The organism is Desertimonas flava (genome assembly GCF_003426815.1).
In the GTDB taxonomy this organism is placed as follows: Bacteria; Actinomycetota; Acidimicrobiia; order Acidimicrobiales; family Ilumatobacteraceae; genus Desertimonas; species Desertimonas flava.
In genome coordinates, this window is sequence record NZ_QKYK01000018.1 from 57,267 (window position 1) to 113,578 (window position 56,312).

General features: G+C 70.7%; 47 protein-coding genes and 1 tRNA gene (1 of these 48 only partly in view). 24 read left to right on the plus strand and 24 right to left on the minus strand.

Annotation, left to right across the window (positions count from 1 at the left end; translation table 11 throughout):
• On the minus strand, window positions 1-434 hold the 5' end (the start) of the coding sequence (locus tag DN771_RS18825) for an MMPL family transporter (RefSeq protein WP_116999100.1). The gene continues 2,029 nt to the left of window position 1, outside the view; only the first 434 of its 2,463 coding nucleotides appear in the window; it begins with the start codon at window positions 432-434; its stop codon lies beyond the left edge, outside the window.
• 159 nt (window positions 435-593) lie between these two features.
• Here DN771_RS18825 and rsgA point away from each other — a divergent pair, with 159 nt between their 5' ends.
• On the plus strand, window positions 594-1,685 hold the full coding sequence (rsgA, locus tag DN771_RS18830) for a ribosome small subunit-dependent GTPase A (protein ID WP_162942127.1): 1,092 nt from the start codon (window positions 594-596) through the stop codon (window positions 1,683-1,685).
• A gap of 15 nt (window positions 1,686-1,700) precedes the next feature.
• Here rsgA and DN771_RS18835 read toward each other — a convergent pair whose 3' ends face one another.
• Window positions 1,701-2,045 carry an STAS domain-containing protein gene (locus DN771_RS18835; RefSeq protein ID WP_116999102.1) on the minus strand — a complete coding sequence of 115 codons (345 nt, stop codon included), beginning with the start codon at window positions 2,043-2,045 and terminating at the stop codon, window positions 1,701-1,703.
• A 94-nt stretch (window positions 2,046-2,139) separates the two neighbouring features.
• Here DN771_RS18835 and DN771_RS18840 point away from each other — a divergent pair, with 94 nt between their 5' ends.
• From DN771_RS18840 to DN771_RS18855, 3 genes are all read left to right on the plus strand, one after another.
• Window positions 2,140-3,630, plus strand: coding sequence for a carotenoid oxygenase family protein (locus DN771_RS18840; protein ID WP_116999103.1), 1,491 nt, complete (start codon window positions 2,140-2,142; stop codon window positions 3,628-3,630).
• A 101-nt stretch (window positions 3,631-3,731) separates the two neighbouring features.
• The gene (locus DN771_RS18845) at window positions 3,732-4,064 is read left to right on the plus strand and encodes a WhiB family transcriptional regulator (RefSeq protein ID WP_116999104.1); all 333 of its coding nucleotides are present in this window, start codon (window positions 3,732-3,734) and stop codon (window positions 4,062-4,064) included.
• A 773-nt stretch (window positions 4,065-4,837) separates the two neighbouring features.
• Complete coding sequence (locus tag DN771_RS18855) at window positions 4,838-6,019, plus strand: ATP-binding protein (RefSeq protein WP_116999106.1); 1,182 nt, start codon at window positions 4,838-4,840, stop codon at window positions 6,017-6,019.
• Between the two features lie 191 nt (window positions 6,020-6,210).
• On the opposite strand, the gene DN771_RS18860 is transcribed toward DN771_RS18855, so the two are convergent.
• From DN771_RS18860 to DN771_RS18885, 7 genes are all read right to left on the minus strand, one after another.
• Complete coding sequence (locus tag DN771_RS18860) at window positions 6,211-6,624, minus strand: TadE/TadG family type IV pilus assembly protein (RefSeq protein WP_116999107.1); 414 nt, start codon at window positions 6,622-6,624, stop codon at window positions 6,211-6,213.
• Window positions 6,625-6,770: 146 nt separating this feature from the next.
• Window positions 6,771-7,013 (minus strand): DUF4244 domain-containing protein, encoded by a 243-nt coding sequence (locus DN771_RS18865; protein ID WP_116999108.1) that lies wholly within the window; start codon window positions 7,011-7,013, stop codon window positions 6,771-6,773.
• A 42-nt stretch (window positions 7,014-7,055) separates the two neighbouring features.
• Window positions 7,056-7,832, minus strand: a complete 777-nt coding sequence (locus DN771_RS18870; protein ID WP_116999109.1) for a type II secretion system F family protein — start codon at window positions 7,830-7,832, stop codon at window positions 7,056-7,058.
• Window positions 7,829-8,518, minus strand: a complete 690-nt coding sequence (locus tag DN771_RS18875) for a type II secretion system F family protein (protein WP_162942128.1) — start codon at window positions 8,516-8,518, stop codon at window positions 7,829-7,831. The genes DN771_RS18870 and DN771_RS18875 overlap by 4 nt, the downstream gene beginning before the upstream one ends.
• The gene (locus tag DN771_RS18880) at window positions 8,515-9,651 is read right to left on the minus strand and encodes a TadA family conjugal transfer-associated ATPase (protein ID WP_162942129.1); all 1,137 of its coding nucleotides are present in this window, start codon (window positions 9,649-9,651) and stop codon (window positions 8,515-8,517) included. Before DN771_RS18880 ends, DN771_RS18875 begins: the two co-directional genes overlap by 4 nt.
• A complete protein-coding gene (locus DN771_RS29635) occupies window positions 9,648-10,373 on the minus strand; it encodes a ParA family protein (protein ID WP_162942130.1) in 726 nt (241 codons plus the stop codon). Before DN771_RS29635 ends, DN771_RS18880 begins: the two co-directional genes overlap by 4 nt.
• Before the next feature lie 159 nt (window positions 10,374-10,532).
• A complete protein-coding gene (locus tag DN771_RS18885; RefSeq protein ID WP_116999112.1) occupies window positions 10,533-12,842 on the minus strand; it encodes a glycoside hydrolase family 3 N-terminal domain-containing protein in 2,310 nt (769 codons plus the stop codon).
• 188 nt (window positions 12,843-13,030) lie between these two features.
• Between DN771_RS18885 and DN771_RS18890 the strand changes: the two genes are divergently transcribed.
• Entirely contained in the window at window positions 13,031-13,735 is a 705-nt protein-coding gene (locus tag DN771_RS18890; protein WP_116999113.1) for a transglutaminase-like domain-containing protein, read from the plus strand.
• 88 nt (window positions 13,736-13,823) lie between these two features.
• Here DN771_RS18890 and DN771_RS18895 read toward each other — a convergent pair whose 3' ends face one another.
• Complete coding sequence (locus DN771_RS18895; RefSeq protein ID WP_116999114.1) at window positions 13,824-15,521, minus strand: DHA2 family efflux MFS transporter permease subunit; 1,698 nt, start codon at window positions 15,519-15,521, stop codon at window positions 13,824-13,826.
• A gap of 135 nt (window positions 15,522-15,656) precedes the next feature.
• Between DN771_RS18895 and DN771_RS18900 the strand changes: the two genes are divergently transcribed.
• Window positions 15,657-16,280: a TetR family transcriptional regulator gene (locus DN771_RS18900; RefSeq protein WP_162942131.1), complete on the plus strand. Its 624-nt coding sequence runs from the start codon at window positions 15,657-15,659 to the stop codon at window positions 16,278-16,280.
• Window positions 16,281-16,374: 94 nt separating this feature from the next.
• Window positions 16,375-16,902: a GNAT family N-acetyltransferase gene (locus DN771_RS18905; RefSeq protein WP_116999116.1), complete on the plus strand. Its 528-nt coding sequence runs from the start codon at window positions 16,375-16,377 to the stop codon at window positions 16,900-16,902.
• 49 nt (window positions 16,903-16,951) lie between these two features.
• On the opposite strand, the gene DN771_RS18910 is transcribed toward DN771_RS18905, so the two are convergent.
• Both DN771_RS18910 and DN771_RS18915 read right to left on the minus strand, forming a co-directional pair.
• Window positions 16,952-17,740 carry an IclR family transcriptional regulator gene (locus tag DN771_RS18910; RefSeq protein WP_116999117.1) on the minus strand — a complete coding sequence of 263 codons (789 nt, stop codon included), beginning with the start codon at window positions 17,738-17,740 and terminating at the stop codon, window positions 16,952-16,954.
• Window positions 17,741-17,784: 44 nt separating this feature from the next.
• Window positions 17,785-19,029: a GNAT family N-acetyltransferase gene (locus DN771_RS18915; protein ID WP_162942132.1), complete on the minus strand. Its 1,245-nt coding sequence runs from the start codon at window positions 19,027-19,029 to the stop codon at window positions 17,785-17,787.
• 172 nt (window positions 19,030-19,201) lie between these two features.
• Here DN771_RS18915 and DN771_RS30110 point away from each other — a divergent pair, with 172 nt between their 5' ends.
• Complete coding sequence (locus DN771_RS30110; protein ID WP_193615387.1) at window positions 19,202-20,356, plus strand: hypothetical protein; 1,155 nt, start codon at window positions 19,202-19,204, stop codon at window positions 20,354-20,356.
• A gap of 17 nt (window positions 20,357-20,373) precedes the next feature.
• On the opposite strand, the gene trhA is transcribed toward DN771_RS30110, so the two are convergent.
• Window positions 20,374-21,093, minus strand: coding sequence for a PAQR family membrane homeostasis protein TrhA (gene trhA, locus DN771_RS18920; RefSeq protein ID WP_116999119.1), 720 nt, complete (start codon window positions 21,091-21,093; stop codon window positions 20,374-20,376).
• A gap of 38 nt (window positions 21,094-21,131) precedes the next feature.
• Entirely contained in the window at window positions 21,132-22,070 is a 939-nt protein-coding gene (locus tag DN771_RS18925; protein WP_116999145.1) for a sigma-70 family RNA polymerase sigma factor, read from the minus strand.
• Window positions 22,071-22,486: 416 nt separating this feature from the next.
• On the opposite strand from DN771_RS18925, the gene DN771_RS18930 reads away from it, so the two are divergent.
• Both DN771_RS18930 and DN771_RS18935 read left to right on the plus strand, forming a co-directional pair.
• Window positions 22,487-23,350: a Bax inhibitor-1/YccA family protein gene (locus DN771_RS18930; RefSeq protein WP_116999120.1), complete on the plus strand. Its 864-nt coding sequence runs from the start codon at window positions 22,487-22,489 to the stop codon at window positions 23,348-23,350.
• Between the two features lie 306 nt (window positions 23,351-23,656).
• Window positions 23,657-24,349, plus strand: coding sequence for a hypothetical protein (locus tag DN771_RS18935; protein ID WP_162942133.1), 693 nt, complete (start codon window positions 23,657-23,659; stop codon window positions 24,347-24,349).
• A gap of 44 nt (window positions 24,350-24,393) precedes the next feature.
• Here DN771_RS18935 and DN771_RS18940 read toward each other — a convergent pair whose 3' ends face one another.
• The 3 genes from DN771_RS18940 to DN771_RS29645 are packed head-to-tail and all read right to left on the minus strand — an operon-like array spanning window position 24,394 to window position 26,653.
• Window positions 24,394-24,831 (minus strand): hypothetical protein, encoded by a 438-nt coding sequence (locus DN771_RS18940; RefSeq protein WP_162942134.1) that lies wholly within the window; start codon window positions 24,829-24,831, stop codon window positions 24,394-24,396.
• A 29-nt stretch (window positions 24,832-24,860) separates the two neighbouring features.
• Window positions 24,861-26,285, minus strand: a complete 1,425-nt coding sequence (locus DN771_RS18945; protein WP_116999123.1) for an ABC1 kinase family protein — start codon at window positions 26,283-26,285, stop codon at window positions 24,861-24,863.
• Window positions 26,282-26,653, minus strand: a complete 372-nt coding sequence (locus tag DN771_RS29645; protein ID WP_162942135.1) for a hypothetical protein — start codon at window positions 26,651-26,653, stop codon at window positions 26,282-26,284. The genes DN771_RS18945 and DN771_RS29645 overlap by 4 nt, the downstream gene beginning before the upstream one ends.
• Before the next feature lie 175 nt (window positions 26,654-26,828).
• Between DN771_RS29645 and DN771_RS29650 the strand changes: the two genes are divergently transcribed.
• The 10 genes from DN771_RS29650 to DN771_RS18995 all read left to right on the plus strand — a co-directional run bounded on the left by DN771_RS29650 (window position 26,829) and on the right by DN771_RS18995 (window position 39,268).
• Window positions 26,829-27,803 (plus strand): carbohydrate ABC transporter permease, encoded by a 975-nt coding sequence (locus DN771_RS29650; RefSeq protein WP_162942136.1) that lies wholly within the window; start codon window positions 26,829-26,831, stop codon window positions 27,801-27,803.
• Window positions 27,796-28,695 carry a carbohydrate ABC transporter permease gene (locus tag DN771_RS18955; RefSeq protein ID WP_116999124.1) on the plus strand — a complete coding sequence of 300 codons (900 nt, stop codon included), beginning with the start codon at window positions 27,796-27,798 and terminating at the stop codon, window positions 28,693-28,695. The genes DN771_RS29650 and DN771_RS18955 overlap by 8 nt, the downstream gene beginning before the upstream one ends.
• Window positions 28,692-30,335 carry an ABC transporter substrate-binding protein gene (locus DN771_RS18960; RefSeq protein ID WP_116999125.1) on the plus strand — a complete coding sequence of 548 codons (1,644 nt, stop codon included), beginning with the start codon at window positions 28,692-28,694 and terminating at the stop codon, window positions 30,333-30,335. The genes DN771_RS18955 and DN771_RS18960 overlap by 4 nt, the downstream gene beginning before the upstream one ends.
• Window positions 30,336-30,519: 184 nt before the next feature.
• On the plus strand, window positions 30,520-32,913 hold the full coding sequence (locus tag DN771_RS18965) for a CocE/NonD family hydrolase (protein ID WP_162942137.1): 2,394 nt from the start codon (window positions 30,520-30,522) through the stop codon (window positions 32,911-32,913).
• A 50-nt stretch (window positions 32,914-32,963) separates the two neighbouring features.
• Window positions 32,964-33,521, plus strand: coding sequence for a peptidylprolyl isomerase (locus tag DN771_RS18970; RefSeq protein ID WP_116999127.1), 558 nt, complete (start codon window positions 32,964-32,966; stop codon window positions 33,519-33,521).
• A gap of 28 nt (window positions 33,522-33,549) precedes the next feature.
• Complete coding sequence (locus DN771_RS18975) at window positions 33,550-34,359, plus strand: SDR family NAD(P)-dependent oxidoreductase (protein WP_116999128.1); 810 nt, start codon at window positions 33,550-33,552, stop codon at window positions 34,357-34,359.
• Window positions 34,360-34,906: 547 nt separating this feature from the next.
• Complete coding sequence (locus DN771_RS18980) at window positions 34,907-36,118, plus strand: winged helix-turn-helix domain-containing protein (protein ID WP_116999129.1); 1,212 nt, start codon at window positions 34,907-34,909, stop codon at window positions 36,116-36,118.
• Window positions 36,119-36,141: 23 nt separating this feature from the next.
• Complete coding sequence (locus tag DN771_RS18985) at window positions 36,142-37,350, plus strand: AI-2E family transporter (protein ID WP_116999130.1); 1,209 nt, start codon at window positions 36,142-36,144, stop codon at window positions 37,348-37,350.
• Complete coding sequence (locus tag DN771_RS18990) at window positions 37,347-38,288, plus strand: asparaginase (protein WP_205528662.1); 942 nt, start codon at window positions 37,347-37,349, stop codon at window positions 38,286-38,288. The genes DN771_RS18985 and DN771_RS18990 overlap by 4 nt, the downstream gene beginning before the upstream one ends.
• Window positions 38,289-38,317: 29 nt before the next feature.
• Complete coding sequence (locus DN771_RS18995; RefSeq protein ID WP_116999131.1) at window positions 38,318-39,268, plus strand: MBL fold metallo-hydrolase; 951 nt, start codon at window positions 38,318-38,320, stop codon at window positions 39,266-39,268.
• A 182-nt stretch (window positions 39,269-39,450) separates the two neighbouring features.
• Here DN771_RS18995 and DN771_RS19000 read toward each other — a convergent pair whose 3' ends face one another.
• Window positions 39,451-40,308, minus strand: coding sequence for an enoyl-CoA hydratase-related protein (locus DN771_RS19000; protein WP_116999132.1), 858 nt, complete (start codon window positions 40,306-40,308; stop codon window positions 39,451-39,453).
• 47 nt (window positions 40,309-40,355) lie between these two features.
• On the opposite strand from DN771_RS19000, the gene DN771_RS19005 reads away from it, so the two are divergent.
• Entirely contained in the window at window positions 40,356-41,000 is a 645-nt protein-coding gene (locus DN771_RS19005; protein WP_116999133.1) for a TIGR03085 family metal-binding protein, read from the plus strand.
• Between the two features lie 76 nt (window positions 41,001-41,076).
• On the opposite strand, the gene DN771_RS19010 is transcribed toward DN771_RS19005, so the two are convergent.
• Window positions 41,077-42,678, minus strand: a complete 1,602-nt coding sequence (locus DN771_RS19010; protein WP_227462410.1) for an MFS transporter — start codon at window positions 42,676-42,678, stop codon at window positions 41,077-41,079.
• Window positions 42,679-42,757: 79 nt separating this feature from the next.
• Here DN771_RS19010 and DN771_RS29655 point away from each other — a divergent pair, with 79 nt between their 5' ends.
• Together DN771_RS29655 and DN771_RS19025 are read left to right on the plus strand one after the other, a co-directional pair.
• Window positions 42,758-43,369: a TetR/AcrR family transcriptional regulator gene (locus DN771_RS29655; protein ID WP_162942138.1), complete on the plus strand. Its 612-nt coding sequence runs from the start codon at window positions 42,758-42,760 to the stop codon at window positions 43,367-43,369.
• Between the two features lie 166 nt (window positions 43,370-43,535).
• Window positions 43,536-46,559, plus strand: a complete 3,024-nt coding sequence (locus DN771_RS19025) for a VWD domain-containing protein (protein WP_116999134.1) — start codon at window positions 43,536-43,538, stop codon at window positions 46,557-46,559.
• A gap of 27 nt (window positions 46,560-46,586) precedes the next feature.
• On the opposite strand, the gene DN771_RS19030 is transcribed toward DN771_RS19025, so the two are convergent.
• From DN771_RS19030 to DN771_RS29660, 4 genes are all read right to left on the minus strand, one after another.
• A tRNA-Lys gene (locus DN771_RS19030) sits at window positions 46,587-46,661 on the minus strand.
• Window positions 46,662-46,803: 142 nt separating this feature from the next.
• Window positions 46,804-47,739 (minus strand): NAD-dependent epimerase/dehydratase family protein, encoded by a 936-nt coding sequence (locus DN771_RS19035; RefSeq protein WP_116999149.1) that lies wholly within the window; start codon window positions 47,737-47,739, stop codon window positions 46,804-46,806.
• 81 nt (window positions 47,740-47,820) lie between these two features.
• Window positions 47,821-48,762 carry an RNA polymerase sigma factor SigJ gene (gene sigJ / locus DN771_RS19040; protein WP_116999135.1) on the minus strand — a complete coding sequence of 314 codons (942 nt, stop codon included), beginning with the start codon at window positions 48,760-48,762 and terminating at the stop codon, window positions 47,821-47,823.
• 114 nt (window positions 48,763-48,876) lie between these two features.
• Window positions 48,877-52,251 carry a hypothetical protein gene (locus DN771_RS29660; protein ID WP_162942139.1) on the minus strand — a complete coding sequence of 1,125 codons (3,375 nt, stop codon included), beginning with the start codon at window positions 52,249-52,251 and terminating at the stop codon, window positions 48,877-48,879.
• Between the two features lie 127 nt (window positions 52,252-52,378).
• On the opposite strand from DN771_RS29660, the gene DN771_RS19050 reads away from it, so the two are divergent.
• On the plus strand, window positions 52,379-55,942 hold the full coding sequence (locus DN771_RS19050; RefSeq protein ID WP_162942140.1) for an ATP-binding protein: 3,564 nt from the start codon (window positions 52,379-52,381) through the stop codon (window positions 55,940-55,942).
• Between the two features lie 72 nt (window positions 55,943-56,014).
• Here DN771_RS19050 and DN771_RS19055 read toward each other — a convergent pair.
• On the minus strand, window positions 56,015-56,312 hold a 298-nt coding region (locus tag DN771_RS19055; protein ID WP_116999137.1), incomplete at its 5' end, for a LysM peptidoglycan-binding domain-containing protein.

Below are 56,312 nucleotides of genomic sequence, written 5' to 3' on the forward strand. Positions count from 1 at the left end.
CCCTCGCGCTGGGAGATCTGATCGGGCGCGTCGTAGGGGCTGGTGACCTCGATCGTCTCGTCGTCGTTGAGCGCTGCCTCGCGCTCGGCCTCGCAGTCCTCGAGGTCGCCCGGGTCGTCGATGCCAGAACAATCGGGGGCGTCGGCCTCGGGCACGAACGCCATGAGGTCCTCGAGACGCTGCCTCACCGCGGGATCGTCGACGCCTTGTTCCGCCTGGATGACGATCGACGCCGAGAATCCGGCCCGTTCGGGGTTGTTCTCCTCGAGCAGGTCCTGCACGTCGCGGGCTTCGCCGCTGGGCAGGACGAAGTCGGTGCGCCAATCGGGCCCGACGGAGCTGGCGATGCCGTTGATCACCACGATGATGGCGACCCAGACACCGATCACGATCCAGCGGTGGCGCACGCAGTTGCGGGCGAGACGTTGCAGCATGGTTTCCGACCTTACGACGATGGTGAGCGGCACATCGACGGGTTTCGAGACCAGAACTCATCGGTGGATTCGAGAATTTCTCCGGCGGTGATGCGCCGTGGCAAGCGGGACGTCGGGCGGTCACGCTCGGTCGCGTCGCTCGCTACCGTTGGCCGCCGGATGATGGCAAGGGAGATCGCCGAGGCGCTGGGGTGGGGAGAGGACTTCGCCGACGTCTGGGCCGCTCTCGGCTGTCCCGGCGAGCCTGGTCGCGTCAGCCGGTTGGATCGCGGATGGAGCACGACGCTCGTGCCCGACGCCTCGGTCGTCGCCGCCGACGATCGTCGACGGGTCCGCACCGTGCGCGTCCGCAACCTCGGGCTCGACGTGGCCGTCGGCGACTGGGTGGTGGCATCGGCCGACGACGAGCGCGTCGAGCACGTGCTGGAACGGCGGTCGGCGTTCGTCCGGCGGGCGTCGTTCGAGGGAGCGCGGGCGGTGTCTCACACCATCGCGGCGAACATCGACACCGTCTTCCTCTGTCACTCGTTCGGCACGCCGCCCAACCAGCGCCGGCTGGAGCGTGAACTCGTGTTGGCGTTCGACAGCGGGGCCGATCCGGTCGTCGTGTTGACGAAGGCCGATCTCGTCGACGATCCCGAACCGGGCCGCCGGGAGCTCCAAGAGGTCGCCCTCGGCGTGCCGGTCATCGTCACCAGCGGCCGGGGCGCCGTCGGCATCGATCAACTCGCGGCGCTGGCCGGCCCAGGGCGCACGGTGGCCTTCCTCGGGGCCAGCGGCGTGGGCAAGTCCACGCTGGTCAACGCCATGGTCGGCGCCGACGTGCAGGCGACCACCGAGGTCCGCGGCGGCGACCACCGCGGCCGTCACACCACCGTGGCGTCGCAGCTGCTCGCCGTCCCCGCCGGAGGCTGGCTGATCGACACTCCTGGTGTGCGCGCGCTGTCGCTGTGGCTGTCGGGTCAGGGCATCGAGCGGGCGTTCGAGGACGTGTTCGATCTGATGGACCAGTGCCGGTTCCGTGACTGCAAGCACGATCAGGAGCCCGGCTGCGCGGTCCAGGAGGCGATCGCCGACGGACGTCTCGATCCCGATCGCTTCCGCAGCCTCGAGCGGCTCGTGGCCGAGGAGGCGGCGCTGGAGGACGAGCAGGCGGCGCGGGAGAAGGCGGCCGATCGCCGGCACCGACCCCGCCCGACGCGGAACCTCCAACCCGGCACCCGCCGCGCCCCCGACGACGACCCCGACTGATCGGCCTCCCCTGAATCAGGTTTCGGGCGTGTCGACGAGGGAGGCGAGGTTGGGGAGGATGGTGATCGCTCGGTCGAGGCGGGTGATCGAGAAACGGCGCAGCAGGGCGTCGCGGGTGCAGATCACGACGATGTCGCCGCCGCTGCCCCGGGCACGGCCGGCGGCCCCGACCAGCACGCCGAGACCGACGTCGTCGAGGCCCTCGAGCCCATCCAGGTCGACGGCGACGGTGGCGCCGATGTTCGAGCCGATGGCCCGCACCAGCGCGTTCTGCAGCGTCGGCAGCGTGGACAGGTCGAGCCGGCCCGCCAACTCCACCACCGCCGTCCCGGCCACCTCGCGCACGTCCGCCCGCAACATCGCCGCTCACCCTACGGGGCTAGCGCGCGTCGGCCATCGGAACGCGGCGGCTCCGTGAACGATCGGCGCCGCTCGAGCAGCCACACTGGCACGAATGGGGATTCCTGAGGGCCGGTTCAGCCGGCGCGATCTCGCCCGGTGGAGCCTCTTCGGTGGGGTCTCGATCGGCGCGGTCCCGGCCTGCGGTCGCGGGGGATCGGTCGCCGCGGCCGGACGGTGGGCGGGCCTCCCGTCCACCACTCCCGCCGCCCCGTCGGGAGTTCCTTGGTGGCTCCGGGACAACTTCGCCCCGGTGTCCGACGAGGTCGACGCCGTCGACCTCGAGGTGCAGGGGGCGATCCCGCCGTCGCTGAGCGGCCACTACGTGCGTAACGGGTCAAATCCGGCGGCCGGCGACTCGCCGCACTGGTTCTTCGGCGACGGCATGGTGCACGGCTTGCGCCTCGAGGGCGGGCGGGCCACGGCGTACCGCAACCGCTACGTCCGCACCGTCATGTACGAAGCGGCTGCCGGCTTCGGGGAGGGGCCGCCCGGCGGTGCGTCCAACCAGTCGAACGTGTCGAGCATCTGGCACGGCGGTCGGCTCCTGACGAGCGGCGAGGTCGGTCTCCCGTACGTGCTGAGGCCCGACGATCTCAGCACGGTCGGCGCCCACGACTTCGCCGGGCTGCTCACCTCGTCGTTCACCGCCCACCCCAAGATCGACCCGGGGACCGGTCGCATGCACTCGTTCGGCTATGGCTTCCTGCCGCCGTACCTCACCTACCACGTGATTGAGCCCGACGGCACGATGTCGCACACGTCCACCGTCGACATCCCGCTCAGCACGATGATGCACGACTTCGCCATCACCGAGACCGACGCCGTCTTCTGGGACCTCCCCGTGGTCTTCGACCTCGAGGCCGCCGTGCGCTTCATCGAGGACGCCGCCGACCCGGCCAACTTCCCGTATCGCTGGCAACCAGACGCCGGCGCCCGGGTCGGGGTGATGCCGCTGGCGGGAGGCCCCGTCCAGTGGTTCGACATCGACCCGTGCTACGTCTTCCACGGTGTCAACGCCGCCCGGCACGGCACCGATGTCGTGCTCGAGGTGTGCGCGCTGTCGTCGATGTTCGAGGAGGGCCAGGTGCTCGGCGGGGTGCCGACGCTTCGTCGCTGGACCTTGGACACGAACACCGGGCGAGCGACCGAGGACGTCCTCGAAGCGGAGCGCGCCATCGACCTGCCGACGCGCGATCCCCGGCTGGTCGGGCGCCCCTACCGGTACGGCTACCTGGTGGAGAGTCGCCCGGCCAGCGACACGCTCGACCTCGGCGGCGTGGTCAAGTTCGACGTGACCACGGGCGCCAGCGACGTGTGGGATCCGGGTCCGACCGCCCACGGCGGCGAGTGGTTGTTCGTACCCGCCGATGACGACACGGCCGAGGATGCCGGCCACCTGCTCGGGTTCCTCCACGACGACGCCACGGGCGTCACCGACTTCGTGATCATCGACGCCACCGACGTGACCGCCGGCCCGATCGCCCGCATCGCCCTGCCCCAGCGTGTGCCGTACGGGTTCCACGCCGCCTGGATCCCCGACTGACCCGGTTCCGGGCTCGCCGGCGCGGGTCGCGAGGCGAGAAACTTCTGCTGATTTCTCGTCGAAAAGGGCAAGCACGGGCGTGGCGCCGACTCTGGACGGGCATGAGCAACACCGCCACCACGGCCGGGTCCGTCGCCGGCGTCCGATCGATCGCCCGCTGTTCCGACGGCGAGGGCACGTTCGCCCCATTGTTCTTCTCGGAGGACGACTTCGACCTCGCCCGGGCCAAGGCGATCTGCAGGAAGTGCAGCCTGCGGCACTCCTGCCTCGAAGGCGCCCTCGAACGTGGCGAGGCGTACGGCGTCTGGGGAGGTGAACTGTTGACCGACGGCGTCATCGTCGAGACCGTTCGCCGGCGCGGCCGCCCGCCGAAGATCGGCCTACGCGACCTCGTGGTGGACGAGGTGCCGGCGCCACCCCACCGCGTGGCCTGATCGGCACGCCAGTGCTGCGCAGGCGGTCACGGCGCCGCGTCACGTCCGCGTCCGCGTGTGCCGGTCGCGCCCACGACGGCGCGACAACCGGCGGTGAGCACGACGAAGACGACTGCTGAGAATGCCAGCGCGACGACGAGTCTGAGGGCGGGCGGGCCCGGATCCAGGCCGACCGCCCGGCGCAGATGGTTGGCACCGACGATGAACAGGAGTGTCAGCCACCCCGGAGCCCACGCGATCCGCGCTGCAGGCCGCCCCGCGCCGGTCGGGTCGCGACCGCGGCCGTCAGACGGGGCGGATCGACGGGTGCGGTCGTCGGATCGGTCGAGCCGGGTGGTGCCGGGTGCTGGCACCGGAGCGATCGGTTCGCCGCCTGCCCTCACCGTAGCGACGGCGGAGCGGCCAGACCGGGTCGAGGCTCTTCGTCGGACCCGGTGGGGCACCCCGTCGCTGCTGAATCGCGGCAACAGCGTTGACGACGGCGATCACGATGAAGGCGTTGGCTAGCCAACAGGTGAACCCGATCCCTGCGGGATGTCCGCTGACGTAGCGATCAGCCGAACCGCCTCGATCCCGAGCTGGCGCGATCGATCGTCCTCGCCCACTTCGGTGAACTCTCCTCGGCGGCGTGTGGCACAGCCTCTTGCCGGGGTTGGCGTCGTGAGTGTTGGCAGGAACCGCAATCACGCTGCGGCCGAATGCTATCTCTAGGGTTTTCTAAGTCTTTATAGCGGTTTCTCCTATAAAGAGCTAGAAGCTGCTAGAATCCTGCCGTGGACCCGCGTCGAAACCCGTACAGCCCTGGGGCCGGACTACCGCCGGCGGTGCTGTCGGGTCGCGATCGGGATCTCGCGCAGTTCGAGATTCTGGTCGACAGGGCGCAGCGCGGTCTCACATCGAGGAGCATCGTCTTCACCGGTCTACGGGGGGTCGGCAAGACTGTCCTCCTCAACGAGCTTGCCGCGACTGCGAGAGCTCGCGGTTGGATCGTCGCACAGGTTGAGGTCGAGCACACGAGCGTCGATGAGTTCGCGCGAAGCATCTCCCGTCAGTTCACGCAGGCGGCGCGCCGTCGACGGGGTTGGCTCGACAAGACCAAGTCGCACGCAATCGATGCGCTCCGGACGCTCGCCGCCTTCAACGTCACGGTGCAACCTGACGGAGCGTTCACATTCGGCTTGAACGTGGAGCCTGGCAGGGCCGACTCTGGTGCACTTCAAGGCGATCTGCCCGACCTCGCCGAGGCGCTGGCCGAGGCGGCCAACGAAGATGGGGTGGGCGTCGTGCTGTTCATCGATGAGATGCAGGAGCTCGACGAAATCCAAATGTCGGCCGTGTGCCGCGCTTGCCACCGGGCCGGCCAGCAGCAGCTGCCGTTCTACGTCGTGGGCGCCGGACTACCGAACCTCGCCGCCGCGTTGGCCGACGCTGAGTCCTACGCCGAGCGGCTCTTCGAGTACAGAGAGATCGACCGGCTCTCCGACCCCGCGGCCAGGGAAGCGCTCGTCACGCCAGCTGCTCAAGCTGGTGCGACGATCGACGGCGATGCCGCCACATTCATTCTCGACGAGTCGCGGGGCTATCCGTACTTCATCCAGCAGTTCGGCAAGTCGACGTGGGATGCCGCGGTCAATGACGACACGATCACCTTCGATGACGCCGTGCTAGGTGTCGCCGAAGGCCAAGCGCTCCTCGACGTCGGCCTCTACCGCTCTCGCTGGGAGCGTGCGACTCCGACTGAGCGAGCGATGCTCGGAGCGATCGCCGTCGACGGTGAAGGCCCCGCCGCTATCGGTGAAGTCGCCAGCCGCCTCGGAAAATCGACGACCGCAATCTCACCCGCCCGCGCTCAGCTGATCTCGAAGGGCATCATCTATGCGCCGGAGCGAGGCCAGATCGCATTCACTGTGCCAGGGATGGCCGACTACGTGCGTCGCCTCGACAACGACGCTTGATGGGCCGCTTCGAACCCTCCGACTCAACACGTGCGCTTCGTGCATCGGCCAGCTGCGGACCGTTCTGGCTCTGATCGCGACGCTGAGCGCGGCGGCATGAGCGGTGACGGCGCGCCGGGTGGTCGTGCGAGGACTACGAATGACATCACCCAGCACAGCTGATCAACGGCAGTAGCGCTGCGCGGAGGCGTTCACGGCGAGGGCGGATCGAACGCCATGGTCGCCGTGGCGTCCAGCGTGACGTCGCCGATCGCCGCGCCGACGATGGCGACATCGGTGGGGTTGGTGTAGCTCACGCGCACCCGCACGACGTCGCCGGCGACCGACACGGAGACGTCGAGCGGCCCGAGCTCGGTGACGCGGCTCGCCGCTGCGGTCGCTGCGCCGGCGGGATCGGCCGACACGCTCGCCGCCCGCGCCGCCTCCCGAGCGGCGAGCTCGACGGCCAGTTGGTCGCGGGCGACGAGGGCCACCTGGAGCACCCCGAGCACGAAGACCACGACGAGCGGCATCGCCATGGCCAGCTCGACCGCCGCCTGGCCGCGATCGTCGCGGACCGACCTCGCCTCGCTCGTACCGTGTTGATGGGTGTTCGCTGCGCTCACACCGTGTCGAGCGGTGCTCGCTGCGCTCACACCGGTTCGATGCGTGTTCGCTGCGCTCACACCGTATTGATGGGTGCTCGCTGCGCTCACACCGTATTGATGGGTGCTCGCTGCGCTCACACCGTGTCGAGCGGTGCTCGCTGCGCTCACACCTTGTCGATGACGGAGTCGATGACCCTGTCGAACAGGCGGCCGACCTTGGCCGCCCCGCCGCCGGCCGTCGCCCAGGTGATCACGAGCACGGCCACGAGCGCGGCGGCGAGGAGCACGAGCGCGTATTCGGTGGTCGCCTGACCACGATCGTCGCGGAGGCGGTGCCGGGCCCGCTCGAGGCGCTCGCTGGCGACGGCGAGGACGGTCAGGTGGGCGCGAAGGATGAGCTCGTACATCTGGACTCCTGGAGGTGGTGGGCAGGCGATGGTGGCGGTCGATCAGAGCGGGGAGTCCCGCAGCGACGAGAGGGCGCCGAGGATCGCCGGCGCGACGGAGAGGAGCACGAACGAGGGCAGGGTGCACGCGACCAGGGGGAACGACAGGCGGACCGGCAGGCGCCGAGCGGCCGCCTCGCCCTGGCGGCGGCGTCCGGCGCTGGCCTCGTCGGTGAGGCGGTCGAGCACGGGTGCCAGTGGGAGGCCGTCGCGCAGCGCCGCGGACATGGCGTTGACGAGCGCCAGGGCGCTGGAACCACACCGGGTGATGAGCTCGCCGAGGGCCTCGCCGGTGCCGTGGCCGCGGTGCAGTCGTTGCTCGACGGCCGCGAAGGCTGGACGCACCGGGCGAGGAGCGAGGCGGGCCAGATCGGAGAGCGCCTGCGTGGGCGATCGGCCCGACTGGAGACAGGCGACGAGCAGCTCGATGGCATCGGGCATCGATGCCTCGACGGCGGCGCGGTCGGCCGCCGCGGCGCGCCGTCGACGGAGCGAGCGGAACACAATGGCCACGACGGCGCCGACGACGACGAGCACCGGCCCGGCGGCGATCGCGACGACCCCAGCCGTTGCGAAGGAGGCGACCGCGACCACGCGATGCCGGCGTCGATCGGCGGCGGCATCAGGTGGCGGGGCGGCCACCTCGGCGGCTGCGTCGCCGCTGGCCGTGTCGAGCCGCCCGGGGACCGGGCGCGATCGGCCCGGTGGCCGTTGCAGTGCCGTGCCCGCGGTGACCACCGCGGCCACGGTGGCGATCGTCGCCCATGCCGACGGGGTCATCGTGGCCTGCCGATGATTCGCTGCATCCACCACCAGCCGACGAGGTTGAGGATGGCGCCGAGGATGACGGCCAGGTAGCCGGGCGGGGTGGCGAGCGCGCCGCGGACGTTGGGCTCGGTGAGGACCAGCAGCGCGAGCAGGGCGATGGGGACGAGGGTGAGCACGCGCGCCGACAGCTGCGCCTGAGCGCTGTGGGCGACCTGCTCGTCGGCGATCGCCGCACGCGTGCGCAGCGTCGCGGCGACCCGCTCGAGCGGAACGGCCGCCGGCCCGCCGAGGTCGGCGCAGGACCGGACCACGGTGAGTGCCAGCCCCGTGGCCGAGGCTGGATCGACGACACGCGCGTCGGCGGTGGCGAGGGCCTCGACCAACGACCGGCCGCGCCTGACGGCGGCGAGGATCGGATCGATCGACGGCGCCATCGCCTCCCGCCGCCCGGTGGCGTCCTCGAGCGCGGCGGCCAGGGTGGCCCCGGCCCGTAGCGACCGGGCGGCGTCCTCGCACCACTGCGCCACCATGAGGTCGCCGGGTGAAGCGGACCGGCGACGCGGTCGCGGCAGGACCGGGCGCCGGAGCCGGCGCTGCTGCGAGCTTCGCGGCCGCTGCACCGCGCCGGCCCCACGCACGCCGGTGAGTCCGACCGCCGTGACGGCGACGGCGATGAGCACCATCGATGCGGTGGTCACGCCGGCCGCTCCCACCGTCTCGTGCGCGCGGGCCCGGTGATCACCTCGTCGTCCCGGACGAGTAGCCGGACGGTCGGCTCGCCGTCGCCGGCGCCCACGATCTCGCCCACTTCCGCCACGCGCCGGCGTCCACCGGCCGCTCGTTGGACGTGCACGACGACGTCGAGGCAACGGACCAGATGGGCCCGGATGGCGGCGAGTGGCCACGTCGGGGCCGACTGCATCACCAGGGTCTCCAGCCGGCGGAGCGCGTCGGTGGCGCTGTTGGCGTGCACGGTGGACAGCGAGCCGTCGTGGCCCGTGTTGAGCGATTGGATGAGGCTGAGGATCTCCCCACCGCGCACCTCACCGACCACGAGGCGATCCGGGCGGAGCCGCAGTGCCGTGCGAAGCAGGTGGTCGAGTGTGATCTCGGCGACGCCGTCGGCGGTGGCGGGACGAGCCTCGAGGCGGACATGGTGGGCGATCCGTGGCGCCAGCTCGGCGGTGTCCTCGAGCGAGACGACGCGTTCGCCGGGTGCGACGAGTCCGAGGAGCGCCGACAGCAGTGACGTCTTCCCCGACGACGTGGCGCCGGAGACGACGACGTTGCACCGGCGGTGGATGACGTCGGTGAGCAGATCGACGACGGTCGGCGGGGCGAAGGCCGAGAGTGGGAGCGGTTCGCTGCGGAAGCGGCGCAGCGACAGCGAGGTGCCCCCGAGCGACACCGGTGGAACGACGGCGCACACCCGGGTGCCGTCAGCGAGCCGTGCGTCGACGACGGGTGTGGTGCGGTCGAGGCGACGGCCGAGCGGGGCGAGGATGCGCTCGATGACGACGGCGAGCTCGTGTTCGCCGATGTGTCCGTGAGGGTGGACGTCGCCACCCCGGTCGACCCAGACCTGCCCACCGGCGTTGACGAGCACCTCGTCGACGCGTTCGTCGTGCAGGACGGCGTCGAGCGTTCCGAGTCCGTCGAGGCGAGCCACCGCCGCCCGGACGAGGCGTTCCGACTCGTCCGGGCCGGCGAGGGGCGCGAGGCGCTTGAGGTGCACCCGGACGGCAGTCTCGGCCCGGCCGGGTTCGGATTCGGCGGCCGCGCACAGCGCGCGGACGAGCCGGTCGTCGGGAGTGTGGTCGGTGGCGTTCATGCGCTCAGCCGGGGTCGGCTCGCCGGCCGTTCGATGCCGACGTGTTCGAGCACGACGCGCCGCAGCGGTTTGAGGAAGCCGCCGGGGAGGTTGAACACCAGGAGTCCGGCGTCGACCGCTCGGGACACCGCCGGATCGAACCGCACTTCGGCGAGCACCGGCGCGCCGACCGACCGGGCGACGTCGCTGCGCCCGAGGGCGTGGCCGCCGTCGTTGACGACGATCACTCCCGACGGGCGGATCCGGGCCGCGCTCGCTCGCCGCAGTGACAGGTAGCACGGTCGGGTGACGAGGATGCCGATGGTCGTGTCGCCGCCGTCGCTGGAGCCGTCGCGGTGGTCGACGCCGTCGCGCACGAGCGCCGGTGGTGGGCTCGGCGTGGTGCCGGCGTCGACGACGAACAGTCGGTGGTCGGCCGCCATCCACGCCGCGAGGTCGCCCCACCGGTCGGCGTCGGGGCGGATGGGGCTGGCACCCCGGTGCACCGACGCGGTGGAGCTGTCGACGTCGACGGCGAGGTCGACGATCGACGAGGGGTCGGCGTCCGACGCGAACCATTCCGACAGGCCCTGACCGAGCGGTTCGGGCAGTCCGAGCGCGGCCGCCTGGTCGCCGGCCAGGTCGACGATGACCGACGGATGCTCCGTGGCGAGGGCGAGACCGGCCGCCACGACCGTGGTGCCGCTGCCGCCCTTGGCTGCCCAGCACGTGATGATGGCCACGTCGGCCTCCCCGAGATCGAAGCCCGCCGCCGGCGGGCACGAGGTCCTGGGGTGATGTCGGTAGGGGCAACGTAGGAGGTCGCGCCGGCCTCTGCAACACGTCAGCGCAAACCTTGCCGATCGGCCCGCTCGGCGCGGACAATCGCAGCCGGTCGGACGTCAGTCCTGGACCGTGAACCGGGCCCGCAGTTGCCGCTCGAGCCGCGACGACGGTCCGACGCGGAGCTCGAACTCGCCCGGTTCGACGACTCGGCGCCCGGCGTCGTCGACGATCGAGCAGTCGGCGACGGCCACGTCGATCGCCACCGTGATCTGCTGCCCGGGTGCCACCTCGACCTGGCGGTACGCCTTGAGCTCCTGGTCGGCCCACGTCACCGACGTCACCAGGTCGCTGACGTACGCCTGCACCGTGTCGAGTGCCGGGCGGCGGCCGGCGTTGCGCAGCACGACCTCGGCGCGCACGACGCCGTCGCGGCCGACGACGTCGTCGCGCAGGCTCAACTCGCGGTACTCGACCGTGCTGTAGGACAGCCCTTCGCCGAAGGCGAACGCCGGGTCCTGCGTGAGATCGGCGTAGCGGTGCCCGTGCTGACCCCGGATCTGGTTGTAGAACACCGGGAGCTGCCCGGCATGGCGGGGGAACGACACCGGTAGCCGTCCCGACGGTTCGATGGCCCCGAACAAGAGCTCGGCGATGGCCGTGCCACCCAGCATCCCCGGGCTCGCCGCCCACACGATCGCCTCGGCCGTCAGGGCGATCGGAGGCAGGACCTGTGGCTTGGACGCCATGACGACGACGATCATCGGCGTGCCAGCTGCGGCGACGGCATCGAGCAGCGCCACCTGGTCGCCCACCAGCTCGAGCGTCGCCGTCGACCGCCCCTCGCCGACGAGCTCGATGCGGTCACCGACCACGGCGACCACGTAGTCGGCCCGCCGGGCGGCCTCGACGGCCGCGGCGATCAACGTGGGGTCGGGCGCGCACGGCGCCGCCACGGGTGGGCGCGGTTGACCGTCGGGGAACACCGGGCCCTCCGGGTCGGGGGAGACGGTGAGGATGCGGCATCCGGGGGCGTACACGACGTCCCAGCCGTCGGGCGCCTCCGTGCGCAGCCCGTCGACCACGGTGACGATGCGGTCTCGGGGCTGACCGTCCGGCAGCCAGTCGGTCTGTCCCGACGAGCCGGCCCAGTCGCCGAGCTGGGTCTGGGCGTCGTCGGCGAGCGCGCCGACGGCGGCGACGGTGCGCGGGCCGGTGGTCGCGTCGAGTGGCAACGTGCCGTCGTTGCGCAGCAGGACGAGCGACCGTCGGGTCACCTCGAGGTTCAGGTCGCGGTGCGGAGGGCACCCGACGACGGCCCGCTCGCGTTCGGGGTCGCCGAGGCGGGGATCCTCGAACAGACCGAGGTCGAACTTCAGCGTGAGGATGTGGGCGACGGCCTCGTCGAGATCACCCTCGTCGAGCAGGCCACGGGCGATCGCCTCCAGCGCGCCGTCGAGGAAGCCGGGGGTCGTCATGATCATGTCGTTGCCGGCACGGACCGCCGCCGCCGACGCCGACGCATAGTCCGGCTGGATGTGCTGCTCCCACACCATCCGCCCGACGTTGTCCCAATCGGTGACGAGGACGCCGCCGTAGTCCCACTCCCCTCGTAGCACGTCGGTGAGCAACCACTGGTTGAGCGTGATCGGCACCCCGTCGATCGCCTGGTAGCCGAGCATGAACGTGGCGCAGCCGGCGCGCGCCGTCCGCTCGAACGGGGGCAGGAACCACGAACGGAGCTTGCGGGGCGTGAGGTCGGCCTCGGTGGCGTCGCGCCCGCCCTGCGTCTCGGAATAGCCGGCGAAGTGCTTGGCGGTGGCGAGGATGGCCGACCGATCGTCGAGCCCGTCGCCCTGGTAGCCCCGGACCATCGCCGAGGCGAACTCGCCGATCAGGAAGGGGTCCTCGCCGAACGTCTCGCCGACGCGGCCCCACCGCAGGTCTCGGGCGATGCACAGCACGGGCGAGAACGTCCAGTGCACGCCTGTCGCCGCCGCTTCGATCGCCGTGACGCGCGCCGCCTGTTCGACGAGCGCCGGATTCCAGGTAGCCGCCATGCCGAGCTGGATCGGGAACACGGTCGCGCCGAGCTGGAAGCCGTGGCCGTGGATGCAGTCCTCGGCGATCAGCAGCGGGATCCGCAAACGCGTGGTCGACACCAGCTCGTGGGCGCGGGCGATCGCCGCGGGCGACGCGTGGACCAGGGAGCCGGCGTGACGGTCGAGCACGTGGCCGTCGACGCCGTCGCGCGCGTCGAGCTGCAGCATCTGGCCGGCCTTCTCGGCCGCCGTCATGCGAGACAACAGGTCGGCGACGCGCGCGGCCGTGGACCGCGAGGGGTCGCGGTACGGGGCGTCGACGAGTTCGGCGGGCACGGCCGTCGCGGACGAGGCCGGCACGGGTGATGCGGGAGCAGCGTGGTTCATGACACGTTTCCGTCTCGGCCGCGGGGACCGCGGGCTGGCGGCGCCGAGGGGTTCAGCGTGTTGCCGGAGGCACCCCACGCCGAGCCGGTGATCGCCGGCATGGGGGCGATCAGCGCCATGCTCGGATGATGGTAGTGGCTCCGCAGCTCGGTTTCGGTGGCGTCCGGCAAGGGTGAGAGGGTGGGGGGATGACGCCGACAACCGAACGCAGATCCGGCGCCACGCCAGGTAGCCCGCTCGCGCCGGAGGCCTGTCTCGGCAGCACGTGGTTCATCGACAGCGACGATCCCGGGGTGCGCGAGTTCGCCCGCCGGGTGATCGACGAGGCCGGCGCCACGAGCGACCGCGAGCGAGCGGTGGCTCTGTTCCTCGCCGTGCGTGACGGCTGGCGCTACGACCCGTACAACACCTCGATGGATCCCGGCGCGTTCCGTGCCTCGAGCGTGCTGGCGAGCGAGCGCAACTGGTGCGTGCCCAAGTCGGTGCTCCTGGCGGCGGCCTGCCGGGCGGTGGGGATCCCCGCGCGACTGGGCTTCGCCGACGTTCGCAATCATCTCCAGAGCGAGAAGCTCCGCGAGTCGATGGGGACCGACCTGTTCGTGTTCCACGGCTACGCCGAGATGTGGATCGACGGTGCCTGGCGCAAGGCGTCGTCGGCCTTCAACAAGGAGCTGTGCGAGCGCTTCGGCACCAAGGTGCTCGAGTTCGACGGCGTGAACGACGCCTTGATGCACCCGTTCGACGAGTCGGGCAATCGCCACATGGAGTACGTCAACCAGCGCGGGTCGTTCGCCGATCTTCCGCTCGACGAGATGCTCGCCGCCTTCGCCGAGGTGTACGGCGCCGACTGGGGAACGAGCGACGAGGCCGTCGTCGACGACGCCTTCCGCTGAACGCGACGGAGCGCCCGATCCCGTTCCGCCTCGGGATCGAGCGCTCTGACGGCGTGTACCGGGCACACCCCGTCACCGCCGGGTCGGCTCAGTCGACGGCCACCGCCGCCGGCTCCAACGCCTCGAGCTCGGCGTCGATGTCGACATCGGAGATGTCGTCGATGCCATCGCCGTCGACGTCGGTCGCCGTGACCTTGCCGACGTTCGGCAGCAGGAAGTAGGTGAGCAGGGCGGCGCCGAGGATGATGCCGGCGCCGACCAGCATCGCCATCTCGAGGCCGTTGACCCAGGCGTCCTTGGCGGCGTCGAAGATGGCCGTGCCCTGCTCGCCGCCGATCTGCTCGCTGACGACCCTGGCCCCGGCAAGCGACGACTCGGCCAGGTGGCGGGTGTCATCGGGCAGCGTCGCCGCGGTGTCACGGAACTGGCTGGCGAAGCCGGACGACAAGATGCTGCCGAGCACGGCGACCCCGAGCGTGGTGCCGAGCTCGCGGGTGGTGTCGTTCATCGCCGAGCCCATGCCGGCGTGCTCGGGTGGCACCGAGGACATGATCAGCGTGGTCATCGGCGTCATGGTGAACGCCATGCCGAGCGCCATCACGGCCATACCGACGAGCACGTGGAGGTAGCCCGACTCGGCGTGGAGCTGGCTGAGGATGGTGATGCCGCCGGCGGTGACGACCATGCCGGGCAGCACAACCCTGCGCACCCCGAGGCGAGCGACGGCGACGGCGGAGATCGGCGTGAAGATCATCAGGAAGGGCATGATCGGCAACATCCGCAGGCCGGACTCGAACGGTCCGTAGCCGAGGACCAGCTGGAACAGCTGGCTCACGACGAAGAAGAAGCCGAACATGGTGAGGAACACGAGGGTGATGCCGATCGAGCTCACGCTGAACGTGGCGTTCTTGAAGAGTCGCACCTCGAGCATCGGTGAGGCCGTGCGCAGCTCCCACAGGGCGAAGAGGGCGAGCGCCACGATGCCACCGGCGATGACGGCGAGCGTCTGCGGGTCGGTCCAGCCCCAGTGCGGGCCCTCGATCAGGCCGTAGACGAGCAGCACGAGTCCGGCGATCGACAGGGCGGCGCCGACGAAGTCGATGCGTCCGTGCGACGACTCACGGCTCTCGGGGAGCAGGATGAAGCACAGGACGAGGGCGATGGCGGCGACCGGGATGTTGATGGCGAACGTCGACCCCCACCAGAAGTGCTCGACCAGCCAGCCGCCGAGGACGATGCCGAGGGCGCCGCCACCCCCGGCGATGCCCGACCAGATGGCGATCGCCTTGGCCCGCTCACCCGCGGGGAACGTGTTGACGAGGATGGACAGCGTGGCCGGCATCACGAGGGCGCCGCCGACGCCCATCGCGGCCCGGGCGAAGATCAGCTCGCCGCCCGTGCTCACGAAGAACGTGGCGTAGGCGCTGGCGACGCCGAAGACGGCGATCCCGGCGAGCAGGAACCGCTTGCGGCCCCACCGGTCGCCGAGCGAGCCGGCGGTGAAGAGGAGGCCGGCGAAGACGAGCGAGTAGGCGTCGATGACCCACTGCTGGGCCGAGTTGGACAGCCCGAGGCTCTCGGACATCTTCGGCAGCGCCACGTTCAGCGACGTGTTGGCGATGACGACGATCATCAGGCTGAGGCACAGGGCGCCGAGGATCACCCAACGCCGCCGATAGATGTGCTCGGGAATCCCGTGGGACTCCATGCCGGCATGGCCGGACGAGTCGTGCGACCCGGAGGCCGGCACGGCGCTCGCGTCGAGCGCGGGGGTTGCGGAAGTCATGGAATGTCCTGTTCTCGTGAAGCGGCGTCTGTCATTAAACTGTCAGTACTGCCAGATGGCAAGAGTGACATATGGCATGGCTGCCGGATGTCACCAGTGACAGGACTCATTCACGAGCGCGCTAGCGTTGCTGTTGTGGCAACGGCCAACGTCGAGTCCGAGTCCCTCCGCGAGCGCAAGAAGCAGGCGACCCGCAAGGCGATCGAAGACGCGGCCTGGGAACTGTTCGTCGAGCGGGGCTACGCGGCGACGTCGATCGATGACATCGCGGCCCGCGCCGACATCGCGCCGCGGACCTTCTTCCGCTACTTCCGCACCAAGGACGACGTCCTCTACGGCGAGTTCGACGACGCCATGGCTCGCTTCGCCGAGGAGTTCCGCTCGCGTCCCGCCGACGAGCCGGTGTTCGCCAGCCTCGTCGAGGCCCTCGACGTGGTGAGCCGCGAGATGGTGAAGGACAAGGAGAAGATGATGCAGCGCCACGCGCTGCAGGAGAGCGCCGGCATCGAGCTGGGCGACTCGATCCGCCAGCGCTTCGGCGCGGCGATCGCCGATCTCGTCCGGGAGCGGGTCGGCGGCGAGCCCGACGGCGAGCTGCTCGCCCGCCTGCTTGCCAGCACCGTCGTGTCGTGCCAGACGATCGCCAGCGAGTACTGGCTCGAACAGGGCGCCTGCTCGAGCCTGCACGACGTCGGCAACCACTGCCTGCACCTGCTGATCGACGCCCTCGGCGACGTCAAGGACCGCATCGCCTCCTGACCCGAGATAGTGCCTGGCACTATCTCGTGACCCGAGATAGTGCCTGGCACTATCTCGGGACGGCGCTGACGGGCCGGCGTCGTACGGTGCGGTGATGGACGTCGTGCTGCGCCCGCCGACCCTTGCCGATGCCGCCGCTCTCGCCGAGACCCATGTCCGCGCGTGGCAGGTCGGCTACCGCGGCGTGCTGCCCGACGATTTCCTCGCCGCGCTGAGCGTCGAGAACCGCTACCGGCAGTGGCGTGGATGGCTCGACGACGCGACGGCCGACCACGGAGGCGCGATCGTCGCCGACGTCGACGGCGTCGTGCGCGGCTTCGTCCTGTTCGGCACCTGGCGGGACGAGGATGCCGACCCGGCGGTGGGCGAGCTGCAGGCGCTCAATGTTCACCCCGACGCCTGGGGCACCGGGGCCGGTCGGGCGTTGCTCCAAGCGGCCGACCACGGGCTCGCCGCGCTCGGCTACGGCGAGGCGGTGCTGTGGGTCGTCACCGGCAACGCCCGGGCCCGGCGGTTCTACGAGATCGACGGGTGGGTGCCCGACGGCGCGAGCAAGGTCGACGATCGCGACGCCGTGCCGATTCCCGAGGTGCGCTACCGCAAGCGGTTCGTGGCCGCCTGACGGTGGGGCCCCGTCGCCCAGGGAGTCACAAGCGGGGAACCGAACCGGCTCAGCGGCCGAGCAGTTCGGCGAGCTCCGCGGCTCGTGCGTTCAACAGGGCGGCCATCTCGGCGACCCGCTTCGCCGGGAGGCGCCCGGACGGACCGGCGGCGCTGATCGCCGCGAAGGCCGTCCCGTGCTGGTCGCGGACGGCCACCGCCACCGACGTCATGCCGTCTTCGCTCTCGCCGGTGTTCACGGCGTAGCCGCGCTCGCGTGCCTTGGCCAGGTCGCGAACGAGCTCGCGGAACGACGTGATCGAGCGCTGCGTCGCCGCAGGGAGCACGTCGGAGGGGTAGAGCCGGCGGAGCTCGTCGGCGTCGAGGTCGGCGAGCAGGACCTTGCCGATCGACGTGCAGTGCGCCGGCAGCATCACGCCCGTGCGTCCCGTCACCCGCAGGGCCTTGGGGCTCTCGACGGCGTCGAGGTAGCGCACCATGTCGTGCTCGAGCACGGCGAGATGGGACGTCTCGCCCGTCGCCTCGGTCAGCGCCTCGAGGACGGGGCGGGCGATCTCGCGGATGTCCATGTTGCGCACCACGGCGAGACCCACCTCGAGCAGTGCCGTGCCGGCGATGTAGGCCCGCGTCCGCGCGTCCTGGCGGACGAAGCCGTGGTGCTGCAGCATCGCCAGCAGCCGATGGGCCGTCGAGTTGGCCACGCCGAGGTGCGTCGCGGCGTCGGACAGACGCAGCTCACGGTGGTCGCGGAACAGCAGCAACAGCCGCAGCGCGTTGTCGACCGACGCGATGGGATAGAGGGGCGTCGTGTCGGTTCGGGCGGCGGTGTCCTTGGGCATTCCCCCTGAGTGTGCCTCAGCGGAGCAGGCTCGCGGCGCGCCGGTCAGAACCCGCTGCAGCAGTACGGGGCCTCGGGGGTGAGGAACAGCGCGTCTCCGACGGCCACGGCGTCGGGCCGGCGCACGTCGACACGCCCGGCCGACGCCAGCGCCGAGAACCGGAAACCACCGAGGTAGACGACGGCGAGCTCGCGGACGTCGAGGGCGAGGTCGGCCGTGCTCGCCTCGGTGTCGACGCGCTTGGCGCCGTGGTCGCCGATCTCCCAGACCCCCGTGTTGTGGGGGAGCAGTTCGTCGGTCACGGCGATGGTGACGGTGCCCGATGAACCCGCGCCGTTGCCGTAGGCGCGGGCGCCGAGCGCCGTCTCCACGTCGAGGAGGCGCAGCCACTGCTCGTCCCAGCGGAAGCGCGCCTGGTAGGCGCGCACGTCGGCGGCGGCCAGCGACGCGATGTCGTCGACCGGGCGTTCCTCGCCGAACCACTCCTGCACGAGGTCGATGTGGCAGAGGTACTGCCACAACGCCAGCTCGACCGATCCATCGGCTCCCCACAGGTCGTAGACCTCGCCCTGCCCGAGCGGCGGTGTGAAATTGGCCGTCTGCCACTTGACGCCGTAATGAACGAAGCCGTCGTCCACGGGTGTGCCATCGGGTCCGGGGGAGGAATGGACGACCACGAACTCGCCGTCGCCGCTCGGCGTGATGGCGTTGCGCAGGTACCGCTCCCACATCCAGTCGGGGCGCACGAGCACGCCGGGGCGCCTCGCGACCCGGTCGTAGATCGGCCGGACGACGTCGAGGATCTCGTCGCCCCGCAGGATCCGCAGCGAGCCGCCCGTCGCCGCGCCGTGGAACGGGCGGGCGGTGCGGGCCACGACGTTCACCTCGTTCATCTGGCCGGCGAGACCGAAGCCGTAGCGCTGGTAGATCCGCGTCTCGCTCGCTCGCAGCGAGGCCAGGATCTGTCCGCGCTCGTAGGCGTCGGTCAGCAGGCGCGTCATCATCTGCCGGGCGAGGCCCTGACGCCGATGCGTCGCCAGCACGCCGACGCGCGTGACGCCGTTCGTCGAGAGCCGGGCGCCGCCGGGCACGATCGTGTCGAGGCGGTAGCCGGCCATGTGGGCGACGCAGCGGTCGCCGTCCCACGCGCTGATGGAGTCGGACGCCTCCCAGGACGGCAGGCTCTTGGGCCAGTCGTCGTCGCTGATGGGAGCGTGCAGCAGGGCCGTGCTCACGACGTCGGATGCGGCGCGGTACTCATCGGGCGTCGTTGCCCTGATCTCGATCATGCGCCCCATCGTTCCATGCCCTTGTGGCGCTCCCGCATCGGGTTTCCGCGCACAGTATGGACGGTGGGGACGGTAGGGACAGCCGGACGACACCGGTGGGGCTGTCCGGGTTCCGTCGGGTCCGACCACTTGCGACGATCGCGAGATGTCGTCTGCACCGAGGTCCGCGTCCGTGTCCGTCGTGGCCGTCGCCCTCGCCGCTGCCATGGTCGCGGCGGGCGGGTCGGCACTTGGGTTCACGACGCCGACGACGACCACGACGACCGTCCCGCTCGGCCTGGTGGCCGAGACCGCCACCACGACGACGACCACGACGACCACCACCATCGCTCCACCGTCCACGACGACCACCACCCAGCCGTCGTTCGCCGCGGTGACCGCGCCGGTGGCGACCGTGACGACTGCGCTGCCGCTGGCCGCGGCGACGACCACGACCGAACCGGCCTCTGACGACGTTCCCATCGGCCAGATCGACACGAGCGGTGCGGTGCCACCCGGCCTCGATCTCGCCGCACTGCCCGGCGCTCCCGCAGCGCCGCCCGTCGCCGGCGACGTCGACTTCTCGGCGGGCCCGGGTTGCGCGTACCAGTGCATCTCGTCCGGTGTGGCGTACCCGCGCGGCTTCGGGGTGGAACTGGTGGTGGAGACCCGTGTGCCGGCCGACCTGGTGCTGATCGTCGCCCGTGACGGCGACGGTGACGGCAGCTACGAGTTCACCGAGCACCTCGACAGCTCCGGGCGCGTGACCCGGTTCAGCGCCGCCCTCGATCACCTGGCCCGCGGCGCGACCTACTACGTCACGGTGGCGGCGACCGACGAGCTCGGCGACATCTCCTACGCCTTCGGGCAGTTCACCACGCTGTCGGAACGCACCGTGAACCTCGTCGTCGGCGACGTCGACATCATCGGCGGACCGACCAACATCGTGCACACCGACACCGTGTTCATCATCGACGGCGACTACTGGGACATCGACGGCGCCGGCTGGGAGCTCGTCCACGTCGGGCTCGACCGTCGCGTCGATCTGGCGCTGCGGGTCTACCGGGAGTGGCAGGTCGCCGGATCGACGCTCTGCGAGGGGTCGTATCCCGAGACCGACCCACCGACGGGTAACAGCGACGACCGGTGCGAGACCTGGAACACGGCGTCGCTGAACGACCTCGACGTCGATGTGATCCCGCCGAACAGGGCGCACTGGACGTCGGTCGGCTTCGAGCGGACGTTGGTGACCCCGTCCGGGGCCGGCGGGCAGCTCCCACCCGGCTACGGCGAACCCCGGTACTTCGACATCAGCGCGTCCATCTCGTTCGTGGTCACGTACAGCTGACGCGCCGGCCCCGGTCGTCAGCGGGTGACCAGGAGGAAGAGGCCGCCCCAGTGGCAGAGGGCGGCGAGCACCACGAACGTGTGGAAGACCTCGTGATAGCCGAATGTCCGCGGCCAGGGATCGGGCCAGCGCAGGCCCAGCGTGAGCGCCCCGATGAGGTAGAGCATCCCGCCCGAGACGAGCATGGCGATCTCGGCGCCGTCCAACGCCCGGAGGTAGGCGCCAGGGTTGAGCAACACCGACCAGCCGGCGCCGACGTACACGAGGCCCAGGACGTACGCCGGGCAGTCGAACCAGAACAGCCGCAAGCCGATGCATACAGCGGCGACCGCCCAGGTCCCGACGAGTAGCACGAGCCGGGTCGTGCCCGACATCCCGGCGACGATGACACCCGTGTAGGAGCCGGCGATCGCCAGCAGGATCGTCGAGTGATCGGCCCGCCGCAGCGCGGTGCGCAGCGCGCTCGACAGCCGCGGCAGATGGTAGACGCCGCTGACAGTGAGCATCGTGACGATGCAGATGCCGTACACGGCCATTCCCGCCTTGACGTCGGCGCCACGGGCGCGGGCGACGAGCCAGACCGACATGGCCACGGCGAACGGCACCGACCAGCGGTGCACCGTGCCGCGGAACTGGGGACACTCATCGGTGCCCGACAGCACGGCTGCCGGTTGGGCCCGCACGCGGGTACCGACGCGGTCGCCGAACGGGACCGCGGCGCGCCGGGCTCGGGGCACGACGTCTCCGTGGCCGGGAGGTTGGTGGGAGGCCGGACTCAGACGGCGAGCAGGTCGCGGGCGCCGGTGTCGCTCGACGGGTGGCGCAGCTTGCTCATCGCCCTCGCCTCGATCTGGCGGATGCGCTCCCGGGTGAGGTTGAAGTGTTCGCCAACCTCCTCCAGCGTGCGCGGTTCGCCGCGATCGAGCCCGAAGCGGAGCTTGAGGATCTCCCGCTCGCGGTCGTCGAGCGGCGCAAGCAGGCGGGCGATCTCCTCGGGCAGCAACGCCGTGGCGGCGACCTCGAACGGCGACTCGGCCGAGCGGTCCTCGACGACGTCGCCGAGCTCGGCGTCGCCGTCCTCACGAAGCGGCTCCGACAGCGAGAGCGGCTCGGCGGCGAAGCGCAGGGCCTCGGTCACCTTGTCCTCGGGCATCTCGACCTCGCGGGCCAGCTCGGCGAGCGTGGCCGGGCGGCCGTACTTCAGCTCGAGGCGCGAGCGCGCCTTCTGCAGGCGGGCGAGCGTGTCGCCGGCGTGGACCGGCAGGCGGATCGTGCGACCCGTGTTGGCGATGCCTCGGGTGATGGCCTGGCGGATCCACCACGTGGCGTAGGTGGAGAACTTGAAGCCCTTCCGCCAGTCGAACTTCTCGACGGCGTGCATCAGGCCGAGGTTGCCCTCCTGGATGAGGTCGAGCAACGGCAGGCCGGACGCCTGGTACTTCTTGGCGATCGAGACCACGAGTCGCAGGTTGGACTGCACGAATTGACGCTCGGCGTCCTCACCTTGACGGGCCGTCCGGCGCAACTCGCGCCGACGCGGGGCCGCCAGGTCCTTGCCCGCGGAGTCGAGCTCTTCGAGCGCTTCCTTGCCGGCTTCGATCGCCTTGGCGAGGCGGACCTCGTCGTCCTTCGTCAACAGCGTGTACTGACCGATGTCGGTGAGGTACAACCGGACGAGGTCCTCGTCATCGCGGTCAACGCGATCTTTCGCCACCATGGCTCCTTGTCGTACCACCCCCGCCGGGGAATGGTGTCGTCGTCGGGTTGTCCTGTGTCGAGGTAGCGAACACAACGCTGTGGCGCTTCCCGATTGCCGCAATCCAAGCAGACCTTGCGCAGCGTGCCTACCGGATATAGGCAATGCCGTGCGCGGAGTGAATGCACTGGGCACGGGTCACGATACCGACCCGCCCGATGCCACCAACCCGTTGGCGAGCGATGTTCGAATTCACCAGCATTCGCTTTCCAGCAAATCGCCACGAGAGATAGCGCGGCCGATGGCATCCGTCGACGTGATGGATATGCCCCACTCCCTCCCGGGGCCGGCCGTCACCGCGCCGCTACACTGCCCCGAAGCGATTGATCCCGGTCCTCGGGCCGGCGCTCGACCGAACCAGCAGGGAGTTTGCGATGGCAAATCCGATCCTCAACGACAAGATGCTCGAATCATCACGAGCCGGGTGGGCGGCCCCCACGCCGCCGAGCCCGGGTGGGCAGACGTGGGCTCCGCCCCAGCCGGGCACGCAGGCCGTCGACGACGGACCGGTGTCGCCGTGGCAGGGGGCGATGACGGTCAACGGCACCATCAGCAAGACGGCGTTCCTGTTCGTCCTGCTCCTGGCGTCGGGCACGGCCGGCTGGCTGGCCACCGACGAGCAGGTCGGCCTCGTGCGGGGATCCGACGGCGTGGTCCGCGAGCAGGTGGTCGCCTCGTTCCCCGGCATCGCCATGCTCGGCATCATCATCGGTATCGCCTGCAGCTTCGGCGTCTACTTCAAGCCGCAACTGGCCAAGTTCCTCGGCCCGGCCTACGCCCTCGGGTTCGGCTTCGCCGTCGGCGCCGTCTCCAAGGGCTACGAGACGTTCCAGAGCGGCATCGTGCTGCAGGCCGCCGGGGCCACGGCGGCTGTCTTCGGCGTGATGCTCGTGCTCTACCGCACCCGCGTCATCAAGGTCACCGACCGCTTCCGGCGGGTCGTCGTGATGGCCACGCTCGGCATCATGGTGTTCTACGGCGTCTCGCTGATCATGCGCCTGTTCGGCGCCGAGGTGCCGTTCCTCAACGATGCGTCGGCCCTCGGCATCGGCCTCAGCGTGTTCATCTGCGTGATCGCTGCGATGAACCTCGCCCTCGACTTCGACTTCATCGAGAAGGGCACCCGTTCGGGCCTGGCCAAGGACTTCGAGTGGTTCGCCGCCTTCGGCCTGCTCGTCACCATCGTCTGGCTCTACCTCGAACTCCTCCGCCTGCTTTCCAAGCTCCAACAACGCTGACGGTTTCGTCCTCGCTCCGCATCGGTCGCTTCGCTCCCTCGCTCCGCTGCGGCGAGTTGGTTTGCGGCCCCCGGCGCCCGGCAAAGCCAGGGCGCCGGGGGCGCCGAAGAGTTGCTGTGGCGTCATCTCCACCCTCGGCTCTCTCGGGGTCTTCCATCCCCACTGCCCGCCTCGCCCGCGCGTTGGTCGCTCCCCTACGGGTCCACCACCGGCGCGTTGGTCGCCTCGACCCATGCGAGTGTTGAAGGGCGCCGGAGTGTGGGATGGCCCGACGGGGGGCGCCCAACACTCGGGTGGGTGTCGGCCATGAGTCGGGCGGGGCGTGTGGTCGAGGCGGTGGTGGTGGGACTCGTCGGGATGACGCTCGGCGGCCTCGTCGGGTCGACACTGGGCCTCACCGTGCCGGCGGCGATCGTCGGCGGGCTCAACGGGGCGATCGGCGGTGCTCGCCGGATATATCGGTGGCGATCACCGTCGGGTGTGGTCGCGTTCGTCCTCGACTCGACGTGGGCGCTCGTCACGTCGATGTCCGCCCTCGTGGCCCACCTCGTGGCCGCCGTACAGCGCGACAGCACCAACTATCGGACCGCGCTCAGTGAGCGGGCCAACCGCCACGTCTACGCCCGGGGCTTCCGCATGCGCCGCGGGTTCCTGCTCACCGTCGGCAACGTCGTCAACGGGGCGGGTGCCGGACCCCGCATCGCGCGCATCGTCGCCGACCACGAGCACGTCCACGTGTGGCAGGCCCGCGCCTTCGGCCCGTTCTTCCCGCTGCTCTACGGCGGATGGATGGTGGCCGGCGCGGTGATCGGCGCCGTCGGCTGGCTCGTGCGCCCGAAGCGGCAGCCGTTCGCTGCTGCGGTCGACGCCTGGGCCTACTACCGCAACCCGTTCGAATGGTGGGCCTACAGCCGCGAAGGTCGCTGGCCGCCGCCGCGGGTCGACGCGTCGACCGTCTGGTCGAAGCCGATGACCGCCGCCCGACCGTCGACGCGCTGAGCAGCGCGTGACCTCACGGTTGGAGCCTTGCACCAACCGTGAGGTCAGGCGAGGAGCGGCGACAGTTCGTCCAGCTCGGCGGCGTAGTCGGCGGCGACGAGATCGAGGATCCGGGCCGTCGGGCCGTCGACGCGGCGGTCGATGCGCTGGCGGTGCGCCGCCACGTGGTCGGCGACGAGCGACGGCAGCACCATGGTCACCAGCACCGACGGGTCGTCGACGATCAGCGTTCGGGTCTCCTCGACGAACCCGAGGCCGTCGTCGGTGGCGAACTCGTGGTGCGGGACGACGGGCACCCGGGTGGCCCAGAGCTCGGCGTGCCACGCGTGACGATGGCACCACGTGGCCAGCGGCGTTCGCGCCGCGACCGGTGTGTCGGACGAGCGGGCGAGGCGGCCCAACTCCTCGAACAACATCGTCTCGACGGCGATCCAGCGCCGCGCATCCCGCTCGAGATCATCGATGGTCGCGCTCGTACTCACGCTCACGCTCGCTGTGCGGCTTTGCTCGCTCACGCTCGCCAGGCCACCTCGGCGGCGCCGAGCTCGGTGGCCGGCTCGGCACCGGTGCGGTACTCCAGCAGCATGTGCCGCCACGGGCCCGACGCCTCGAGCTTGCCGAGGATCGCGCTCACGCCCCACACCACGCGATCCAAGATGACGTAGCTCACCGGCATGTTGAGCTTGGCGATCACATCGCGGTGCGGCCCGGCGAGATCCATGATCCGCGCCAGCGTGTCGCGCATCCACTCGCGGGTGAACGTGAACTCGTCGACCAGGTACGGCACGTACGGCGCCGACACGTAATCGAACACCCGCTGCGGGTCGAGGCCGTGGTCGGGGACGAGGAAACCGACCTCCTCCATCGCGTTGACCAGCTTCACCGGGTCGCGGTCGACGACGATCGCATCGAGCGTCGGCTCGAGGCGCTGCCATTCGCCGGGATCCCACCGCTTCACCAGACCGAAGTCGAGGAACGTCACGCTGCCGTCGTGATGGAAGCGGTAGTTGCCGGGGTGCGGGTCGCCGTTGAACATGCCGAGCCTCTGCACGGAGTACTGGGCGAACCGCCAGATCACCTCGGCGACGCGCTGCTTGGTCGCCGGCGCTGCGGTGGCGACGAACTGATCCCATGACAGGCCCTCGACCCACTCGGTGGTGAGCACCCGATGCGACGAGAACTCGGGCGCCAGCGTGGGGATCCGCACCCACGGGTGGCCGGCGAAGCGGCTGGCGAACTCGGTGATGTTGCGGGCCTCGCGGCGATAGTCGAGCTCCTCGGTCATGCGTGCCCGCAACTCGTCGACCAGCGCGCGCGCATCGAGACCGTTGAGCGCCAACGCCGAGAACATGGAGTACATCACCTCGGCGGCGTCCAGGTCCTCCTGGATGGCTTCGCCGACACCGGGGAACTGCACCTTGACGGCGAGCTGCCGGCCGTCGGCATCGGTCGCGCGATGCACCTGGCCGATGCTGGCAGCGGCGATGGGCAGGTCCTCCCACGTCGCGAACACCTGCTCGGGTTCGGCGCCCAACTCGTCGCGGACCACTCCTGCGGCGAGCGTCGGAGCCATCGGCGCGGCGTCGGACTGTAGGGCCGCCAAGGCTTGCTGGGCCTCCTCGGGAAGGCCTTCGCCGATGAAGCTGAGCATCTGCCCCGCCTTCATCAGCACGCCCTTCATCTCACCGAGCTCCTGGGCCACGTCCTCGGCCGTGCGGATGGCGAACTGCTCGTCGAGCTCGGCTCGGCGCTCGGCCGGGGTGACGATCCTGCGGGCTCGCATCCCGGCGTACCGCCCGGCGTTGCGGGCGGTCAGCTTCCACATGCGGCGCGAGCGCCACGACGTCAGTTGGCCGAGCTTGCGGCGGGCCGCGGCGGCGAGGGCGCCCGCGCCGAGGCCGCCGGCCGCCAGGGCAGCGAGCCGCGATCGCCTCATGGCGCCGGGGGAGGAGCGGCCGGTCCGGATCGGCGGGCCGTGGGATGTTCCGCCAGGTAGGCGTCGTCGAGCGGGGCGCCGGTGACCTCGTCGGTCCAGTAGGTGGCCGCTTCGAGTCGTTCCATGGCGCGCTCGACGTCGGCCAGGTCGGCGGCGATGGCGTCGAGATCGACGGTGTCGGCCGGGTCGTCGACGGGGGCGGCGTCGACGGTGCCGGGGCCCGCGGCCTCGACCGACCCGGCGACCTCGCCGATCTCGGCGTCGGGCGCTGGTGTCGGCTCGGTGACGGGGGAGTGCTCGTCCGGTGCCCCGGTGAACGATCCCACCGGCCCGGACTCACCGGTCGGCTGCGACGGCGACGGGTCCATGCCCCGGCAATCTACTGGCCGGGATCGTCACCCGCCCGCCGCCTTCCGGCACCACGACTCGTTACTGTGCTGGCGTGAGCGAAGCGAGCGCGTGCCGTCCGAGCGAGCGCCAGCGAGCCGGAGCGGCGATGGGGCGCGAGCGCAGCGAGCGGGGGCGCAGCCCCCGGGAGATGACGTGAGCGATGCGGTGGCACCGGCCCGATCGGTGCGGTCACGGCTCCTGCCGTCGCGGTCGCAGCCCAAGCGGTCGCTCCGCGCCCGGATGCGTGACGCTCCCGCGGCCTTCCTCCTGCTCGCCCCGTCGTTCACGATCCTCGGACTGTTCGTCGTCTATCCGCTGATCCGCACGATCATCCTCGGCCAGCAGCGTTGCGACTCGCAGGGCGACAACTGCCGGTCCAACGGCTGGGACCAGTACGTCGACGTCGCCCGCAGCAACGAGTTCCGCGACGCCCTGTTCGTCACGTTCAAGTTCGCCCTCATCACCGTGCCGTCCGGGCTCATCCTCGGAGTGGCCCTGGCGGCGCTGGCCGACAAGTACGTCCGTGGCATCGGCATCTTCCGAGCGATCTTCTCGTCGACGGTCGCCACCTCGGTCGCCGTCGCCAGTCTCATGTGGTTCTTCCTGCTCGAGCCGAGCGTGGGCGTGCTCTCCAATCTCGGGTTCATGCAGGACCTGTTCCCCGTCATCAAGTCCCCGGGGTTGCTCAGGGACTCGGGCACTGCACTCGGGGCCGTCGCCGCGTCGAGCATCTGGGCCGGGCTCGGGTTCACGTTCATCCTCGTCACCGCCGGGTTGCAGGGCATCCCCCGGGAGTTGCACGAGGCGGCCGTCGTCGACGGCGCCGGCGGCACGCGGCGCTTCTTCAGCATCACGATCCCGATGCTCGGCCCGACGCTGATCTTCGTCGTGATCGTGCTGACCACGCGGGCGTTCCAGGCCTACGGCGAGATCGACCTGCTCACGCAGGGCGGACCCCGGCCGTACCAGTCGACCACGACGCTGACGTACCTCACCTACGGCTCGAGCTCGCTCATCGGCACGAACGACGGGCTCAAGGCCGCAGTGGCCGTGCTGCTGTTCCTGCTCCTGCTGGTCCTGTCTGCGCTGCAACTCGGCGGCCTCGGCAAGCGGGTGCACTATGGCTGAGACGCTCGCCGCCGATCCGGCCGGCAAACGTCGTGAGCGCCGACCCACTCCCGCGGCGTCGGTCACCCTCTACGACCGCACGTCGGGCCTCGGCAAGGTGGGGCGCTACGCCCTGCTCGCCGTCATCTCGTTCGTCGTGCTGTTCCCCGTGTACACCACGGTGGTCGGGGCGTTCAAGCCTCGCCACAAGGTGCTCGTCGACCGCCTCGTGCCGACGTCGGTGACGTTCCAGACGTTCATCGACGCGTGGAACGAGGGGCGCCTCGGCCGCTATCTCCTCACGTCGGGCATCGTCGCCGTGGTCGTCACGCTGGCCCAGGTCGTCACCTCGTTGATGTCGGCCTACGCCTTCGCCATGCTCGACTTCCCGTTCCGCCGCACGCTGTTCGTCGTGATGCTCGCCACGCTGCTCGTGCCGATGGAGGCGACGCTGGTGGTCAACCGCCGCACGATCGACTCGCTCGGCTGGATCAACTCCTTCCAGGCGCTGATCATCCCGTTCACGGCCACGGCGTTCGGCACGTTCCTCGTCCGCCAGGCCCTGCTCGCCCTGCCCACCGATCTGCGCGACGCGGCCCGCATCGACGGCGTCGGGCACCTCGGGTTCATCCGCCACGTGGCCGTCCCGCTTGTGCGGCCGACGCTCGGGGCCCTCGCGTTGTTCTCGTTCCTCGGCACGTGGAACTCGTACCTCTGGCCCACGCTGGTGACGACGGACGCCGACATGAACACGGTGCAGGCCGGCCTGCGGACACTGAAGCTGCAGGGTCTCGATGCGCCTAACGTCGTCATGGCCGGCACGGTGATCGCCGCGATCCCCATTGTCATCGTCCTCATGGTCTTCCAGCGTCAACTCATTCGCGGTCTCACAGCAGGAGCAGTCAAAGGATGAACTCTCGAATCTCGACGGCACGGCGTCTCGCCCTCGCCGCGGTCACGTTCGCCGTCGCCACCGGGTGTGCCTCGGGTGAGTCGATCATCAACGCCGGCAACGACGGCACCCGCCCCACCACGACCGGTCCCGGTGCGGGTCCCGACACCACGCTCCCGATCGGAGGGACGATCCCCCTCGGCGGGACCGTGCCGCTGGTCGCCTCCACGGTCTCGCTCATGCCGACGACGATCCCGCTCGTCGGGGCGACGATCCCGCTCCCCACGGCCGGTGGGGCTCGGGGCTTCGCCGGGTCGTCCCGCGCTGCAGCGCCGCCGGACATCGCGCCGTGCCCCGTCACCGCGCTCGACGAGCTCGACCCGGCCGACGGTCCCGTCGAGATCACGTTCTGGCACGCGATGACCGCGGCGACCGAGGAGGCACTCGTCGCCCTCACCGACGAGTACAACGCCAGTCAGGATCGTGTGCACGTCACGCTCGCCAACCAGAACGGCTACAACGAGCTGACGAGCAAGTACTTCCTGTCGAGCGAGAGCGATCGGCCCGAGGTGGTGCAGATGCCGGAGTTCATGACCCAGCAGATGGCCGACGCCAACGCCGTCATCCCCGCCGGCGCCTGCATCCAGGCCGAGGGCTTCGACATCGAACCCTTCCTCGACCGGGCCCTGCTCGCCTACCAGACCGGTGGGATCCAGTGGTCGATGCCGTTCAACGCCTCGACGCCGGTGCTCTACTACAACCGGGCGATGCTCGAGGAGGCGGGACTCGATCCCGACGATCCGCCGGTGTCGCTGGAGGAGTTCCGGGCCTACGCCGACGCCATCGTCGAGTCGGGTGCCGCCCCGGTCGGCATTGCGTTCGACCACGGGGTCAACTCCGGCGGTGGCTGGTTCCTCGAGCAATGGCTGGCCCGCCTCGGCATGCCGTATGCCGACAACCAGAACGGGCGCGCCGGTCGCGCCACCCAGGTCGTGTTCAACACGCCGGAGGTCGTCGAGATGCTCGAGTTCGTCCAGGCGATGGTCGTCGACGGGGTCGCCGTCGACGTCGGCGACAACGCCGGGGCCACCGACGTGCTGTTCAAGCTGGCCGACGCCTCCGAGCCGGCGGCGATGGGCATCACCACGTCGGGCGGGCTCGGCATCGTGATCAGCGTGCTCGCCAGCGGCCAGGTCCCCCACCTGTCGGTCGACGACTTCGGGGTCGGTCCGCTGCCCGGTCCGTCCGACACGCCGGGTGCGCTCGTCGGCGGGGCGTCGTTGTACATCACCCGCGACCACGGCGATGCCGAGGCGGCGGCGTCGTGGGACTTCATCAAGTACCTGACCACGGCTGAGTCGCAGTCCACGTGGGCCGCGGCGACGGGATACGTGCCGATCCGCGAGGACGCCGCCGAGCTCGACCCGTTGGCGCAGACGTACGCCGACGATCCCCGATTCCGGGTCGCCTTCGATCAGCTGACCGCCGGCAGCGACGACTTCAGCTCGGTCGGCCCGGTGCTCGGCCCGCTGCAAGAGATCCGTGAGGTCACGGCCCGGATGATGGCGACGATCTTCGCCGGTGGCGACGTCGAAGCAGCGCTCGCCGACGCCACCGACCAGGCCAACGCCCTCATCGCCGACTACAACGCCCGGAACTGAGTCGTCTGCGCGCTTCCGTCCGCGAGAAGTGCGAGGTCACGACGCGGGTCTCCGCGTTGTGCGCTCACAGCTCGCGTTCGGCGAGAGAGGGTGACGCCAGGCATCGAGCATCTCCGCCTGGGCGGTGACCGATCTGGCGATGGGCTTCTTGACTTCAGGTGTTACCGGCCGTAGCGTTCGGCGCATGCGTGCTCGCGCCGGGGGCCGGTGTTGCCGGACGACACGGATGCTCATCGCCGCTGCCGTCGTCTCGACGACCACGGCAACCAGCACGACAGCCAGCACGACAGCCAGCACGAGTGGTGCGCTCGCCACGGCGACCGCCGCGCCACCGTCGTCACCGCCGGCATCCGCCGTGCCGGCGGTGACCGAATCGCCATCGGGAGGCGCGCTTGCCGGGTCCGGCTCGGTCGGCCAGGCCTACGCCTTGCACGCCGAACCGGCTACCGAGCTCGAGTTGGTCGACGACACCGGGGCGGTGGTCGCCACAGCCACAGCGACCGACCTCGGCAGCGTGCTCGTCCGTGATGTCGACCTGGGCAAGTACACCTTCCGCGCGCCCGACGGCGCCGAGACCGAGCCGTTCGAGGTCGTCGGTCCCGACGATCATCCCGGCGCCGCCTTCTACGCCGATCAGGAGCTCGAACCGGGACTGAACTACATCACCACCCGCGACGGCGTGCAGCTGGCGGCCACCCTCCGCCTGCCGCCCGGCACCACGCTCGACGACGGACCCTTCCCGACGGTGATCGAGTACTCCGGCTACGAGACCGCGGCACCCGGCGACCTCCTCGGTTCGTTCCTCACCCCCGACGCGATCGACCCCGACCTGCCGCTACCGGCGAGCAGCACGATCATCGGCTCGGGCATCATGCCGTTGCTCGGTTTCGCGTCCGTGAGCGTGCAGATGCGGGGCACCGGCTGCTCCGGCGGCGCCTTCGGGCTGTTCGACACGATCGCCGCCCTCGACGGTTACGACGCGATCGAGACGATCGCCGCCGAGCCGTGGGTGAAGGGCGGCCGCGTCGGCATGGTCGGCATCTCGTTCTCGGGGATCTCGCAGTTCACCGTTGCCGGGACCCGCCCGCCGAGCCTGGCGGCGATCACGCCGCTCAGTCCCACCGACGACCTCTACTCCGTCGGGTTCCCCGGGGGGATCTTCAACACCGGCTTCGCTGCCTCGTGGCTCGCCGAGCGCGTCGAGGACGCCAAGCCGGCGCACCTCGGGGGCCAGCCGTGGGCCCAGAAGATGATCGAGCTCGGCGACACGAGCTGCGCCGCCAACCAGGCGCTGCACGGCTGGGCCCAGACGATGGACGACGTCATGCAGGGTCGGACCGACCGCATCCCCGCACCGTTCGACGAGCGCTCGCCGCGAGTGGCGGCGGCCGACATCGACGTGCCGGTGTTCGTGGCCGGGGCCTTCCAGGACGAGCAGACCGGGGGGCAGTGGGTCGACCTGCTGTCGGCGCTCGAGGGCAACCCCGACGTCTGGGCCACGATCGTCAACGGAACCCACATCGACTCCCTCGGGCCGGGCGTCGCCGGCCGCTGGGTCGAGTTCCTCGACCTGTACGTCGCCGACGAACTGCCGTCGTTCAACGCCTCGGTGCTCGAGCTGGCGGGCGCCATGTATCCGCTCATCGCGGCGGCTCCCGCCGCCCCGATCGAGACCCCGCGCTTCCAGGATGCGGCGTCCACCGACGAGGCGCGCGCCGAGTTCGCCGAGGATCCTCGCGTCCGGGTGCTGTTCGACAACGGCGGCGACAACGCCGGCGATCCCGTCGGCCCAGGCGCACTCGATCCCAACTGGGAGCTCGGGTTCGACGCCTGGCCGCCGTCCAACGTCGAGGCGACCACGCTGTTCCTCGGTGACGGTGGGACGCTCGGCGCCGAGGCAGGAGCCGAGGCCGAGGCGACGTACCGCCCCGATCCTGCGGCGCGGCCGGCGACCTCGATGGACGGCGGCGGAAATCCTTGGGACGCGATCCCGCCCTACACGTGGGAACCGGTCGCCGGCGACGCCGGCATCGGCTTCGTCAGCGAACCGCTGACGGACGACCTGGTGCTGGTCGGGCCGGGCCGGGTGAACCTGTTCGTCCGGTCGACGGCGGCCGACAGCGACATCCAGGTGACCGTCTCGGAGGTGCGCGCCGACGGGCAGGAGATGCTCGTGCAGACGGGCCAGCTGCGCGCCAGCCACCGGGCCGTCGATCCGGCGCGGACGACCGAACTGTTCGTGGCTCCGACGTACGTCGCCGAGGATGCCGCCGACCTGCCCTCGGGGGAGTTCACCGAGGTGGGCGTGCCGATCAACGCGTTCGGCCACGCCTTCCGAGCCGGATCACGGATCCGCCTGACCATCACGGCTCCCGGTGGCGAGCGCCCGAGTTGGACCTACGGCACGCCCGACACGGGCGGTGAGGTGATCAACACGATCTCGCTCGGCGGCGACCGGGCATCGACGATCGTCCTGCCGGTCGTTCCCGGCGCCGCGGCGGGGGCTGCAGAGCCGACCTGCCCGTCCAACCGGGGTCAGCCCTGCCGTCCCTACGTCCCCGCCGCCAACGGTGGCTGACCCCGCCCGCGCCCGAGAATCGGGTTTTGGTGGCCGATAGGGTCGGGCGAATGGCAACGCCCTTCCCGTCGTTCGACGGCTCCGCCCCCAAGACGCAGCAGTTCAAGTCGGCCCCCGAGCTCGGCATCGATCCGGCCAAGCGGTACACGGCCACGATCTCCACGTCGCTCGGCGACATGGTCGTCGCCCTCGACGCCGCCGCCGCGCCGCAGACCGTGAACAACTTCGTGTTCCTCGCCCTCAACCACTACTACGACGGCGTGATCTTCCACCGCATCATCCGCGGCTTCATGTGTCAGGGCGGCGACCCCACGGGCACCGGCCGCGGCGGCCCCGGCTACAAGTTCGCCGACGAGCTGCCCAAGCCGGGCCGCTACGAGATCGGTTCGGTGGCCATGGCCAACGCCGGCCCGAACACCAACGGCAGCCAGTTCTTCATCGTGTCCGGCCCGAGCGGCGTCGGCCTGCCCCCGCAGTACAGCCTGTTCGGCAAGGTGGTGAAGGGCCTCGACGTCCTCGAGACGATGCAGAACGTCGCGACCAACTCGCAGGACCGCCCGCACGACGACGTCGTCATCAACTCGGTCACCGTCACCGAGTCCGACTGAGCCGAGCTGATCGGACCGGAGCCACGCGATGAGCCCCGAGGCCACAGAGCGAGCCGACGGCTCATCGCGCTCCGGTCCCCTCGCCGGCCGGACGGCGATCGTCACCGGCGCCGGACGCGGCATCGGCGCGGCGATCACCGTCAAGCTCGACGCCGACGGCGCCCGCGTCGCCCTCGTCGCCCGCACCCGTGAGCAACTCGAGGCGACGGCGTCGACCCTGCACAACGACCCGGTGGTGATCGTGGCCGACCTCGCCACCCGTGAGGGGCCACCCGCCGCGGTCGCCGAGGCAGCCGAGGCCTTCGGCGGGCGCATCGACGTGCTCGTCAACAACGCGGCCATCGGCCTGCGCAAACCGGCGCTCGACTACACCCACGACGAGATCGACCTCGTCCTCGACGCCAACGTCCGCTCGGCGCTGCTCGCCACGATGTCGACGCTCCCGTACATGGTGGATGCCCAGTCGGGCTCGATCATCTCCATCACATCGGTGAGTGGCCTGCGCGGCACGCCACGTCGCACGGTCTACGCGGCCAGCAAGGCGGCGCTCGACGGGATGACGCGGGCGCTGGCCATGGAGTACGGCCCGATCGGCATCCGCGCCAACGCCGTGGCGCCAGGCGTCGTGCACACCGAGATGTGGCGCGACTTCCTCGCCACCCCCGGCGCCACCGAGACGGTGCTCGGCGTGATCCCGACCCGCCGCCTCACCGAGCCCGACGAGATCGCCGACGTGGTCGCGTTCCTCGCCTCCGATGCCGCCCGCTCGATCACCGGCGAGACGATCGCCGCCGACGGCGGCATGCGCAGCACGCTGAACCTGTACCCAACCGTCTGATTTCGTCCTCGGCTCGCATCGCTTCGCTCGCTCGCCTGCGGCGAGTTTTTGTTTTGCAGCCCCCGGCGCCCGGCAAAGCCCGGGCGCCGGGGGCGCTGAAGAGTTGCTGTGGCGTCAGTTCGACTCTCGGCCCTCTCGGGGACCTTCATCCCCACTGCCCGCGATTTCGTCCTCGGCTCGCATCGCTTCGCTCGCTCGCCTGCGGCGAGTTTGATTGCGGCCCCCGGCGCCCGGCAAAGCCCGGGCGCCGGGGGCACCGAAGAATTTCTGTGGCGTCATCTCTACTCTCGGCCCTCTCGGGGCCTTGCATCCCCACTGCCCTGCCTCGATCGCGCGTTGATCGTCGCGCGACGGGTCTAGAGCGCTCGGGGCGCTGGCAGCTCGATCGCTGCCTTCAAGGCAAGCGGGCGGGACCCATCGAGCGGGTGAGCCCGACCGCCGTCTCGACGACCGCCGGCTTTGCATGCGAGCGGTGTCGAACGGATTCGCGGTGGGGCGAACTTGTGTACGCTTGCCTCTTGTGACGCCGACGACGCCTGTCCGCCGCATGTCCGCCGACGCCGCCCGCCGCACGGCGCTGGCGGCCCAGGGTTTCGGCCGTCCCCGGCCCAACGGTCGAGTCACCCGGCAGCACCTCCGCCGAGTGTTCGACGACGTCGGCCAGATCCAGATCGACTCGGTCAACGTGCTCGTCCGCAGCCAGGAGCTGCCGCTGTTCGCGCGGCTCGGGCCGCACCCCCGCAGCCTCATCCCCGACGCGGTCGCCGCCGGCGAGCTGTTCGAGTACTGGGCGCACGCGGCATCGCTGTTGCCCACTCGTCACTACCCCTTGTACCGCTGGCGGATGGAGCGAGCGCGCAACGGCGAGGGATGGTTCGAGAGCTTCACGGCGCGCAAGCGCCATCTGGTCGACAGCGTGCTCGAGCAGGTGCGTGAACGCGGCCCGCTGGCGGTGGGCGACCTCCACGGCCGGGTTCGCAACAAGGGCGGCACCTGGTGGGACTGGGACGACGGCAAGATCGCCCTCGAGGCATTGTTCGACGCCGGCCACGTCGGCGCGACCCGGCGTAGCAACGACTTCGCCCGGATGTACGACCTGAGCGAGCGTCTCATCCCGACCGACGTGCTTGCCGTGCCGCCGGTCGACGTGGCCCTCGCCCGCAAGGAGCTGGTCGTGCTGGCGGCCCGATCGCTGGGTGTCGCCACCGTTGCCGATCTCGCCGACTACCACTATCAACGGGTCGCCGTGGTGAAGACGATGGTCGACGAACTGGTCGCGGATGGCCGGCTCGTCCCCATCGAGGTCGACGGCTGGGCCAAGCCGGCCTTCCTTCATCCCGAGGCGCGCACTCCGAGGGCGATCACCGGCCGGGCGCTGCTGTCACCGTTCGACACGCTGGTGCGCAACCGGGACCGCACCGAGCGGATCTTCGACTTCAACTACCGAATCGAGATCTACACCCCGGCCCCCAAGCGGATCTACGGCTACTACGTGCTCCCGTTCCTGCTCGACGGACAGCTCGTCGGTCGGGTCGACCTCAAGGCCGATCGCCAGGCCGGCGTGCTGCGAGTGCAGGCGGCGCACGTGGAGCCCGACCTCGACAACACCCTCGACCGTCCGGGGATCGCCGCGGCGCTCGCCCTCGAGCTCCACGACATGGCCGGCTGGCTCGGTCTCGGCACCGTCGGGGTCACCGATCGGGGGTCGCTCGCCGCCGATCTGGCGTCGCTGGCCGGCGTCGAGCGACTGGCCTCCTGACGGCGCGGGTACTCTCGGCCCGCATGCCTGAGGACGTCCATCGACAGGGGCCGCGACTTCCCCGGTGGGTCGTTCCCGGAACGATCATCTTCTGGTCGGGATGGCTTGCCGCGATCGCCTTCCGCCATCTCTGGTCGCGGCTCGCGAGCATCCTCGTCCTCGTCATGCTGTCGCTGTTCCTGTCGCTCGCCATCGAGCCCGGGGTCACGCGGTTGTCGAAGCGGGGCTGGCGGCGAGGGACAGCGACGGCGACGATCGTGTTCGGCGTCGTCCTCGTCGTGCTGGTCTTCATCTTCGCCATCGCCGCCCTGATCGGCTCGCAGATCGCCGATCTGCTCTCCAACACCGAGTCGTACATCACCGACACGGTCCGCTTCCTCAACGACACGTTCGGCTTCAACATCAATGCCTCCGAGGTGATCGACAGCTTCAACGATCCCAACGGGCCCGTGCAGGAGTTCATCGAGGAGCAGCAGGGTCAGGCGGTGTCGCTGTCGGTCACCGCGCTCGGCTGGTTCCTGCAGATGTTCACCGTGATGCTGTTCACCTTCTACCTCGTGGCCGACGGTCCTCGCCTCCGCCGGGCCATCTGCAGCCGGCTGACGCCCGAACGCCAAGAGCAGGTGCTGAGCACGTGGGAGCTCGCCGCGTCGAAGACCGGCGGCTACCTCTACTCCCGCGGTCTGCTCGCCCTCTTGTCGGCGCTCTTCCACTGGATCGTGTTCCAGTCCGTCGGCACGGCGGCGCCGATCGCCCTGGCGCTGTGGGTCGGGATCGTCAGCCAATTCCTGCCCGTCGTGGGCACTTACATCGCGGGTGTTCTGCCGGTACTGCTGGCCTTCCTCGACTCACCGGTCAAGGCGCTCATCGTCCTCATCGCCATCGTCGTGTATCAGCAGATCGAGAACTACCTGCTGTCCCCGCGCATCACGGCGCGCACGATGGAGCTGCATCCGGCGCTGGCGTTCGGCGCGGCGCTCGGCGGAGCTGCCGTGCTCGGTGTCGTCGGAGCCGTGCTCGCCTTGCCGGCCGCGGCGATGGCAACGGCCCTCGTGTCCGAGTTCGGGCGACGTCACGACGTGGTCGACAGCGTGCTCACCTACGTTCCGCCGCGGAAGCCGTTGCGCTGGTCCCGACGCAAGCCGGGTGAAGAGGACCAGGGAGAGGGCCAGGTGCCGAAGGGCTGGCCCAAGGGGTGGCGCCGGGGCCGTGTGCGCGTCAAGCCGGAATGAGCGAGGCTGTGCCGATGGACGCCGCCGCCGTCGTTCCGATCGCTGCCACCACGCGCAGTGGTGCGATCGAGTCCGTGCATCACGGTCTGGTCGTCGCCCTCGGCGCCGACGGTTCGGTGGTGCTGTCAGCCGGTGATCCGTCGACGCAGGTCTATCCACGGTCGTCGCTGAAGCCGCTGCAGGCCGAGGCGATGCTCGACGCCGGTCTCGACGTGACGCCGGAACAGCTGGCCGTCGCGTGTGCCAGCCATCGCGGGCAGCCGGTGCACATCGAGACGGTGCGCTCGCTGCTCGCCTCGGTCGGGCTCACCGCCGATCGTCTGCAGAACACGCCCGACTGGCCCCTCGACCGGGCGGCGGCGGACGAGGTCGTACGGGCCGGCGGCGCGCGATCGTCGCTCTTGCAGAACTGCAGTGGCAAGCACGCGGCGATGCTCGCCACGTGCGTCGTCAACGGCTGGGATGTCGACAGCTACCTCGAGCCGCAGCATCCGCTGCAGGTGGCCATCGACGGCCACATCGCCGCCCGCACCGGCGGCGTGCTGCACACGGGCATCGACGGGTGTGGCGCCCCGACCGCCGCGGTCACGCTCGAGGGCGTCGCCAGAGCCTTCGCCGCGGTGGCGGCGACCGCCGGCGCCGTGTACGAGGCGATGCTCGCCCGCCCCGACCTCGTGTCGGGCGAAGGCGGCGACGACACGACGATGATGCGGGCCGTTCCCGGTCTGATGATGAAGGGCGGCGCCGAGGGTGTGCTCGTCGCTGCCTTGGGCGATGGGCGGGCCGTGGCCATCAAGGTGGCCGACGGGGCGGCGCGCGCCGGGCTGCCCGTGCTCCTCGACGTGCTGCACCGACTCGACGTCGACACCGGGGCCGTGGCGCCACCGGCGATCATGGGGCACGGTCGGCCCGTTGGCGAGACTCGCTCGCTCCTGTGATCCCCACGCGCCCTGCCTACCCTGACGGGATGCAGTTCGGCACGCTCCCCGACGTCCGCTACGGCGAGGTGCAGGAGGTCGCTCCCGGCATCCGCCGCGTGATCGCGGAGAACCCGTCGAAGTTCACCTACCGCGGCACCGGCACCTACATCGTCGGGCGCGGTGAGATCGCCGTGATCGACCCCGGCCCGGCGATCGACGCCCACCGGGACGCGCTGGCGGCAGCCATCGCCGGCGAGCGGGTGACGGCGATCTGCGTCACCCACTGCCACAGCGACCACTCACCGCTCGCCGCGTGGCTGCGCGCCGAGACCGGCGCACCGACGATCGCCTTCGGCCCGCACCCGCCCATCGATCCCGCCGATGACGATGCTGCCGACGAGGCGGACGAGGAGGTGATGGACGGCGTCAAGGTGGAGGAGACCATCGACCTCGCCTTCACGCCCGACATCGTCGCGGCCGACGGCGACCTGGCGGCGACAGGAGGAACAGGCGTCGACCGGTGGACGTTGCGTGCCGTCCACACCCCCGGGCACACGTCGAACCACGACTGCTTCGCGTTCGAGGAGCAGGGCGTCTTGTTCACCGGTGATCACGTGATGGGCTGGAGCACTACGGTGGTGTCGCCACCCGACGGCGACATGGCGGCCTACTTCGAATCGCTGCGCAAGGTTGCGGGGCGGCACGACCGCGTGCTCTGGCCGACCCACGGCCCCGCCGTCGAGCGGCCTCGCGAGTACGTCGAGTTCTTGCTCGCCCATCGCGAGGATCGGGAGCGGCAGGTGCTCGACGCGGTGCGAGGCGGGGCCGGCGAAATCGGCGACATCGTCAGCGCCCTCTACGCCGACGTCGACGAGAAGCTGCACAAGGCGGCGGCCCGCTCGGTGCTGGCCCACCTCGTCAAGCTCGTCGCCGAGGGGATGGTGGCGACCGACGACGGCGGCCCGGCCCGCCGGCGCAGCGTGTTCCGGGCCACCTGACCGACCTGGTGACAACGGGAGGGTATTTACCTACCGCGACGTCCGGAGGGTATCCACCCACCGCGCCGCACCGACCGGAGGGTACATACCTGACGGAAGCGTCCGGTATGTACCCTCCGGTTGCGAAGGTGGGTAAATACCCTCCCGTTCCCCGGGGGGTGACGCGCCGTGGGGAAACGGCGTCAGCGCATGTTGGGGGCCGGCGTGGGCACCGGCGGGAACGCCGGTGGGCGACGCTCCATGAACGACGCCACGCCCTCGGCGAAGTCGGGACGGCCGAAGCTCTCCAGCATCAGGCGCATGGCGACCTCCTGCGACGCGGCGAGGCCCCGCTGGAGGTCGTCGTACACCTGGCGCTTCATCACGGCCAGCGAGCTCGGCGAACTGTGGGCGGCGAGGTCGGCGATGTAGGCCTGTGCCGCCGGCAGCACCTCGTCGGGCGGCAGCGCCCGGTTGACGAGACCGAGGCGGGCTGCCTCCTCACCCTTCACCTTGCGGGCCGAGAACAGCAGGTCGAGGGCGTTGGCCGGCCCGCACAGCTGGTTGAGCTGCCATGCGATGCCCCACTCGGCGATCAGCCCGCGCTGCGCGAAGGCGGTGGTGAACACGGCCTCGGTGCTCATGAAGCGCAGGTCGCAACCGAGGGCGATGGGGATTCCCATCCCGGCGACGGCGCCGTTGATCGCCGCGATCACCGGCTTGGTGAGCGACATGAAGTACGTGTAGCGGCCGCGCAGGTCGTCGCCGGCCTCGGCGTCGCCGGGCCGGGGGACAGGCGGAGCGGCCTCGGACGCGATCCCACCCCCGTCGCCGCCGCTCGAGAGCGAGCTGAGCATGTTCATGTCGGCTCCGGCGCAGAACCCGCGCCCTTCACCGGTGAGGACGATGCCGACGACGGTCGGGTCGTTCTCGGCCTGGGTGAGCGCGCCGGCGAGCTCGTCGCCCATCGCGTCGATCCAGGCGTTGAGCGCCTCGGGACGGTTCAGCCAGATCGTCGCCACCGGACCGTCGACTTCGTAACGCAGGTACTCGTACGTCATGCCCTCGTTGTACTCGGTGGGGGGGCCGGGATCGGTACCGTGGCGGGATGGGAACCGCGGCACACGTCGAACGCGAGGCACTGAGCGACCTGTTCACCGAACTCGGCCCGGACGTTCCGACGTTGTGCGAGGGCTGGACGGCCCGCGACCTCGCCGCGCATCTCGTCGTGCGCGAGCGGCGGCCCGATGGTGCGGTCGGCATCGTCGCCAAACCGTTGGCCGGCTACGCCGACAAGGTTCGCCGGGGCGAGGCCGAACGACCGTGGGACGAGATCGTGCAGCGCGTCCGCTCCGGTCCGCCGATGTTCGCGCCCACGCGGATCGATGCCGTCGACCGGGCCGTCAACACCATCGAGTACTTCGTGCATCACGAGGACGTCCGGCGGGCGCAACCGGGCTGGACCCGCCGCGAGCTGACGCCCGACCTCGTCGCCGACCTGACGGCGGCGCTGTCGCGCATGGCGCGGGTGCTCGCCCGCAAGGTCCCGGTCGGGGTGGTGTTGAACGTCACCGACGCACCCGACGGTCCGCGCACGATCGTGGCCCGCAAGGGTGAGGAGTCGGTCACGATCTCCGGCCCGATCGGTGAGATCACGCTGTACGTCTACGGTCGCCGGGACGTCGCCGGCGTCGAGCTCGACGGCTCCGCTGCGGCCGTCGAGCAGCTCCGCGCCGCCAGCTTCGGGATCTGACTCCGACTGGAGCACGGATCCGGCCGACCTCGCCCGACCCGTTGCCGGGGTAACAGATGGTGCCTGGCACCATCTGTTACTCGCCGTCGGCCATGGCGGGCCGGTCGAGGACGTCGTCGAGATGGCCGCGACGTGGCCCGCGCACGAGGACGAACACGAAGGCGACGGCCACGATGGCCACGCCGATCCACATCGACTGCACCCAGCCGTCGACGTAGGCGTGCTTGGCGGCCTCGACGAGCCGCCCGGCGGCCGACGGGTCGAGCCCGGACTCGGGAGAGCCGGCCAGGCCGAGGGCCTGGGCGATGCCTTCGCCGGCGACGTGGACCACCTCGCCGGGAAGGCCGGCAGTCTTGTCATCGAGCGAACCGCGGTAGCCGGAGGCGAGAATCGAGCCGAGGAGAGCCACGCCGACGGCGCCGCCCAGCTCTCGCGTGGTGTCGTTGAGCGCCGAGGCGACGCCCTGCTTGTCGGCGGGCAGCGACTCGGTGATGGCCTCGGTGGACGGGGTGAGGGACAGTCCGACGCCGACGCCCATGACGAGCAGGCCGGGGAGGATCGACCAGTAGCCACCCTCGACCGACGCCATCATGGCCAGCAGGCCGAGACCGGACGCGGCGAGAGCGAGGCCGGCAAGCATCGTCGAGCGGGTGCCGATCCGCTTGGCCACCTTCGGAGCCGACGCCGCGGTGGGCATCATCACGACCACCATCGGCAGCAGACCGACGGCGGCGTGCAGGGCCGACCATCCGAGGATCGCCTGCAGGAACGGGAAGAGCACGAGGAAGATGCCGAACATCACGGCGGTGAGCAGCAGGATGGCGGTGGCGCCGGCGGCCAGCCCGCGGTTGGCGAACGTCCTCACGTCGAGCAGCGGCTCGTCGCGAGTGAACTCCCATAGGACGAATCCGATCAGTGCGCCGCCACCGATGATGAGGCCGGCGACCGTCAGTGTGTCGCCCCAGCCTCGCTCGGGGCCTTCGTGGATACCGAGGACGATGCCGCCGATGGCCAGCGCCGACAGGACCGAGCCGACGACGTCGAAGGGATGACCGCTGTGCTCACGCGAGTTGGGCACGGCCCGGAGCGTCAGGTACAGGGCGGCGACCACGAGGATCATCGGCAGCAGGAACGCCAACCGCCACGTGGCCACGTCGACCATCAAGGCGGCGACGAACATGCCGATGATGCCGCCGGCGCCGGCGACACCGGCCCAGATCCCGATCGCCTGGCCGCGCTCTTCGGCGGGGAAGCTCGAGGTGAGCACCGACAGCGTGACGGGCATGATCATCGCCGCGCCGACGCCGGCTGCGGCGCGGCCGACGATCAGCAGGCCCGACCCGGTGGCCAACGCACACAGCACGGTTGCCGCGCCGAACACGACGAGGCCGACGACCAGGACGGGCTTGCGGCCCCAGCGGTCGCCGATCGCGCCGATCGGGAGCAGCAGGGCGGCGAGGGCCAACGTGTAGGCGTTGAGGATCCACAGCACCGTGCCGGCCGTGGCACCGAAATCGGCGGCGAGCTCCTGCTGGGCGACGTTGAGGATCGACATCGAGGCGATGACGCCCATCAGGGCGACGCACATGGCGATGAGGATGTTGCGGCGGCGGCGGGCGTCGTGGATGACGCCCGGATCGGACCCGGTGTGTGGCGGGCTGTCAACGGTGGTGGTCACGGGCGAGGTGCCTTCTGTCGGGGGTGTCGCCGGCCGGATCGCCGGAAGAAGCGCTACGAGACGGTATCGTTCTGTTTCTATGACCGCAACGCACGTCGAGGAGCGAGGCGCGGTCGATCCGCGGATCGCCCGGAGCCGGGCGAAGTTGATGGCCGCCGCCCGCGAGATCCTGGTCGAGGGGGGCGCGTCGGCACTGACGGTCGACGCCGTGGCCGACCGCTCCGGCGTGGCCAAGTCGACGCTGTATCGCCACTGGCCGTCGCGTGCGGCGCTCGTGATCGACGTCTTCCGTACCGTGATGCCCGTCACCGACGCCGTCGACGACTCATTGCCGTTCGAGGCCGCGCTCCGCGCCCACGTGCGCAGCGTGGCGACGTCGTTCGCCGACACCGAGTGGACGCGGATGCTCCCGGCCCTCTTCTCGCTGCGCCAGGAGTTCCCCGAGATCGAAGAGCTCATCCTCGCCGATCGCCGGGAACACCTGGAGTCCTTCGCCGCGCTGCTCGATCTGGGCACGGCGCAGGGCAGTCTTCCGGCCGGTCTCGATCCCGACGTCGTCGTTGCCGCGCTCGTCGGCCCGTCGTTCATGCTGGCCCTGATCGGTGATCTCGACCGGTCGCTCGAGGCAGCCGACTATGTGGTCGATAGGTTCCTCACCAGCTATGGAGGTCCTCGGCCGACGGATGTATGACGTCGACAGCCCGCTCGACGACGACCCGTCGAGCTTCACGGCCTTGGGTGACGCCCGGCGCGAGATCGCGTAGTTCCTGACGGTTCACGGGCCGCCGTGGGCGGCCGAATTCGCTGGTGCCGTCTCGGGTGGTGAGTATCGTCGTGGCCGCCCGGAGAGAGACTCGATGGCCACACGCCTGCTGCTCGCCGCCGCAGCGATGCTCGTCGCGGCGTGTTCCTCGGGAGACCGCGCGGCCCCGTCGACCACCCGAGCTGCGACCACCGAACCGGCGAGGACCGAACCGCCGACCACCGAACCGGCCGCCGTCGGCGTGATCGCCGTCCCGGAATGGGAGCCCCAGACGCGGGCCGACGAGCTGGCCTTCTCGATGAGCGGCGCCGGTGGGGTCACCGTGCAGGATGCCGTCGACGCCTTCGCTCTGCACGTCGCCGATTTCCCCGGCGCAACGCGCTCGTCCCTCCCCGCCGGCGACACGATCAGCCTCAGCTACGCCCTGTCGTTACTCCTGCCGGTGCGCGACGAGCTGAGTGCCGAGCAGCAGGCCGCCCTCGACGACTACTTCGCCGGCCGGCAGGTCGTCGGTCGTGTCACCGCCGACGGCGCCGTCGTCGTCGATCGCCCGGCGGGACTGCGACGCCCCGCCGCGGCGGAGCAGAAGTACGAGGCCCTGCTGGCCGTCGTCCGCGACGAGTGGAAGGACAAGTTCCCCGGCCACCCGGAACAAGACTTCTACGAGGTCGGCTGGTCGAACGTCCCGGGTGAGAGCGGCATGGCCACGAACGAGTTCGAGGACGCCGCGGGCAACACCGTCTGTGTCATCTGGGTGACGGACGCGTTCCGCAACGGCAACCCGTCCGACGACAAGATCAAGTTCTTCCTCGCCCACGAGATGTTCCACTGCATCCAGTGGCGCTGGGCGCTCGGCGTCCCTGGCGCCGATGCCACCGACGACCCCTTCGCCGAGTTTCCCGTGCGCAACCCCCACGCATGGCTGTACGACGGCAGCGCCGACTGGGCGGCAGCCGACCTGTACCGCGCCGATGACATCGCCTACAACGACATCCGGCCCACCTGGTTCAGCTCGTCCAACGACCCCCTCGGAAGCCGCAGCTACGACGCTTGGCCGCTCTTCGAGACTGCTCACCTGCAGGGCTACGACGTCTACGCCAAGATCGAAGCGATGCACCTCGACCCGTCCTGGACGGTGGCCAGGACCCTCGAGATCGGCGGACTCGACGGAGTCGTGTTCCGCATGGCGTGGTCGTCGCGCACGCTCCGGCGCGCCGCGTGGGGCGACGAGTGGTGGATGGGCTGGGTCTGGACGGGGCACGAGTCGAAGCCGCCGGTCGACAACGAGACGACCGTCAGCGGCATCGGGATCGGGACCTATGCGTTCGAGGGACGCGGCGACTTCAGTCAGCCGCAGCTGCGCGTGCCGGTGGCCGCGGCCGTCGGCCTCGTCACCGTGGCGCCGGTCGGCGCGCCGATCGCCACGCACACCCGAGTCGGGACCCGCAGCGTCGGCGATGGGTCGTCCGGCCGCTTCTGCTTCGATCCCGGGCAGTGCGCCTGCCCGCCGGGTCAGTCGGCCGGGGCGTGGCCGATGGAGCCGGGCGAGATGCTGTTCTCGTTCGCCGCGTCCGAGGACGTTCCGACCTCGACGCTGGTCGCGGTCGAGTGGGACCCCGACGAGGAGTGCCACGAGGACGACGAGCCCGACGAGGCGTGGTCGAACGGCGACCCGCACCTCGTGTCGTTCGACGGGCTGGCCTTCGACGTGGTGACGCTGGGAGAGTTCGTCCTCGCCCGCGATCCCGCCGGCGACTTCGAGGTGCAGACCCGGCACGTTCCGTTCGGCTTCGGCGCCGGCACCGCGGCCGTCGCGGTCGGCGACGGAACGACCCGCGTGACGTTCACGGCGCCAGACCTCGGGATCGAGGCCCCGGTGATCCGCGTCGACGGCGTCGTGGACGACCGGCCCGAGTTCACCGCCGGCGCCCTGCGCGTGGCCGTCGGCTCCGATGCCTCGATGGTCGCCTGGCCCGACGGCAGCACGGTGCGCCTGCACTGGTACCGGGGATGGTTCGTCAGCGTGACCGTTCCACCCGCGCGGTCGGCGCGGATGGAGGGCCTGCTCGGCGCGGCTGACGGTGATTTGCGCAACGACCTCCGCCAGGCCGACGGCACCGTCGTCGACACCAACGTCGCGGCCGCCCACGAATCGCCCTTCGCCCTGTCGTGGGCGGTCGACGAGTCGACCACGCTCTTCGACTACGAGCCGGGACAGTCGGTGGCCACGTTCCGCATCCCCCATCCACGCCCGCAATCCCCCGACCTCGACCCCGAGTTGATCGACGGATGCGCCGTGGCCCTCGGCGAGCGGGCGGCCGCACACGAGGTGTCCTCGTGCGCGTTCGACGTGGCGGCCACCGGCGACGAGGGATTCGTTCACCAGTACGTCGCCGTCGTGGAGGACCGCGCCGATGAGCCCGAGCTCGCCGACCCGGTGGTCGAGCGTCCGGAGCCACCGCCGGCCGTGTCGGCGGCGCCACCGGTGGCGGGAGTCGCCGGCGAGCCGGTGCTGACGCTGGGGGCCGAGGACGTCGCCACCGTCGCCGCGGTCGAGGGCACGGTGCTGCTCGCGCGGATCGATTCCTGTGACGGTGCGTTCGTCGATCTCGTCGTGTGGCGCTCCAGCGATCGCGAGCAGCTCGCCCGGGCGGCGCTGTGCGACCCGCAGCAGCTCCCCTCGGTCGGCCTTGATGACGAGGACGAGTGGATCGAGGGGGAGGCCTACGTCTGGATCCCGGCCAGTGGGACCTACGACGTCGGCATGGACTTCGTGCTCGGCGACCGGGCGCTCGTCGGTGCCGTCGAGGTGTACCTCGACCCGACACCGACCGTGATCCGTGGCGATCCAACCGGCTCGCTCGTGCTCGACGGCTACGCCGACACGATCGTGTTCCTCACCGACCCGGCCATCGTCTACGAGACGGCCGGACTCGACGCTGCCTGCGCTGTCGAGGCGTGGCTCGTCCGCGACGTGCCCGATCCCGAGCCCTACGACCTCGGGGCGTGCGAGCACACGGCCGAGATCGACTTCCCGCCGACCGACCGACCGATCCCGGTTGTCGTGTTCAACCGGACCGCCGGTCCGATCGAGATCGCCCTGACGCCTGCCACCTGACCCGGATACGCGGGACGCAGCCTCACCTGGTGCCCCCCGTGGGGCTCGAACCCACAACCAATGGATTAAAAGTCCACTGCTCTACCATTGAGCTAGAGGGGCGGGACCGGCGCGAAGCGCGGAAGGAGACCTCCCGCGAGTCGCGTCGGCTGCGGTGGAACATCGTAGAGGGGCCGAACACAGGTCGGGACGACTCTCGCGGCAACAGATGACGCGAAGGTCCTCTGCTGCCGCCGCGAAGATCTCAACTCGCCTGTCGCAGGCCCTCGCGCCACGTGGAATGGGCGGGGCGCCAACCCAGGTCGCGCTTGGCCTTGGCGTTGGACGCACCTCGCAGTTCCGTCATCAGCACGACGCCCGCCGGCCCGGCGGCCAGCCTGCCGATGAACCGCGGGACGCGCATCGGCTTCTTCGCGCCCAGCATCTCGGCCACTTCCGGCAGCCATTCGGCGACAGGGGCGGGGTCGTCATCGACGATGTTGTAGACACCGCGATCGCCGTTCTCCACCGCCGCGACCGTGGCCTCGGCGGCGTCGGCGACGTGGACGAACGACCACACCGCACCTCCGTCGCCGACCACCGGGAACTTGCGCTTGCGGATCAGCTCGAATTGCTCGGACCCCGGCGCCATGGACGTACCGGGGCCGTAGAACGCTCCGTAGCGCAGCACGATCCCCTCGGTCCATTCCGCTTCGAGCACAGCCTTCTCCAGGTAGTCGACCGCGGCGATGATCGCGGCCATCTGGCGGACCGGTGACGGATCGAGGGGGTCCTCCTCGGTCTTGATCGGCCCGCCCGTCCGGGCATACGTGAACCCGCCGTTGCTCTGGGCGACGAACCGTCGCACCCCCACGGCACGAGCGGCCGCCAGCAGGTTGTCGGTCCCCTCCCGTCGCAACCGATTCGTGGCGGCGAAGCTGCGCTCCATGTGGCGCGGATCGACGTGGCCGATGGCGGTCAGCTGGTGCACCACCACCTCCGGCGCCGCCTGACGCATGGCCTCCGCCACCTCGGCGGGCTCGAGCGCGTCGGCGACCATCGGCACCGCGCCCATCTGTGACGCCTTGGATTCATCCGCCTCCCGGCGGATCATGGCGAACACCTCATGTCCTGCATCGACCAGACGTGGGACCAGCTGCCTGCCCATCACTCCGGTCGCTCCAGCAACCAACACCTTCATCATCAGCTCCTTTTCGGTTCGGATCTGTTCCTTGAACCGCATGGCCCGCTGATTGCTGACAGGAGCGGTATGTGAGACGCGTCACATGACGAGGAGCGGCCCTCCGTGGTCGGTGATCGCCCACAGCTGGGTGGCGCGGCGGAGCTTCTCGGGATTGGCCTGGGTACGGCAGGCCGTGATGCCCGCGGCGGTGACCTCCAGGCACATGATCGCGACGACCCGGCCGTCGACGACCGCCACGACGGCGGGATCTCCGTTGGCCGTCCACGCGTAGATCTCGGGCGGGCCGCCGACGGTTGCCCGCTTCGCTGCGCCTGGCCTGAACAGACCCGCCAAGAACCTCGCGACTGCAACGGCTCCCGCGTACCCCCCGGTTCGTGCCGGAACCTTCCCACCGCCGTCGCCGATGGCGGTGGCGTCCTTGGTGAGCAGGCGAACGAGCTCATCGGTCTGCCCGCTGGTCGCCGCGGCGAGGAACTCCTCGACGATCCGCTGGGCGGCGGCGGCATCGACGGCGGGACGGTTCGGGGGAACGGCGACGTGTTCCCGGGCACGGTGGAGGATCTGCTGACTGGCGGCCTCGGTGATGTCGAGGATCTCGGCGATCTCCCGGTGCGGGTAGTCGAAGGCCTCGCGCAGCACGTAGACGGCGCGTTCCTTGGGGGCGAGGCGCTGGATGAGGGTGAGGACCGCGTAGGAGACCGCTTCCCGCTGCTCAGCGGTCTCGGCCGGACCGAGCAGGGGATCCCCGCCGAGCAATGGCTCCGGGAGCCATTGACCCACGTAGGCCTCGCGGCGGACCCGTGCCGAACCGAGATAATTGAGGCACAGGTTGGTGAGGACCTTCGTCAACCAGGCTTCGGGCACCTCGATCCGGTCGACATCCGCGGCCTGCCAGCGCAGGAACGTCTCCTGCACCACGTCATGGCTTTCGTCCACCGAGCCGAGGAGGCGGTAGGCGATGGCTTCCAGGCGCCGTCTCGACAGCTCGAAACGGTCCACGTCAGCCCTGGTCAGTGGCACGATCTCCGATCGTATTGTGACCGGTAAGGCCTGCGCACGACGCCGGAGTCCCGTGGCTTCGTCGACCTTCGCCGCCGCGACGCACCCGGATGCGCTGCCGGCGTGGTCGGCCGCTCAACTCCGCACGCAGATGTCCGCAGTGCCCGAGACGGTGGTGCCGTCGCGCAGCGCAGCGGTGATGGTGACGGCCGTGGCGCCGGAGGGGACACCGCCGCGTTCACCGTCGATCACCACGACGAGATCACGGTCACGGTCGCCATCGACGTCGAGCTGCAACGTCAGCGGGTGCCCGAACAGCGACAACGGCATCATCCGCTCGAGGCGGACGGTGGACGCATCGATCCGCCGCACGTCGACCGCGGTGGATCCCTCGATGATCACGAGAAGCAGGTCCAGACCCTGGTTGCCGATGCATCGGGGCACAGCGCGGACCTCGACCTCGATCGTCGACGGGGGAACGGAGTCGGTCGTCGTCGGGCCCGGTACCTCGGTGGTGGAGGTGGTCGCCGGGTCCGTGGTGGAGGTCGTTGACGTCGAGGTGGTCGCCGGTTCCGTGGTGGAAGTGGTTGACGTCGAGGTGGTCGTCGAGGTCGTCGACGTGGTCGATGTCGAGGTGGTCGGTGGTTCGGACGTCGACGTGGTCGATGTCGATGTCGATGTCGAGGTGGTCGGTGGTTCGGTGGTCGATGTGGTCGACGTCGATGTGGTCGTGGACGTGGTCGAGGTGGTCGACGTCGGCGGTTCGGTCGACGTCGTGGTCGTGGTCGTGTCCGGCGGACTCGTCCGGTCGAGGAGCGCGAACGAGTACGTACCCGTCAGCGTGCCGCCACTGGCGTCGACCGTGAGCGTGTACTCGCCATCGGACGGCAGGATGACGTCGACGTCGCGCAGCTGACCGATCAGCAGCTCGGAGCGCGGGGTCCCGGTTCGTCGGAGGGCGAGCACCAGGGGCACCTCCCCGCCGTCGGGACCGACCAGGCTCCAGTCGAAGTCCTCGCCCGCCAGCACGTCGAGGCCGATGAGCCGGCCGGCCGTGCCCGTGAACGTGTAGATGTCGGCGGACCCGATCGTCTCGATGTTCCCGGCCCCCGGGGCTGGCTGCCCGTCGGAGACCGTGTCACCGATGGCGATGGCGAAGTGCTGAGGTGGTGCCCCGAGCAGGAGGCGGAACGAGTACGTCTGCGGGTCCCGGCTGTCGACGGTGATCGTGTAGATCCCGGATTCCTCGAGCGTCACCTTGTGGTCGTCGCCGAAGCCGCCGCTGAAGTACAGGCCCCCGCCCGGCCCCAGCATCTCGATGCCCAGGGTCGCCGACTCGGCGCTGACGAAGTCGATCACGACCACGTCGCCGGTGGTGCCATCGAACGTGTAGACGTCGCGACCGAGGTTCTCCTCGATGTTGCCGGCGCCCGCTGCCGGGACGCCGTCGGAGACCGTGTCGCCGTAGACCAGATGGAACTGGCTTCCGGGCGCCAGGCCGACGATGCGGAACGAGTAGGTGCCGGTGGAGAACGCGGTCGCCGCCACGCTCAGCGAGTACGTGCCGGTCGTCGGGAGCACGACCTCGTCCACCGACACGAACCCCGAGAGCAGGAGTGTGCCGTCGGGCGCCCGCAAGATCCACTGCACGTTGGCGACGTCGAACGTCAGCCGCTCGAGGGCAACGCTCTGACCGGCTGTGGCGCCGAAGGTGTAGACGTCGCGTGCTCCCGCCTGCTCGAGGTTGCCGGCGCCGGGCGCCGGAACGCCGTCGGACACCGTGTCGCCGATGGCGACCGTGAACTCCTGCGTGGTTGTGATCGTCAGCCGGAACGAGTAGGTGCCGGTCTGGCCGGGATCGGCGCCGGCGACGGTGAGCGCGTACACGCCATCGGCAGGAAGCGTGGCGTGACGGTCGGCGGTGCGGACATTGCCGAACACGACGCTTCCGTCGGGGGCGGTCAGCGTCCAGCGGAGGCCGGGGTCGTTGCTTCCTCCGAGATGGTCGAGCACGGCCTGGTCGCCGAAGGTACCGGTGAACCGGTAGACGTCGAACGCGCCAGGCCCTTCGATGTTGCCCGCTCCCGGCGCGGGGACCCCGTCCGACACGGTGTCGCCGTCGGCGATCTCGAACTGCTGAGGGGGCCCGACCACGGCGAGCAGCTGGAAGGAATAGGCGCCCGTGCTCGTGGGGCTCAGGCCGTGGACGGACAACAGGTATTCGCCGTCGGTGGGAAGGACGAGGCGGCGGTCGGACAGGATCGTGTCGAACAGCGCGGTGCCGTCGGGAGCGGTGAGCGTCCAACCGAAGACACCGAACGTTCCGGCGAGGTGATCGAGGATCAGGTCCTGCCCGGCGAGGCCGTCGAAGCGGTACCGGTCGACGGCACCGGCGGATTCGAGCACGCCGGCGCCGGGACCGGGCGCGCCGTCGCTGACGGTGTCGCCGACACCGATGGCGAACTCCTGCGGCGCCTCGACGGTGAGGCTGAAGGAGTACGTCCCGGTGCTGTCGGCGTTCAGTCCGGACACGCTGAGTGTGTAGTCGCCGTCCGCCGGCAGGGTCTGCTGACGATCGCCGATGAACGTGTCGAACAGCCCGGCGCCGCCTGGCGCGACGAGCGTCCAGCGGATCGCCGTGTTGCGGCCGTCGAGGTGGTCGAACACGACCACCTGTCCCGCGGCCGCGGCGAACGTGTAGACGTCGCGCGCACCGGGCACCTCGATGTCACCGGCGCCAGGCCCCGGCGCCCCGGGTGCGACCGTGTCGCCGATGGCGATGCCGAATGGCTCTGCCGGCGGCACGCCGAGCAGGCGGAACGAGTAGGTCCCCGTCGAGGCCGCGCCGACGCCCGACACCGTGAGCGTGTACTCGCCTGCTTCGGCGACGAGCAGACGGTCGCCGTAGATGCCGTCGAACACGGTCGATCCGCTCGCCGCGACCAGTCGCCACCGGAACGTCGTGTTGGACCCGGTGAGGACGTCGAGGAGCAGTTCGGTGCCGGCGGGGGCCCCGAACGTGTAGACGTCCTGATCGCCGCCGTTCTCGATGTGGCCGGCTCCGGCCGCCGGCACCCCGTCCGACACCGTGCCGCCGACGGAGAGCGGGAACACCTGCACGAGCTGGGCGGTGGCCGGCGGCGTCGACGTGGTCGAGGACGGCTCGGCCACCGTGGTCGTGACGTCGGGTTCCTCGGCGTCGGACCCGCTGGCATCGGTCGCCTCCGGGGTGGACGGCTCGGAGGCGGGCGGGGACGGCTCGGGCGGCACTTCGACGCTCGTCGGGTCGGTCGAGGGTGGGGGCGCCGGCTCCGTCGGTGGCGCGTCGGTCGGCGCCGCTGCTGTGGTCGTGGGCGCTTCGGTCGTGGGGGGTTCGGGCTGGTCGGGCGGCTGCGACGACGAGGCGACCGCCGGTCCGGGGTCGGCGCCGGGCCCGGCATTGGCGACCGTCGGCACCGTCAGCGCGGCGGCGAACGTGACGGCGATGACGGTGGACCGGGCGATGTTCATCGGACGGACTCGGTCGCCGCGAGGCCGTCGGCGTCTGCGATGCTCGTGCATGCCCGCCGTCCTACGTCGGCGCGCTCGCCGGAATCTCGTTCCCGGTCCGACGGGTCGTCACTATTGTGACATCGTCATGGTGCCGGGAGCTGTCCCCACCGCCGACCGTCTCCGCGCCTTCGGGCCGATGCGGATCGAACGAGGCGGCGCCACCATCGTCGTGCCGCGAGGCGATGCGCAGCGGTTGCTCGGGTACCTCGCGCTGAAGAGGGCGGCCGAGCGGCGCGAATCCATCGTCGAGGCGCTGTGGCCGGACCAGGGTGCCGCCGGTCGCCGGTGCCTGTCCGACACGATCTACCGGATCCGCCGGCGGTGCGGCCCCGAGCTCGTTCGTGCCGATGCCGACACGGTGGGCCTCGGTCCCGGCGTCGACACCGACGTTCGCGAGTTCGACCACCTCGCCGTCGGCACCGAGATCGACCAGCTCGAGCGGGCCGTCGCCCTGTACGACGAGCTCGTCCCGGGGATCTACGACGACTGGGCCGTCGAGCACCGGACGGCGCGTCACCGGGCCCACGTGGAGGCGCTGCGGCGCCTTGCCGAACACTCCGAGACGGCGGGGTCGCTCGACAGGGCGGCGGCGACGTTGCGGCGCTTGCTGGTGGCCGAGCCCTTCGACGAGACCGCGCACCAGTGCTACCTGCGGTTGCTCGGACGGCTCCATCGCTACGCCGAGGCCCGGGCGCACTTCGAGGCGCTCGACCGGATGCTCGCCGAGGAGCTCGGCGCCGTCCCGCTGCCCGAGACGATCCAGATCGTCAAGGGTTTCGACCGCGAGCGCGAGCTGGCGACGGTCGTCGCCGAGCAGCAGCGCCCGTTCGTCGGCCGCGTCACCGAGCGGGCGGCGGGCGTGAGCGCGATCGAGGCCGCGGTGACCGGTCGGGGTGGCGTCTTGTGCATCGAAGGGGTCGCCGGCATCGGCAAGACGAGGCTGCTCGCCGAGTTGATCGACAGCGCACGGTGGCGCCGGGTGAAGGTGGCCAGCACCTCGATCGCCGTCACCCCGGAGCGGTCGTCGCTCGAACCGCTCGCTCGCGCCCTGCGGCCCGTGATCTCGCCGGCGATCCGGCTCGAGGTCGCCGATCGGCTCGACGAGCAGTCGATGCGGGCCCTGGGTCCGTTGCTGACGGACGAGCCCACGGGGAGGGAGGGGGCGATCGCCGACGGCTCGAACCGTCTGCGCCACGCCCTCTCCGTGTTGGGCGCCGTCCTCGTGGAGGGCGGGACCATCGCCGTGGTGCTCGACGACGTGCACTGGGCGAGCACGTCGACGTGGGAACACCTCGACTCGCTGGCCAGCGGGTTCGTCCCCGGCGGCGGGCTCCTGGTCGTCGCCTACCGCCGCCCCGAGGTCGACAACACCCCTGGCTGGACTGTCCTGCAGAACTGGGACCGGACCGGCCTGGCGACGATCCTGCCGCTGGAACCACTCCACCCCGACGAAGCGGCAGCGCTCGTCGGGACGACCGATGCGGTCGACATCGACGAGGTGCTGGCGCTCACCGGGGGCGTGCCCTTCAACATCATCAGAGGTCTCGACGCCGGTGACTGGGGCGCCGGTCGCGACGACCGTGTCGACCGCCTGGGCCGCGACCACCGTCGGGCGCTCGAGGCGGCGGCCGTCCTCGGGCGGGACGTCGGGTTCCGGGCCTGGGCCGCGGTGCTCGGCACCGCCCCGCTCGCGCTGGCCGCGCTCGCCGACGGTCTCGTCGCCGAGCGCTGGCTGACCCCGAACCCGGAGGGATACGCCTTCGTCCACGATCTGGTCCGCTCGTCCGTGCACGACCGCATGGGCCACACCGAGCGCACCGAGCTCCACGCCCGCGCCGCGGCGGCGATCGCCGAGCTCGAGCCCGACAACTGGCGGCGCCGGGCGCACCACCTCGACGAGGCCGGACAGCGGGCCGACGCAGCCCGCGCCCACCGGGAGGCCGGCCGTGCCGCACTCGCCCGGTTGGCGATGGGCGACGCGTGCGAATCGTTCCACCGTGCGTGGACACTGCTCCCAACCGAGCTCGACCGCGAACGCATGGAGGTGGTGCTCGAGTGCCGGCCGACCGTCGAGGGTGGCGGCCAGCGGATCGATCGGGCGATGGTGGACGACGCGATCGAGACCGCACGCCGGCTCGGGGATGACGATGCCCTGCTCCGGGCGCTGCTGCTGGCCGGCGGCCAGTACAGCCGCATCGGCGACGACACCGACGGACTGCGCTGGCTGGCCGAGGCGGAGACGCTCGCCCGAGCGGCCGGCGATCCCTTGCGACTCGCCGACGTGCAGTACCGGCGGGCGGCACTCGTCGGCTATCTCGGCCGCTGGCCCGACGCCGAACGCGAGCTGACGACCGCGCTCGGCCAGATCGACCAGCTCGAGCATCCCGCGATGCATCGGCAGCTCGTCAACGGTCTCGCCGAAGCGACCCTGCGGATGGGCCGCCCCGCCGAGACGGTCGGCTGGCTCGAGGACGCGCTGCGCGCCGCTCGGGCCGCCGGTGACTCCCTCGCCGAGCTCCGCCACCTGAAGATCCTCAACCTCGTGTGGTTCGAGCTGTGCGAGTGGGACCGCCTGGCGGCGAGCGCCGAGGAGTCACTCACTTTGGCCCGGCGATTCGGTGCCGCCGGGGCGCTGGGCACGGCGTGCCAGGCGGTCGCCCTCGCTGCGTTGGCGGTCGGCGACCGTCGCACGGCGAAAGCAATGATCGACGAGGCCCGCACGGCATGGGCGGCGTCGGGAAACCGCCGCCTGCTCACATCGGTCGACAACACGCTCGGTCTCATCGCCGAGGACGACGGCGACGAGGCGACGGCCATCGCCCACTACGAGGCGGCGCTGGTCGCGGCGGCCGAGATCGACGCGCAGACCGAGGTGGCGTGGGCCCGGCACGATCTGGGAACGCTCCGCCTGGCCGCAGGCCGGCCGCACGAGGCGGCCCCTCTCCTGCGCGCGTCGGTCGACTTCTGGACCGAGGCCGGCAACCAGTTCAAACGGGAGATGAGCGCCGCCAGCCTGGGCCTCGCCCTCCTCGAGGCGGGTGACGACACCGGCGAGCCGGCTGCGCTCGCCGAGCACGGGCTGAGACTGCACCGGTCGGGGACCGTGCGAGGCGAGCTCCTCCAGGAGTGGTTGTGGACGCTCGCCTGCCTGCTCGCCCGGCTCGATCGCCGACCGGAAGCCGGCGAGCTGCTCGACGCCGCCCACCGCGAGCTCCTCCGCCAGGCGGCGACGATCTCCGACCTGGAGCGCCGGCGTGGGTTCTTCGAGCGCGTGCCGTTGAACCGGGCGATCATGGCAGCGGTCGATGCCCGGTCGGGGTCGCGGCGCGCGGTCACCGTACGGCTCGCCTCGTCGACTGCGCCGCTCGGGCGGACGCTGCGGCCCGACGAGTACGTCGACGTGCAGTGGACCGTCGACGCAGCCGACGATGTGACGATCGACGACCCTGCGGCCCGCCGCCGGCACCGCCTCGTCCGCCTGCTCGGCGAGGCCGCGGCGCAGGGCGCAGCTCCGACCGACGACGATCTCGCGGTGGCGCTCGGTGTGAGCCGCCGGACCGTGCTGCGCGACCTCGCCGTGCTCGGCGAGCGGCGAACTGCACCCACACGCCGGCGTGCGGCGGCGGCGGCCGGCGCGTCGGCGCGATGAGCCTCCACCCCGCTCGGCGAGGCCGTGGCTCATTGCCGAGTCAGCGCTCGACGCCGAACCAGGACGAGGGACTCACTGCGGGATGATGAGGATCTGGCCGACGCGGATGAGGTTGGCGTTCGGGAGGTGGTTGGCGGCGACGATGGCGGCGACGGAGGTGCCGTAGCGCAGGGCGATGCGGTACAGGGTGTCGCCCGACTGCACGGTGTATCGGACCGGTGTGGTCGTGGGTGGTGGGGTCGTGGGTGGTGGGGTCGTGGGTGGTGGGGTCGTCGGGGTGGTCCCGGCGGTCGGGATGATGAGGATCTGGCCGACGCGGATGAGGTTGGCGTTCGGGAGGTGGTTGGCGGCGACGATGGCGGCGACGGAG

Excerpts from the sequence above, each read along its gene's own strand:
- DN771_RS18930 (WP_116999120.1), top strand. The coding sequence starts at position 22,487 with ATGGCAAATCCGATCCTCAACGACAAGATGCTCGAATCATCACGAGCC.
- DN771_RS18945 (WP_116999123.1), bottom strand. The coding sequence starts at position 26,285 with ATGAGGCGATCGCGGCTCGCTGCCCTGGCGGCCGGCGGCCTCGGCGCG.
- DN771_RS19050 (WP_162942140.1), top strand. The coding sequence starts at position 52,379 with ATGGTGCCGGGAGCTGTCCCCACCGCCGACCGTCTCCGCGCCTTCGGG.
- DN771_RS29660 (WP_162942139.1), bottom strand. The coding sequence starts at position 52,251 with ATGAACATCGCCCGGTCCACCGTCATCGCCGTCACGTTCGCCGCCGCG.
- DN771_RS18915 (WP_162942132.1), bottom strand. The coding sequence starts at position 19,029 with ATGATCGAGATCAGGGCAACGACGCCCGATGAGTACCGCGCCGCATCC.
- DN771_RS18890 (WP_116999113.1), top strand. The coding sequence starts at position 13,031 with ATGACGCCGACAACCGAACGCAGATCCGGCGCCACGCCAGGTAGCCCG.
- DN771_RS18845 (WP_116999104.1), top strand. The coding sequence starts at position 3,732 with ATGAGCAACACCGCCACCACGGCCGGGTCCGTCGCCGGCGTCCGATCG.
- DN771_RS18980 (WP_116999129.1), top strand. The coding sequence starts at position 34,907 with ATGTCCGCCGACGCCGCCCGCCGCACGGCGCTGGCGGCCCAGGGTTTC.
- DN771_RS18870 (WP_116999109.1), bottom strand. The coding sequence starts at position 7,832 with ATGACCCCGTCGGCATGGGCGACGATCGCCACCGTGGCCGCGGTGGTC.
- DN771_RS19000 (WP_116999132.1), bottom strand. The coding sequence starts at position 40,308 with ATGACGTACGAGTACCTGCGTTACGAAGTCGACGGTCCGGTGGCGACG.
- DN771_RS29645 (WP_162942135.1), bottom strand. The coding sequence starts at position 26,653 with ATGGACCCGTCGCCGTCGCAGCCGACCGGTGAGTCCGGGCCGGTGGGA.
- DN771_RS18985 (WP_116999130.1), top strand. The coding sequence starts at position 36,142 with ATGCCTGAGGACGTCCATCGACAGGGGCCGCGACTTCCCCGGTGGGTC.
- DN771_RS18990 (WP_205528662.1), top strand. The coding sequence starts at position 37,347 with ATGAGCGAGGCTGTGCCGATGGACGCCGCCGCCGTCGTTCCGATCGCT.
- DN771_RS18895 (WP_116999114.1), bottom strand. The coding sequence starts at position 15,521 with ATGACTTCCGCAACCCCCGCGCTCGACGCGAGCGCCGTGCCGGCCTCC.
- rsgA (WP_162942127.1), top strand. The coding sequence starts at position 594 with ATGATGGCAAGGGAGATCGCCGAGGCGCTGGGGTGGGGAGAGGACTTC.
- DN771_RS18970 (WP_116999127.1), top strand. The coding sequence starts at position 32,964 with ATGGCAACGCCCTTCCCGTCGTTCGACGGCTCCGCCCCCAAGACGCAG.
- DN771_RS18865 (WP_116999108.1), bottom strand. The coding sequence starts at position 7,013 with ATGTACGAGCTCATCCTTCGCGCCCACCTGACCGTCCTCGCCGTCGCC.
- DN771_RS18965 (WP_162942137.1), top strand. The coding sequence starts at position 30,520 with ATGCGTGCTCGCGCCGGGGGCCGGTGTTGCCGGACGACACGGATGCTC.
- DN771_RS18960 (WP_116999125.1), top strand. The coding sequence starts at position 28,692 with ATGAACTCTCGAATCTCGACGGCACGGCGTCTCGCCCTCGCCGCGGTC.
- DN771_RS18935 (WP_162942133.1), top strand. The coding sequence starts at position 23,657 with ATGAGTCGGGCGGGGCGTGTGGTCGAGGCGGTGGTGGTGGGACTCGTC.
- DN771_RS18885 (WP_116999112.1), bottom strand. The coding sequence starts at position 12,842 with ATGAACCACGCTGCTCCCGCATCACCCGTGCCGGCCTCGTCCGCGACG.
- DN771_RS29655 (WP_162942138.1), top strand. The coding sequence starts at position 42,758 with ATGACCGCAACGCACGTCGAGGAGCGAGGCGCGGTCGATCCGCGGATC.
- DN771_RS19035 (WP_116999149.1), bottom strand. The coding sequence starts at position 47,739 with ATGAAGGTGTTGGTTGCTGGAGCGACCGGAGTGATGGGCAGGCAGCTG.
- DN771_RS18840 (WP_116999103.1), top strand. The coding sequence starts at position 2,140 with ATGGGGATTCCTGAGGGCCGGTTCAGCCGGCGCGATCTCGCCCGGTGG.
- DN771_RS18880 (WP_162942129.1), bottom strand. The coding sequence starts at position 9,651 with ATGAACGCCACCGACCACACTCCCGACGACCGGCTCGTCCGCGCGCTG.
- DN771_RS18955 (WP_116999124.1), top strand. The coding sequence starts at position 27,796 with ATGGCTGAGACGCTCGCCGCCGATCCGGCCGGCAAACGTCGTGAGCGC.
- DN771_RS18835 (WP_116999102.1), bottom strand. The coding sequence starts at position 2,045 with ATGTTGCGGGCGGACGTGCGCGAGGTGGCCGGGACGGCGGTGGTGGAG.
- DN771_RS19005 (WP_116999133.1), top strand. The coding sequence starts at position 40,356 with ATGGGAACCGCGGCACACGTCGAACGCGAGGCACTGAGCGACCTGTTC.
- DN771_RS18905 (WP_116999116.1), top strand. The coding sequence starts at position 16,375 with ATGGACGTCGTGCTGCGCCCGCCGACCCTTGCCGATGCCGCCGCTCTC.
- DN771_RS19025 (WP_116999134.1), top strand. The coding sequence starts at position 43,536 with ATGGCCACACGCCTGCTGCTCGCCGCCGCAGCGATGCTCGTCGCGGCG.
- DN771_RS18995 (WP_116999131.1), top strand. The coding sequence starts at position 38,318 with ATGCAGTTCGGCACGCTCCCCGACGTCCGCTACGGCGAGGTGCAGGAG.
- DN771_RS18975 (WP_116999128.1), top strand. The coding sequence starts at position 33,550 with ATGAGCCCCGAGGCCACAGAGCGAGCCGACGGCTCATCGCGCTCCGGT.
- DN771_RS18910 (WP_116999117.1), bottom strand. The coding sequence starts at position 17,740 with ATGCCCAAGGACACCGCCGCCCGAACCGACACGACGCCCCTCTATCCC.